Raw genomic sequence first — 56,778 nt, forward strand, 5'->3', positions numbered from 1 at the left:
TTACGCTGCAAGGAACGAGCTCACGCCGACCGGCTGAGCCAACGAAAAGAGCCTCCGGACTTGCCGGGACGGTTCAGTTCGACGAGGCGCTCCGCGGCTGCTTGATAACCGCGGTAAAGAGGTCCCGCTCGCTCGAGAAAAGACGGTACCCCAGCGCCCTCGAACTCGTTCTGCCCGCAGCAACCTCGTCCGTGTGCACCGCGTCGTGGGACTTGGATCCGAACAGCTAGGAACCAGTCTCGAGAATCAGCCGGCGCCGCTCGGGAGCCGGGATACGACGGCGGGTTGCTTCCGCGGAGACATCTGTCCACAACCGTGGGAGTTTCGGTGAGCGGACAGGAACAGGGCACACTCCTGCGAGTTTTGCTGTGGGTGATGGGCGTCGCCATGGTCGCGATCGGGTTCTATCACCTGGTTGGCGGCCTCGCCTCCGTGCCCGGAACCGGGGAGCTCACCGGGGTTGGGCGGGCGACCGAAGACAGTCGCGAACGCTTCTACAACGCCATCTTCATCGGGTACGCCCTGGCATGGATCTGGGTCGCGCGAGAGGCCACTATCCCCCTCACGGCGGTGAACTGGCTCGCTGGCATCTTCCTGGTCGGTGGCATCGGTCGCCTTCTGTCCATCCTGACCGCAGGGTGGCCGCACTGGTTCCCGAACCCGCTCAGCGCCCTCGAACTCGTTCTGCCGCCGATCTTTTTCTGGCTGACCGGACGCGAACGCCGGCGCCGCGGTGACGTCACCTCGGCGCAGCCTCCTGGCTCCACTGGTACATGAAAAATCGGCCCAGTCGGCCGAATCCGACGCAAGCACCACGGAACCATCCGAGCCAGCGATGAACGGGCGCGAACCACGGATGAATCTGCGGGAGCCGCGCGGTTCCAAGGCCTTCTCGCCAGCAAAACAAGGGCAGGGCACAAAGGGTTGAAGAATCAGGGTGGTCCCCCGATGACGCAGCGTGTCCCCTCCACCGACAGTGGTAAGACCGTCACCAACTTCCGTCGGGGGAACGCCATGTCCGAAGTGTCACGTCCAGTCGCGCTGCTCCAGCGAGGTGCGCTCATCACCGCCTGCATCGCAGCCGTGCCCTATGTCGTCCTGAAGGTGCTGTGGCTGAGCGGTTCCACTGTCGGGATCACCAGTGCGGCGGCAGCCTTCGAGATGTCCAGTACGCGTGTTGTCGCCGCAAACGTCACGACCGTTCTGCTGCTACTCGTGGCCATCGTGTTCGTGACCGCGTTGACCCGTCCTTGGGGGCAGCGGGTGCCGGGCGCAGTTGTGCTCGTGCTGGCTGCGGGAGCCACGGGGCTTCTCGCGCCCTTCCTCCTCGGCCTGCCCATCGGGATGGTGGTTCAGCTCCTCAGCGGTCCCGGCGCCTCGCGACCGGAGGTCCAACCGGGACTGGCTCCGTGGGTCTTCAGCGTCGTGTACGGCGGCTTCGGCGTCTTCGCCGTGGCCCTCGCGGTCCTGTCAGCGGTGTACGTGGTGCAACGCTGGCCTGAGCTGACCGCCGACGTGCCGACTCCAAGCCCGTGGACCACCGTCGTGGGCGTGATCGGCCTCGTGCCGTTCAGCGCCGCCATGCTCTTCTGGGGCCTGTCCGGTCCCGGCTCCACCGGACCGCAGGGCATGGACTCCCCCGCCCAACGAACCGTTCTGGTCGTCAACGGGGCGCTGAGCGCGGCCGCGTTGATTCTCCAGGCGACAGCGGCGGCCCGACGGCATCCTCACATCGCCTGGCTGGTCATCTGGACGGGTACCTGCGTCGCCGCACTCCAAGGGCCGAGCCACGTCCTTCTCGCGCGGGACGGCCAGATCGAGCCTCTTGTCGCCGTCATCGCGGTCTTGTCCGCTTCCGGCGCGACGGCGTACGGACTCGGGATCTTGCGGCACCGGTGGAAGCGAATGGCATCGCAACGAGCGCTCACGGCGCGGTGAGGCACCAGCCGGGCGGGCATGTCCTCGAAGGTGATCAGTCCGTTGTGAGAGCACGAAGGACGGCGGTCCAGAGGCGATCGTTGCGCGCCCACTGCGGGTCGAATATCTGGATCGCCCAAGCGGCGTCCAGGTCAGCATCAAGTGAAGCGAGGCCATTGCGGAAATGATCCAACTCCTCAACCGACCAGCGGCCGAGAAAGGTGCACGGAGAGCCGTGACTGACCGTCACCACGATACTGCTGTCGACATCGCTACCTGGCGCAAACGAGACCATCACCAGATCTTCGGTCAGCAGACCCCGCTCGATCCTCGCCGCGGTTGCTTCGTGACAGATGCCTTCAACATAAGCACGCTGAACGCGACGCGTCGGCTCGTTGATCGAACCCGGCTGGGAATCGGTGGTGACAAACCCGGCACGGTTCATCGCCACCAGCGTGGGAATGAGAGGCAAGCTCTCCGGGTTCGGAAGCCCGCCATGGAGCGGCGTCTCCTGAAGACGACCCTCGAGAAAATCGATCGTCGCTGCGGCCAAGTCATCCAAGGACCGGGCGACGTTCCACGGCTCGTCCAGTCCACCGATCGTCACGCCCCCATTCTGCACGAGCCCAAGCCGTGGTCGGCCTGAACGGCATCCCTGTGGTCGTGTGCCCAGCCTCTGAGCTGGCGTGTCGTCTGATGGAGCGACAGCCCGAGATCGGCCAACGCGTAGTGCAGTGTGACCGGGACGGCCGGGGTGACGGTGCGAGTGAGCAACCCGTCTCACCACCGACACTCCTGACACCGCGCCTCCCGGGTGTCGACGTCCTGAGCGATGGCCGCGTTCACCCCCGGCTCAGCACTGCACCGCGGCGGCATGAGGTACACGAGAAGCCATGAGACGCTAAGACCTCCGCAGCTGCCGGCGAACAACGACAAGGAGAACGGCGTGTCCTACATCAGCGGATCGTACGCATCAGACCAGGACGGCATCGCCATCGCCACATACTCGTGGCTGCTACCCGACGACACGATGGCACGCGGTGTCGTCCAGATCGCCCACGGGTTGGCCGAACATGCCGGCCGTTACGACCGGTTCGCGCGGGCGCTGAACGACGCCGGCTTTCACGTCGTTGCGTCCGATCACCGCGGTCACGGACAGTCCATTCATACGGTCGGCGGCGATTTCGGCGCTCCAGGGTTCCCGGGATTGCAAGCAGATATGGTCCAGCTCGGCGAGGAGCTCAAAAGCTCCTACCCGCGGGTGCCCCTGTTCCTCTTCGCGCACTCGATGGGCTCGTTCGCGACGCAGCACCTCCTGCTCGAGCGTTCCGATCTCTACGACGGCGTCGTCCTCTCCGGCACCTCAGTGCTCGACGCCATCGTGGCGTCGATGGGCGACCGACCGATCGGCGACCTGAGTGCGTTCAATGCGCAGTTCGAGCACCGGACCGGATACGAGTGGCTGTCCCGTGACACCGACGAGGTCGACAAGTACGTCGCCGATCCCCTGTGCGGTTTCGATCTGCCTGCGGAGACCGTGGCGACGCTGTTCGCCGGCGCCGACGAGCTCGCCGATCCCGCGAACCTGGCCACGATTCGCCACGACCTGCCGATCCTGCTGGCATCGGGGACCGCCGACCCGCTCGCCGGCGGCGGTCAACTCGTGGAGAATCTCGCGGATCGTTACCGCGCGGCCGGCCTCACGGATGTCGAGGTGCGCTTGTACCCGGAGGCACGCCACGAGATCGTGAACGAGACCAACCGCGACGAGGTCACCGAGGACATCGTTCGCTGGCTCATCGAGCACTCCTGACGTCAGTGACCGTGGAGTGCGCGCCCGACGAGGGCCTGATGGGCCTCGCCCAATGACTCGTGCTGCGTCGGGTGCGCATGCACGAGTCGGGCCACCTCGTCGGGAGACAGCTCGAGGTTGGTGATCAGCTGCGCCTCACCGATCATCTCCCCGGCCCGTGCCGCGACGACGTGCACGCCGACGACCGGGCCGCCGCGGCGGCGCACGAGCTTGACCACACCCCCGGACCCGAGGATCAGGCTGCGGCCGTTTCCGCTCAGGTCATAGCTCACGCATTCGACGTCGTCACCGTACGCGGCTCGGGCCGCGGCCTCCGTCAGCCCCACCGCAGCCACTTCGGGCTGGGTGAACGTCACCCGCGGGACGCCTTCGTCCCGCACAGGGGTCGGGGCGAGCCCGGCGATCTCCTCGGCGACGAAGATGCCGTGGGCGTAGCCCCGATGCGCCAACTGCGGCCCAGCCACGAGGTCGCCGATCGCGAAGACGTCGGGGAGCGACGTGCGAAGGCGCTTGTCAGTGACGACGAGACCGTCCTTGACCGTCACCCCCACGTCCGCGTAGCCGTCGACGACCGCCTCACGTCCCACGGCGACCAAGAGCGCAGTGGCGTCGAGCTCCGTCCCGGAGGCGAGTACGACTCGGACGCCGTCTGCTGTCCGCTCCACCTTGTCGACCAGCGACGAGAGCTTGAACGTGATGCCACGGCGGCGGAAGGCGCGTTCGAGGTGCTTCGATGCTGTCGCGTCCTCGGTTGGCAGGAGGTGGGCCTGCGCCTCGACGATCGTCACCTCAGCGCCGAGTGACCGCCACAGCGACGCGAATTCACACCCGATGACGCCGCCGCCGAGAACGATCACGGATTCGGGAATCCGGTCGAGCTCCAGCGCGTCGTCCGAGGTCAGCACGTGTTGGCCGTCGATGTCGATTCCGCGCACCTGCTTGGGACGACCGCCGGTGGCCAGAACGACGTGCCGCCCCGTGATGCGGCGGCCGTCGACCTCGATCTCCCCGGGTCCGACCAGACGGCCCACACCGGCGACGACCTCGATCCCACGGCTCGCCACGAGCGCCTCGAGCCCACGGGCCAGTCGTTCGACCACGGCGTCCTTGTAGTCATGGACGCGATCCAGATCGATGTCCCGCACTTCCATCATCACGCCGAGGTCAGGTGCCTCACGGGCATGATCGGCGAGCTCGGCCACGTGCAGCAGCGCCTTGGTCGGGATGCAACCGCGGTGCAGGCAGGTTCCGCCCAATCGGTCACGGTCGATCAGGACCACGGAGAGGCCGAGCTGGCTGGCGCGGAGAGCGCAGGCATAACCCGCACTTCCTCCGCCGAGCACCACGATGTCGACGTCATCAGTCATGCGATTTCCTCTCGGGTACGGCGCGCCATGGCCTGTTGGTAGAGGCGTCCGGCGCGGTAGGAGGAGCGGACGAGGGGGCCGGACATGACGCCGGCGAAGCCGATCTGTTCGGCCTCGGCGGCCAGATCGATGAATTCTTCGGGCTTGACCCAGCGTTCGACCGGGTGGTGACGCACCGAGGGGCGCAGGTACTGGGTGATGGTGATGAGATCACAACCGGCCTCGTGCAGGTCCCGCAACGCCTCGGAGACCTCCTCGCGGGTCTCACCCATGCCGAGGATGAGGTTGGACTTGGTCACCAGCCCGAACGCACGGGCTTGGGTGATGACGTCGAGGGACCGCTCGTAGCGGAACGCGGGACGGATGCGTTTGAAGATCCGCGGGACGGTCTCCACGTTGTGCGCCAGCACCTCCGGGCGTGACTCGAACACCTCGGTCAGCAGGTCGGGGTTGCCGTTGAAGTCCGGGATCAGGTTCTCCACGCCCGTGCCCGGGTTGAGCTCGTGGATCTTACGGACCGTCTCGGCATACAGCCAGGCGCCGCCGTCGGGAAGATCGTCACGGGCGACACCGGTGATGGTGGCGTACCGCAGCTGCATCTTCTGCACACTCTCGGCCACCCGCCGCGGCTCGTCACGGTCCAACGCGGCCGGCTTACCGGTATCGATCTGACAGAAATCACACCGACGCGTGCACTGCTCCCCACCGATCAGGAACGTGGCCTCACGATCCTCCCAACACTCGAAGATATTCGGACAACCGGCCTCCTGACACACCGTATGCAGACCCTGCGAGGCCACCGTCTCCTGCAGATCGAGGTAGGACGGACCTTGACGCACACGTGTCCGGATCCAGGGCGGCTTGGCCTCGCTCGGGACCTCGGCGTTGCGCGCTTCGATCCGCAGCAGCCGCCTGCCGTCGGCGCGCACCGGGGTCGTCATGCTGGGACGAACGTCGTGGCCAACGAGATCTCAACGCCGGTCAGAGCCTTGCTGACCGGGCAGATCCGCTTGGCGGTCTCAGTCAGTTCGGCGAACGCTCCCGCGTCCAGGCCTGCGGCGGAACCGGTGACCGCGAGATCGATCCCCATGAGCCTGAATCCGCCGGCAGGGTCCGGACCGAGGGCCACCTCGGCCGTGACATCCAGCTGAACGGAGGTGGCCCCGTGCTCGCTGATGAGAGCCGACAGCTGCATCGCCAGGCACGCGCTGTGCGCCATGGCGATCAGCTCCTCGGGGCTGGTCACGCCTTCGGCGCTGTCCGCCGCTCGCCGGGGGAAGCTGACAGGGAAACTCCCGACGCCCGAACTACTCGCCGAGGTGGTGCCGGCGCCATCGTGGAGGCCGCCCTGCCATGCCGTGGTGGCAACCCGTACAGGCATCGTGGGTCCCTTCGCGTCGGGGCCTCGCACGGGCCCGTTCGGCATCGATGCTGGACCGAAAGACGTCGGCCGGCACAGGGTTGCAGGCGGTTGCGAGCAAGGGCTGCGCCAGTGCCGATGCAACCGTGAGCAACCCTGTTCAGACACCCGGTCTGAGCGGTCTGCTACCGCTGTGACCGAAACCACAGCACCGGCAACCGTTGGCGTCATCGCCAACCCGGCCTCTGGGCGCGACATCCGCCGCCTGGTGGCGCGCGCGTCCGTCTTTCCCACGGCGGAGAAGGCGAACATGGTGCTGCGGATGCTGACCGCCTTCGCCTCCGTCGGCGTCGAGCGGGCCCTGCTCTCCACCGACTTGGGCGGGATCTCCTCGGGAATCGTCCGAGCGATGAACGGTCGGCGCGAGGGAGTGGATCCCGCCTGGCCCGCCGTCGAGTTCATCGACGACGACCCGATCACCGGTCGCGGCGAGGACACCACCAACGCCGTACGGCGCATGGTCGCGGCCGGAGCCGACGTGATCGTCTGCCTGGGCGGCGACGGCACCGCGAGACTCGCGGCGGACGCATGCGGGACCGTGCCACTCCTCGCACTGAGCACGGGGACCAACAACGCCTATCCCGTCATGCGCGAAGCGACCGTCGCCGGCCTCGCCGCCGGTCTCGTTGCCACTCAAGCCGTTCCCGCGGAGATCGCGCTCCGCCAGGACACGGCACTCGAGGTGCGCACCTCGACCCGCGCCGAGCTCGCCCTCGTCGACGTCTGCGTCGCGAGCTCCCGCCACATCGGGTCGCGCGCGCTGTGGGACCCGGCAGGGCTCAAGACGTTGTTCTGCACCTTCGCCGACCCGGACGCGATCGGTCTCTCCAGCATCGCCGGCCTGCTGTGCCCGTCGCCGCGCAGCGACGCGCACGGAGTGGTGCTCCACCTGGCCCCGAGCGACCGAGCCCCCCACGTCGTCCACGCGCCGATCGCCCCCGGTCTCGTGGTCCCGGTCGGTGTCGAGTCCTGGCAGGAGATGACACCCGGCACCACGATCGGCGTCACGGAAGGCGGCGTCATCGCCGTCGACGGCGAGCGTGAGGTCGAACTACGGGCAGGCGACGAAGCGACGGTGACGCTGAGGGCAACCGGCCCTCGAGCCGTCGACGTTCCGAGGGTCATGGCAGAGGCTGCACGGCTACAGCTGCTAGCTCGGCCCTCGCGGCGCATTCCCACCCCATCCGGTACGAGAGAAGGAGCACACCCATGACCGACAGGGCAACTGTCCGTACAGAGCAAGGTCTGGACGCAGACGGCCTGCGCGACGCCTATCGCATGATGCGGACCATCCGCGAATTCGAGGAGAGGCTGCACACGGAGTTCGCTACCGGTGACATCCCGGGATTCGTCCACCTGTACGCCGGCGAGGAGGCATCGGCCACGGGCGTGTGCACCAACCTCGACGGACGCGACTCCATCGCCTCGACCCACCGCGGTCACGGCCACTGCATCGCCAAGGGAGTCGAGGTCAAGGGCATGATGGCCGAGATCTACGGCAAGGCGACCGGCACGTGTCGGGGCAAGGGCGGCTCGATGCACATCGCCGACCTCTCCAAGGGCATGCTGGGCGCCAACGGCATCGTCGGTGGCGGCCCGCCGCTGATCTGCGGTACCGCGCTGGCTGCCAAGATCCAGGGCACCGGAGGGGTGAGCGTCGCGTTCTTCGGCGACGGCGCCAGCAACCAGGGCACGACGCTCGAGGCCATGAACCTCGCTGCCGTGTGGAACCTGCCGGCCATCTTCGTCGCTGAGAACAACGGGTACGCGGAGAGCACCTCGAGCAACTGGTCCGTGGCCGCGGACAACATCGCCGACCGTGCTGCGGGCTTCGGCATGCCCGGGGTCATCGTCGACGGCTTCGACTTCTTCGCGGTGCACGAGGCGGCCGGCGAGGCCATCGCACGGGCTCGTGCCGGCGGCGGACCGACCCTCATCGAGGTCAAGTTCACGCGCTACTACGGCCACTTCGAGGGCGACCAGCAGACCTACCGTGCCGACGAGGTCGCGCATGCTCGCGAGGAGCTCGACTGCCTCAAGCGCTTCCGCGCCCGGGTCATCGAGACCGGCGAACTGACCGCGGCGGAGCTCGACGCGATCGACGCCGAGGTGCTGCAGCTCATCGAGGAGTCCGTCACGGAGGCGAAGGCCGCGCCCGTGCCGACGGCGGACGATCTGCTCACCGACGTCTACATCACTTACTGACCAGGAGGAACAGTCATGGCTCGAATGATCAGCTATCGCGACGCCATCAACGAGGCGCTCACCCTCGAGATGGAGCGCGACGAGACCGTCATCGTCATGGGCGAGGACAACGCCGGCGGCGCGAGCGCGGGCAGCCCCGGAGAGGAGGACGCCTGGGGCGGCGTCCTCGGCGTGACCAAGGGCCTCTACGGGAAGTTCCCCGGCCGCGTACTCGACACCCCTATCTCGGAGTCGGCGTTCGTCGGCGCGGCCGTCGGCGCCGCGACCGCCGGTCTTCGCCCCGTCGCCGAACTCATGTTCATCGACTTCATGGGCGTCTGCTTCGACCAGATCTTCAACCAGGCGGCGAAGTTCCGCTACATGTTCGGCGGCAAGGCGGTCACCCCCGTCGTCATCCGGACCATGTACGGCGCCGGCCTGCGGGCCGCGGCGCAGCACTCCCAGGTGCTCTACCCGCTCTTCACGCACATCCCCGGCCTCAAGGTCGTCGTGCCGTCCAGCCCGTACGAGGCCAAGGGTCTGCTCATCCAGGCGATCCGTGACAACGACCCCGTCATCTTCTGCGAGCACAAGGCCATGTACGACGTGCAGGGTGACGTCCCGGAGGGCGCGTACGCGATCCCCTTCGGCGAGGCCAATGTGGTCCGCGACGGCGACGACGTCACGATCGTGGCGCTCGGCCGCATGGTTAGCGTCGCGGAGGAGGCGGCCAAGGAGCTGGCCGCGAACGGCATCGAGGCGGAGATCGTCGACCCGCGCACGACGAGCCCGCTCGACACGGAGACGATCCTCGAGAGCGTCGAGCGGACCGGTCGACTGGTCGTGGTCGACGAGTCGAGTCCGCGGTGCAGCGTCGGGCGCGACATCTCCGCGATCGTCGCCGAGCAGTCGTTCGGCGCGCTGCGGGGGCCGATTCAGGTCGTGACACCGCCACACACTCCGGTTCCGTTCTCTGACGTGCTCGAGGACCTGTACGTCCCGAGCGCTCAGGACGTCGTGAACGCGGTCAAGACCGTCGCAGATTGGAAGCGGTGATCATGTCAGACATCATCAAGGTGGTCATGCCCAAGTGGGGCCTCTCGATGACGACCGGGCGGGTGACCGAGTGGCTGGTCGACGAAGGCGACGAGGTCTCCCCCGGCGATGACCTGCTGGAGATCGACACCGACAAGATCGCCGGTGCTCTGGAGTCGCCCGGCGGCGGCATCCTGCGCCGCCAGATCGCGCAGATCGACGAATCGATCCCGGTCGGTGCCACCATCGGTCTGCTCGCTCCGGCCGAGGTCTCCGAGGAGGAGATCGAGAAGGCCGCCCGGATCGCTCGCGAGGAGCTCGATTCCGGCAGCGTCGAGGACGTCGCCGGACCCGAGGTCGGCAAGGTCGCCGTCAAGGGACGCGAGATCGCCTTTGCCCGGCTCGGAACCGAGGGAGAGGACATCGTCCTGGTCCACGGCTACGGTGGCGACAAGAACTCCTGGCTGTTCGTCCAGGAGCCCCTGTCCGCGGCGTACGTCGTCGACGCCATCGACCTTCCCGGTCACGGCGAGTCCTCGAAGGACGTCGGCGACGGGTCACTCGACGTCCTCGTCGAGGCCGTGACCGGCTACCTGGCCGAGCAGGGCATCGAACGGGCGCACCTCGTCGGACACTCGCTCGGCGGTGCTGTCGTCACCGCAGCCGCGGCGGCGGCGCCCGAGCGGGTCGCCTCGCTGACGCTCATCGCGCCCGCTGGCTACGGCCCGGCGATCAATGCGACCTACCTGCGCGGGTTCGCCGGGGCCCAGTCACGCCGGCAGTTGCAGCCCCATCTCGGCGACCTCTACGGCGACCCTTCGCTGGCCACCCGTCAGCTCGCTGACGACCTGATGAAGTTCAAGCGTCTGGACGGGGTGGACGAGGCACTGAACGCGATCCTCGGCACCCTTCTGGACGGGGACGCCCCGGGCATCGACGTCGCGCCGCTGCTTGCCGGGATCGACGTTCCCGTGCAGGTCGTGTGGGGCGATGCCGATGCGGTGATCGCTGCGTCCAACGCGCAGGGGCTGGACGACCGCTCGGTGGTCACCACCTTGCCGGGTGTGGGACACATGGCCCACATGGAACAGCCGTCCGCTGTGGTCACGGCCATCACGTCCGCCGTCGAGGCCGCGAACGGCTGACTCCCCTCGCAGGTGGCCGTGCACCGCGCCGGCCCGGGGCTTCCCCGGGCCGGCGCGTTGTTGCACGTTGTTGCATCCCTCACGCTGTGGCGCCCGTCACAGCGGCCCGCCTATTCTGATCCGAAGGAGGTGTCCAGTCCGGTGACCGATTTCAAGGCCGTGCTGCCCGGCACGAACCTGTCGCGCTACGCCCGGCAACTCACCCAGATTCATGACTCCGTCGTCAGCGGAGCGCGTCCGGCCGAGCGGCCGCGAGCTGTCGTCGCGCGCTCGTGGCAACGAGTCCTCAGGGCAGGACTCGACGCGTCACGCCAGAACTATCGCGAGCCGCTCGGCATCGAGGAGGTACTCCGCCGACGCGAGGCCTCTCCCCTGCGCTTGGTGATCAGCGACCTCATCGGCGTCGTCTCGCGCGTCGCCGACGCCTCGCGCATGCTCATGGTCGTGACGGACGCGGACGGCATCGTGCTGTGGCGCGCCGGATCGGCCGCGGTGAGGGCGCACGCCGATGCGCTCGGGTTCACCGAGGGCGCGGACTGGACCGAGAGGCAAGTGGGGACCAATGCCATCGGCACCGCCCTGGTGGAGGCAGCACCCGTGGAACTGTTCTCGGCGGAGCACTTCGAGCAGGCCCAGCATGCGTGGTACTGCACCGCGCATCCGATCCACGATCCACGAACCGGCGACATGCTCGGCGTCATCGACGTGAGTGGCCCCGCGCTCTCGCTGCACCCGACCATCAGCGCGCTCGTCGAGACAGCGGTCCGACTGGCCGAGTCGCAGCTGTGGCGATGTCATGAGGACCGTCTCGCGAAGCTCAGGAAGTCAGCAGAGCACCTCGTCGCGGCGGTCAAGGGCCCACTCCTCGTCGTCGACGACCACGGCTGGGTAGCGCTGCACGCCGGAGTGCCCGCGCGCGACCGGATCGCCGTGCCGCGGCCCGACACGACCCTGACGATTCCCGGCATGGGAATCTGCCTGCCCGAACGACTCCGCGAAGGCTGGCTGGTCCGACCGGCGACCGGCGCGCGTTGCATCACCGCTGTTCTCAAGCTTCAGGGAGCGGCGACCTTGGAGGTCACTTCCGCGGAGGACACCTGGCGAATGCCGCTGACTCAACGACATGCGGAACTGCTTCGCCTTCTGCATGCTGCCGGGGCGGACGGGCTCAGCGCGAGCCAGTTGAGTACCGCGCTCTTCGGCGACGACGAGCATCTCGTGACCGTCCGCGCGGAGATCTCCCGCATGCGCCGCCACCTGGGTGCGCTCGTCGCGACGAAGCCCTACCGCATCGCCGATGACGTCAATCTGACCGTGCAGGAGGGCTGAACTCCTCGCCGCACCGGCAACGGACGAGGCTCGCCGAGCACCTCGGTGAAGCTGAGATGCTCGGCGAGCCAGGGCGGATTCACGTCAGGGGCGCACCAGGATCTTGACGTTCTCCTCCTTGTTGTTGATGAGCTCGTCGAAGCCTCGCGTGACGATCTCATCGACGCCGATCCGGCCCGTGATGAACTGGAACGGGTCGACCTTGCCGTCGGCGATGAGCTTGATGGTGTCGGGGTGGTCGTTGGCGTAGGCCAGGCTGCCGAGGACGTTGACCTCGCGGAACACGAGGTCGTTCATGGCCACGGAGGCCTCGTGTCCCCAGATCGCCACGTTGACGCACGTGCCTCCCACGCGGGTGCCCTGGATCGCCGACTTCAGCACGGAGTCCACACCTGCGCACTCGAAGCTGATGTCGGCCCCCCGCCCGCTGGTGAGGTCCATCAGCTGCTCGAGGATATCGTCGGTCGTCGGATCGATCACGACGTCGGCGCCCGCGGCGAGCGCCTTCTTCTTGCGCACCTCCGCCGGCTCCACGACTACCACCTGCTCAACGCCCACGGCGCGCAGGACCGAGGTGGTGACGAGACCGATGGGCCCCGAGCCGAACACCACGGCGGACTGTCCCGACCGGGCTCCGGCCAAGCGAACCGCATGGTAGGCGACGGCAAGAGGCTCGACGAGGGCGCCGACATCGGTACCGAGCTCTCCGAGCGGATGAATCCACCGCCGTTCCGCGACGACGTACTTGCTGAAGCCGCCTCCCCACCCCGAGAGCCCGACGAAGCCGAGCGTCGCGCAGACGTTGTAGCGGCCCTGGACGCACGCATCACAACGGCCGCAGACGATGTACGGCTCGACGACGACCCGATCGCCCACGCGCAGGTCCGTGACTCCGTCACCGAGTTCGGCCACGACCCCGGCGAATTCGTGCCCGAGCGTGATGGGGACGGTCTCTCCGGTAAGCGGATGGGGCGCGTCGGAGGGTGGGGCGAAGATCGGCCCTTCGAGGTACTCGTGCAGGTCCGTTCCGCAGATCCCACACCATTCGACCTCCACCTTGACGGTGCCGGGTCGAGTCGCGGGCTCGGGGATCTCCTCGATCCGGATGTCGCCGCGCCCATAGAACTGTGCTGCTTTCATGTGATTTCTCCTAGTGGTGAGCCGAGGCTGTAAGGGGCTCCGTCTCGTCGATGTCGGACGGAGGCGGAGTGTCGGGGGCGCGGAGACCGAACGAGCCGAATCCCGCGACGTACAACAGGGCGACGAGCGCCATCCAGTTCATGAAGCCGAGCGCATTGCCCGCGATGTCGCCGACGACCACGGGCTCGTGCAACACGGCCGACGCCAGGACGAAGTAGTAGGCGACGAAGGTGGCGGCACCGAGTCCGAAGGTCACGAGCGTCCGGAGGGCGAGGTTCGCCGGCTCGGGGAGTCGCGTCGGCTTGTTGCCGAAGGCGTTGCTCCAGATGATCATCCACACCACCCAGCACACGCCCAGTTGAGCGGGAAACTGCTGGATCGCCCCGCCGAGCGCGCTGACGTTGTCCGGACCGAGCAACACCTTGCTCACGGCACGCATCAGCCAGAAGAGCAGGGTTCCCAGCACGATGTTCCCGGCCAGGGAGGCCAGCGCCACGCGTCCGCGACTGCCCGCCAGCCGCCATGGCCAGTTGTCCCAGAGCGATCCGGTGAGAATGATCGACACGACCAGCGCGTAGTACCACCCGAGCAGGGTGTCGAGGTCCATGAGGGCGCCGTCCGGTGCCACCGCCAGCGACAAGGTGGGCAGACCGAGACTCACGTACAGGGCCACGGTCGGGAGCATGAGGAAGGCGATCTCGCACCATCCGACCAGCGGCTGGCGCAACCCGAGATCTGGCCACGGCCAGTGGCCCCAATTGACCGCGCTCATGACATAGGTCGAGAAGCCGAAGAGGACGAAGAGGGCGCCGACGAAGTAGCCGCTTCCGTCGTCGCGAGACGCCGCGAAGTCCGGATCCAGGTGCCCGAGCCCTGCCGCCAGCAGCCACGTGACGAGCACCCCGAAGCCCAGTGCGCTCGCGGCGATCGTCATGCCCCGCAGTGGTTGCGGCAGTCGGACGAAGCCGGAGAACTCCAGGTTGAAACCGCTCCAGACCACGAACATGAGCGCCCAGAAAAGTACGGCGTTGAAGGGCAGCGGATAGACGTTCAACGGGCTGGTCTGCGGGTCGGCAAGGAGATACCAACCCGCCACGGACGCGAGGACGACGACCAGCAGATTGAGCAGGCCGAAGGTCCACCAGGGACGGGGGCGGGGGTCGGGGTTCATGTTCACGTGCTTTCGGCTCAGGAGCTCGCGCCGAAGGGCGAGCTAGTGGCGCCCAGACAAGCGCCAGTGACGCGCCTCACACCAGAGTTGCCGGGTGTTGCAGCAGCCAGGCAAGGACGCAGTCCGCGCCCGTCCGGCGCGGACTGTCATGCGATAAGCGCCGCGGATGCGCCCTCGATCGCCGCACGCGAGGCAGCGGAGACCGCCACCCCGCGCCTGCCCTCGACTCTGTGCTCAATCGACAAAGCGCACCCGATTCTTCGTCCACGCACGATGTAGGCAAGGGCAGCCACCCTACCTAGTGTTCTAGATCACAGCCCGAAAGTGGCGTACGCCACATCGAGACGGTGAGGGACATATGCAGCTGGGATATCTGCCTTGGGGCGGCTCCACGGAACTCCGCAACCGACGGAACGAGATCGGCCTCCGCGACGACCGCGTCGAACTCACCTATGCCGAGTTCGACGACTGGACCGCGGCCTTCGCCGAGCAGCTCAGCGAGCACGGGCTCGGCGCCGAGGACGTTCTGGCGATCATGCTGCCCAATCGGGTCGAGCTTCTCGTCGCCATGTTCGCGGCCTGGCGCCTCGGCGCGGTCGCCACCCCGGTGAACCCCACCTTCACCGACCATGAGGCCGACTACCAGATCCGGGATTCGGCGGCGAAGCTCGTCGTCACCGCGCGTCCGGTCGCCTCGATCGGGGATCGCCCGACGATCTACGTCGAGGACATGCGCACCTCGTGCCGTCGAGAGCCGACTGTTCCGCAGCCGCTGACCAGCGACTCCCTCGCACTGCTGATCTACACCAGCGGCTCCACCGGCCAACCCAAGGGCGTGATGCTCGACCACGGCAACGCCGAAGCCATGTCGGACATGATGGCCCGGCACCTCGGCCTGACCGAACAGGACCACTGTCTGCTCGTCCTCCCGCTGTTCCACGTGAACGCGATCATGGTGAGCGTCCTGGCCCCGATGCGTTCGGGCGGTCAACTCAGCATCGTCGGTCAGTTCTCGGCCAGCAGGTTCTTCGAGCAGGTGGAACGGCTACGCCCCACCTACTTCTCGGCCGTCCCGACGATCTACGCAGTGCTGGCGTCACTGCCCGAGGATGTCCGACCCGACACCTCGTCCCTGCGCTTCGTCATCTGCGGCGCCGCTCCCGTCGCCAAGGAGCTGCTCGAGCGATCACAGCAGCGCTACGGGTTCAGCATCATCGAGGGGTACGGGCTCACCGAGGGCACGTGTGCTTCGGCGTGCAACCCCGTCGACGGACCCCGCAAACTCGGCACCGTCGGGCCCGCACTGCCGGGTCAGACGATCGCGATCATGGGCAGCGACGGCACGCTGCTGCCACCGGGATCGACCGGGGAAGTCGTCATCGCCGGTCCCAACGTCATGCGGGGATATCTCAACCGTCCCGAGGCCACCGCCGAGACCCTGCGAGACGGGTGGCTGCACACCGGCGACGTGGGACGACTCGACGACGACGGTTACCTCACCATCGTCGACCGGATCAAGGACATGATCATCCGCGGCGGCGAGAACATCTACCCCAAGGAGATCGAGGCCGTCCTCAGCCGACTCGACGACGTCCTCGAAGCCGCCGTCGTCGCCCGTGCCGACGACACCTACGGCGAGGTGCCCGTCGCCTACGTCAGCCTCTATCCCGATGCCCGGCTCACCGAGGACGACCTCCTCGAGCATTGCCGGCGCCACCTCACCAAGGTCAAAGTGCCCGAGCGCATCCACATCGTCGATGAACTGCCGAAGAACCCGGTCGGCAAGATCGACAAACCTACGCTGCGGCACCTCGTCCGCACCTCGACGCAGGCGCCAACCGCCTAGCTCGATCCACGCGGCAGTTCCCCCCACGATCCACCAGGTCCAGCGCGAGCACGTGCTCGTGCAGGACGCCCTTGCCCAAGTGAAGGAGCAGACCATGGGATTCACGACAGCGGACATGCCGCCGATCGATCCGGCGGACTACGAATCGATGCCGTTCATGGAACGGATGCGGATGCTGGCGACGCACTGGGTCGACTACGGCTTCGGCAGCCCGAAGACCAACCACATGCTGTACGTCTACAAACTGCTGTTCTACGTCGTCGGCGGCACGCTGATCGTAGGACTCACGACCCCTGGCCTCGGCGGCCTCACGAACATGGGTGCCTGGTGGGGTGAGCCCATCGTGTACCAGAAGCTCATGGTCTGGACGATCCTGTTCGAGATCCTCGGACTCGCCTCGTCATCGGGTCCATTGGCCTTCAAGTTCAAGCCGCTCATCGGCGGAGTCCTGTACTGGAGCCGGCGTCACACCCTTCGCGTACCTCCCTGGCCCTCGAAGGTCCCGCTGACCCAGGGCGATCACCGCACCGTCGTCGACGTCACGCTCTACGTGGCGATTCTGGGCGTGCTCGGCTTCCTCCTCGTGACGCCCGGCGTGGAGTCCTCCGCCCTTCCCGGCAGCGACGCCGGTCTCCTCCCCGCCTGGGCTCTGCTGACCTACGTGGCGCTCATCATCGTCATGGGCCTACGCGACAAGGTCGTCTTCCTGGCGGCCCGCTCCGAGCAGTACCTCGCGGTGATCTTCTTCTTCGGAGTCCTCACTCATCACGTCGACATGATCCTGGCCGCGAAGATCGCGATGGTGACCATCTGGATGGGAGCCGGCGTCTCGAAGTTCGGCCACCACTTCACCAACGTGGTGCCGCCGATGATGAGCAACACGCCCTGGCTGACATCGCGGCGGTTCAAGCGATCGCTCTACCGTCACTACCCTGACGACCTGCGCCCTTCCAAGGTCGCCTGGGGCTTCGCCCACATCGGTGGAACGGTCGTCGAGCTGGCCCTTCCCCTCGTCCTGCTGTTCTCCACCCATCCGGCCGTCACATGGTTGGCCATCATCGGGATGATCGTGTTCCATGTCTTCATCACGTCGACCTTCCCGCTCGCCGTACCGTTGGAGTGGAACGTCTTCTTCATCTTCGCCACGGTGTGGCTGTTCGGCGGTTTCCCGGCGTGGGACGGCTACGGCGTGGGCGACATCAGCGCGGCCTGGCTCTACGTGCCGATCCTCGCGGCGTTCCTGACCTTCCCGATCCTCGGCAACCTCCGGCCGGACCTGGTGTCGTTCCTTCCCTCGATGCGGCAGTACGCCGGAAACTGGGCGTCAGCCACGTGGGCGTTTCGAGGAGACGAGGCCGAGGCCAAGCTCAACCAGCACCTGGTGAAGTACAACCTCAATCAGGTCGACCAGCTCAGCGGGGCGTTCGGCAAGGACATCGCCGAGATCTTCATGCAGAAGGCGATGGCTTGGCGCACGATGCACAGCCAAGGTCGTGGTTTGATGTCGTTGATGATGCGTCACCTGGACAAACTCGAGAACTACCGCATTCGCGAGGCTGAGTTCGTGTGCACGACGCTCGTGGGTTGGCAGTTCGGCGACGGGCACCTGCACAACGAGGCCACCATTGAGGCGGTTCAGCGGCGGTGCCGGTTCGAGCCCGGCGAGTGCATGGTGGTCTGGGTCGAGTCCCAGCCGATCCACAAGACGACGCAGGAGTACAAGGTGATCGACGCCGCCCTCGGAGTGGTCGAACGGGGCACGTGGCGGGTCACGGACGCCGTCAGCGAGCAACCCTGGCTCCCCAACGGGCCGATCCCGCACCAGGTCGCCTGGCGCAGGGCCGGTTACGAACCCCGAGGCATGGCCACGCCTCACGTCGACGCGACCGTGGAGCAGGACCGCAGGGACGCGCAGGTCGAGGGCGAGCTCGCGTGACCAAGGCAGTGGTGGTCGGCAGCGGGCCCAACGGGCTCGCTGCCGCCCTGACCCTCGCCGCCGAAGGTGTCGAGGTCGAGGTGCTCGAGGCCGCCGACACCATCGGCGGGGGCACGCGATCGAGTGAGCTGACCGTCCCCGGAGTGCTGCACGACGAGTGTTCCGGCTTCCACCCGTTGGCGGTCGACACCGCGTTCTCGCGCCGTTTCGACCTCGCTCGCCACGGACTTCGCTGGCGGTGGCCACAGATCCAGTACGCCCATCCGCTCGATGACGGCCGGGGCGCTGCGGCGTGGCGGTCGGTCGAGGACACCGCCGCCCAGCTGGGCTCCGACGGCCGAGGATGGCGGCAGATCTTCGGGCCACTCACCGAGCGCTTCGACGGCATCGCCGAGGACTTCCTGCGGCCGATGCTCCACGTCCCTGCGCACCCGATCAAGCTCGCCCGATTCGGGGCCTTCTCCCTCGCACCTGCCAGCCTGCTGGCCCGTCGGTGGTCGACGGACGAGGGGCGAGCGCTCTTCGCGGGAGTCGCCGCACATGCGCTCCGCCCGTTCGGCTCCCCCGTGTCCTCGGCCATCGGCGTCGCATTGGGAACGGCTGCCCACCGCTACGGGTGGCCCGTGGCGGAAGGCGGATCCCGCTCGATCGCGAGCGCCATGGTCTCCCTGATCGAAGAGTTCGGCGGCAAGGTGCAGACCGGGGTTTCGGTGTCGTCCCTGCAGGAGATCCTGCCCGCGGACATCGTCATGCTCGACGTCGCACCGGCGGCCGCCGCGCGCATCGTGGGCGACCGGATGCCATCACGCATCGCTCGCGCCCTCACCCGGTATCGGCACGGCCCGGGCACGTTCAAGGTCGAGTTCGCCGTTCACGAAGGCGTGCCCTGGACCCACGAGGAGTCCCGGCACGCAGGCACGGTCCACGTCGGCGGAACGTTCGAGGAGATCGCGACGGCCGAGGCGGTCGTGAACCGAGGCCGCATGCCGGATCGCCCGTTCGTGCTCGTCGGGCAGCAGTTCCTGGCCGATCCCACCCGCACGGCCGGCGACATCGTCCCGGTCTATGCCTACGCGCACGTTCCCTCCGGATACACCGGCGACGCTACGGGCGCGATCGAGGCGCAGATCGAGCGCTTCGCTCCGGGCTTCCGGGACCGCATCGTCGCCCGGCATCTCCGCTCGGCGATCGAGATGGAGCAGCACAATCCCAACTATGTCGGCGGCGATGTCGTGACCGGCGCCAACGACGCACGGCAGCTGATCTTCCGCCCCCGCGTCACGCTCGACCCCTACACCCTGGGCGTACCGGGGGTCTATCTCTGCTCGGCGGCGACACCGCCCGGCGCCGGAGCGCACGGGATGTGCGGCTACAACGCCGCTCAGTCCGCCCTGCGCCGCCGGCGCGGCGAGCAGTGAGCCCGCCGCCATGAACGAGCAGGTTCCTCGTCGCCGCACCGTCGCACCCGGTTCTCCCGAGGCCGCAACGATCACCCGCCTCACCGCCCTCGTCGCCGAGCGACTGCAGCGACGCCACGACGAGATCAACGCCAGCATGAACGACGCGATCGAGCACTCGATCGCCGATCTCGACGACCCGGAACTGCGCGACATGCTGCACGCGAGTGTCGACGGCAACATCGCCACGATCCTCCATATGCTCCACAACGACATCCCCGTCGACCACGCTCAGCCGGCCACCGCCGCCATCGAGTACGCCGTGCGTTTGGCCCAGCGCAAGGTCCCCGCCACGTCGCTGCGCCGGGCGTACCACTTCGGGTCCGACGATCTTCTCGCGCAGATCTTCGAGGAGGTGCGGACGATCGAGGTCGACCCCGACACCCGCCTGCGACTCCTGCACCACCTCGCCGGCTGGCTGCACAGTTACGTGGACTGGATCAGCCGCCTCGTGCTTGACGCCTATGAGGACGAACGGCGGCAGATGGAGGAACGCAGCGCGTCGATCGCGGCGTCGCTGGTGCGCGGTGTCCTCGATGACGTCCCTGGCGCCCACCACGGCTTCGCCGAACGCACCGGATACCGGCTCGAACAGCAGCACGTCGCAGCCGTCATGTGGATCGCACCGTCCAACCTGGGGGTCGATCACACCGAGCGCCTGAGATCGCTCGCCGCGAACCTGGCGAAGGCGACCGGCTGCGCGGGACTGCTGTTCACCGCGGTGGATCGCAGCACGGCTTGGGTCTGGTTCGGGCGCGGCGGCCACGGCGGCGGCCTCGATCGGTCAGCCGTCGACTCGGTACTCGCCGAAGACCTCGACACCGGCATCGCCCTGGGTCGCCTCGGACACGACGTCACCGGGTTCCGCGCAAGCCACCGTCAGGCCGAGGCGGCTCGCGACGTCGCGAGCGTTGCGCGAACCGGCCGCCAGCTGACGGCGTACGGCGACCGGGCGGTCGCGGTCGTGGCCATGCTGCTCACCGACATGGATGCGCTGGCCGCCTGGGTGGCGGACGTTCTCGGCCCCCTCGCCGCGGATACGGAACAAGCCGAGCGGCTTCGGGGAACTCTGCTGGAGTTTCTGGCCAACGGCGGCAGTTATCAAACGGCGGCCCATCACCTACTCCTGCACCGCAACACGGTGAAGTACCGGATCGAGCGCGCGGCCGCCTTGCGCGGACGGCCGCTCGACCAGGACCGTCTCGATCTTGAACTAGCGCTCGAGGTGGTCCGACTCCTCGGCGCCGCCGTGCTGTCCTGATCCCTCAGCGTGCCGAGCCCTTGACGGCTCGCTCGAGCGCGCCGAGATACCGGCCCGCCATGACGCGCTGGACGACAGGCAGTGGCTGGCTGACGAGCGTGGTGAGCCGAGAGGCCGGTCGCGAGAAGGCCCGGATGGTGCAGACCACCGTGCCATCGTCGCGCCAGTGAGCCAGGAACGCCTCCTCCCCCGCCAACGGGTGACCCGGCAGCGTGCCGTAGGCGAAACCGCGACGCCGTTCCTCCTCCACGACGTACACCACCCGTGCTGGAGCACTGATCGCCGCCGGCCCTACGCCAAGACGGACGACGAGCACCGTCCCCGGTCGTGCCGTCTCCGTCGACGCGAGGACGTCGGCCCCGGCACCGCGCTGCGCCTGCCAGCGCATCACCGCCGCCGTCGCCGCCGCGAAGTCGCACTCGCCGTGGCCGACGACACGCGATCGGTCTAGGTGAGCGAAACCAGCAGGGAGGGCACCGGCGGTGGCTCCCACCTGCTCATAGCTGAACGGTTCCTCGTGGAGCCGGTGCAGATCGTGTCTCGTCGCTCGCACGTTGAGCCTTTCCGCGGTGGGCAGGGCTACCTCGGCCCTAACGCCGCCTCGTGATACGCCGTGAACGTCTCCTGATCCAGCGGCGCGCTCTCGTCATCGAGCAACCCGTTCTCGACGCCCCAGCGTCGAACGTCGGCGGGGTCGTGGCCGAACGTGTCGAGTTCCGGCTCGACCGTCCTGCCGCTGGCGCACGCATCGAGCACTTCGGCCAGTCGCTCGTCGCGTTCGGTCACGCGGCCGACGTCGTGGCTTTGCAGCCGGACCTCGACCCGGTTGTAGACGTTGGTCCATTCCGGGTGGTGGTCCAGCTCGTCGATGCGCTCGGACGCCCGGCTCATGAAGTCGATCGCGGCGCGGAAATCGTCGAACTCGTAGGTCTTGGTCAGCGCCTCATCCGAGACGTCCCATCCGTCACGTGTGCCCATGTCGCGAGGCTACGCCGGATTCGCGGAGCCGACAGGCCGAGCGTCTACGCCCTGACAGTGTCAAGGAACTCCAGCAGGAGCGCGTTGACGTCGTCGGGCCGCTCCTGCTGCACCCAGTGGCCGCAGCCGGGCAGGATCTCGGCGCGGGTCAGCCGCGGGAGAGTCTGAGGAAAGCGCTCGATGGCCCGGCTGCCCCATCGCGTCGGGCCGTCGAGCTCGCCGCCGATGAACAGCGCCGGCACCTCGATCGGGCGACCGCGGAACACGCTGAGATCTTCCCAGTCGCGGTCGACGTTGCGGTAGCGGTGGAGGGGACCGGTGAATCCGCTGCGCTCGAACTCGCCCACGTAGAAGTCGAGGTCATCCTCGGTCAGCCACACCGGCGGCTGCTCCGGCTCGACGAAGCGGTCGCACATCCGGCCGCCCGACGCGATGAGCATCGAGGGACCCAGACCCGCCGCCTTCGCCGCGCGCACGCCCTCGCCGCTGGCCGTGAAGTACATCCCCCGAAGCCAACCGCGCACGTCCGCCTCGATCTCCGCCTCCGCGCGGCCCGGTTCCTGGAAGTACGAGATGTAGAACTCCTCGTCGCCGCCCATCGCCGCGAAGGACTCTGTGGGTCGGCTGAACCCTGAGTGCGTGAACGGTACGGAAAGACCCGCCACCGCCCGGAACACGTCGGGGCGCAGATGCGCAGAGGCCCACGCGATCGGTGCACCCCAGTCGTGGCCGACGACGACTGCCTGCGTCTCACCCAGAACCTCCAGTAACGCCAGGTTGTCGGCGACGTGGCGCAGCATCCGGTACTCCTCGACCGCGTGCGGCCGACCCGATTCGCCGTACCCCCGCACGTCGATCGCCACCGCCCGATAGCCCGCGTCGGCGAGCACGGGGAGTTGATAGCGCCAGGAGTACCAGGACTCGGGGAAGCCGTGGATCAACAGGACCAGCGGCCCTTCTCCCGCCTCGACCCAGTGCAGGTCGATGCCGTTGACCTGTTCGGTGCCGTGAACCAGTCCGGCAAGCTCGCTCATTCCCGCAGTCTGGCAGACCGGGCCGATGCGCGGGTCGGCGTCAGCTGCGCCACTTCTCGAAGCCGAGGACGATGAGGCGCATCTGGCGCCGCGCCCCCTCCTTGATCTTGGCTTCGAGGTCCGGGCGGCCGTCGGGCATCTCGACGACCTCCTCGGCGTTGGCGACCATGTTGCGGACGAACAGCCGGGCCACCATCTGGACGTCGTCGCTGCTCCAGTTCTCGATGTTGGGCAGGCGCGCCAGCACGACCGCCAGTTCGGAGACGAAGAGGTCGAGTTCGTGGTTGATCGCCTCACGCACCGCCTGCGAGCCGCCGACCCGCTCACGTGCGACGAAGGCGAAGTGCGCCTTGTTGACCTTCACCGTCTCGACGAGCACCTCGGCGGCGGCATCGATGATGTGGGCGAACACGTCGGGGTCGCGCTGTGCGTCCCGGATCATCCGCCGCAATGTCGCGAACGACCGCTCCACCAGCGCCAGACCCAACTCGTCCATCGAGGCGAAGTGCCGATAGAACGCAGCCGGGACGACGCCCGCCCGCTTGGCCACCTGCCGCAGGCTGATCTGCGCAAAACCACTCTCCTGGCTGAGCTCCAGTGCGGCGTCGAGCAGAGCGGCGCGGGTGCGCTCCTTCTGCTCTTGGCGCGTGAGCGCCGCGGACTCGGCCATGCCCCCACCCTAGTGGTATGCTTCGCCGGCCATTTCCAGTGAACAGGTGTGATCGCTTTCTCCCCGCCGGTTCTTGCGCACGTTGCCGATCCATGGTCTAGTTGAGTGAACGGGTGTTCACGGCGTGTGGCACCTCAGAAGTCCGACCGACGAGGAGTCGCCATGGGAGTCATCCGGCGCATGCTGGCCTCCGCCCCCATCGCTCACCTCACCTCGCCTCATACGGTCGACCACTACCTGGAGTACCTCCACCCCATGTGGACCGCCGAGGCTGTGCGCGCACGCGTGGTGGACGTGAAGCGGGAGACGGGTGCGGCGAGCACGGTCGTCCTGCGTCCCAACGGCGCCTGGAACGGCTTCAAGCCCGGCCAGCACGTCGAATTCGGTGTCGAGGTCGACGGCACGCGGCGCGTGCGCTGCTTCTCCCTGTCGGACTCCGCTGAACGGTCCGACGGGCTCATCACCGTCTCGGTCAAGGCGCACCCCGACGGTTTCGTCTCGCAGTTCCTGCACGGCGGCAAACTCCAGCAGCGCACCATCGTCTACCTCTCGCAGGCGCAGGGCGACTTCGTCCTGCCCGACGAGATCCCCGACCGTCTCGTCATGATCAGCGGCGGCTCGGGCATCACGCCCGTCATGAGCATGCTGCGCACCCTCGTCGCCCGCGGTCACGCCGGCGAGGTCGTGTTCTTGCATTACGCCCGCTCCCGCGAGGACGAGATGTTCACGCCCGAGCTCGACCGCCTCGCCGGCGCCGCCAACGTCCGCATGGTCCGCGTGTACACGCGCGAGCCGGAGCCGGGTGCCGAACTGGCCGGCCGGTTCACGATCGACCACCTCAAGCACCTCGGCGTCGATCCGGCGAGCACGCTCACGTACGTGTGCGGCCCCGCCGGCCTCATCGCCACCGTCCGCGACACCTACGAGGACCTCGGCGCGGCCGACCAGTTGCGCATGGAGTACTTCAAGGTGCCCGCCGTCGACCTCGACGCCGCGGACGCCACCGGCACGCTCTCCTTCGAGGCGAGCGGCACCAGCGCCGAGAACTCCGGTGCCACGATCTTGGAGCAGGCCGAAGCAGCCGGCCTCTCCCCCGCCTACGGCTGCCGCATGGGTGTCTGCAACACGTGCGCGGTCAAGAAGCTGCACGGCGCGGTCCGTCACGTCATCAGTGGCGAGGTCTGCGCCAACACCGACGAGACCATCAAGGTCTGTGTCCAGGTCCCGGTCGGCGACGTCGCCGTCGATCTGTGAGAGGAATCGCCATGAAACTGTTCCGACGACGCTCCAAGCCCGCTCCGATCGAGCCGCTCAGCGCGAGCGATCACAACCGCGCTCCCGTGCCGCTCGTCTCGCTCGAGGACCCGAACCGGCCCTCCACGATCGGCCTCGACTACATGACGTACGAGCAGCTCGAGGAATTCGGCCGCGAACTCGACGAAGTCCGCCAGCGCGTCCTCGACGACCTCGGCCAGGAGGATGCCGACTACATCCGACGTGTCATCAAGGTGCAGCGCTCCTTCGAGGTGCTCGGCCGGGTCGTCCTCTTCGGCTTCCCCTTCCTGCTCCCCGTGTCGACCGCCGCGTGGGTCACGGCCCTCGTCGCCGGCGTCGTGCTGCTCGGTCTGGCCAAGATCATCGAGAACATGGAGATCGGCCACAACGTCATGCACGGCCAGTACGACTGGATGAACGATCCGCTCGTCGACGGCAAGCGGTACGAGTGGGACAACGTGGCCCCCGCGCAGGAGTGGAAGCACGGCCACAACTACATCCACCACACGTACACCAACATCCACGGCATGGACCGGGACATCGGCTACAACATGTTCCGCATCGACGAGGACCAGCCGTGGTACCCGAGCCACCGCTTCAACCTGCCGCTGGCGTTCATCCTCATGCTCGTCTTCGAGTGGGGCGTCATGTACCACGGCATCGAGCTCGACGAGTACCTCGCCGGCCGCATGGACAAGAAGGAGTTCCAGGGACGCAAGAAGCGCGCCTACGCCAAGATCCGTCGCCAGCTCGCCAAGGACTACCTGCTCTACCCGGCCCTGTCGCTGCCGCTCGCGCCCTTCACGGCCTGGTGGGTTCCGCTGGCGGTGTTCGGCGCTAACTTCGTCGCGAACATCATCCGCAACATCTGGACGTTCCTGGTCATCTTCTGCGGTCACTTCCCGGCCGACGTGGAGACGTTCCAGGAGGAGGACGCCAAGAACGAGACCCGCGGCCAGTGGTACCTGCGCCAGATCCTCGGCTCGGCGAACATCTCGGGCACGCCGCTCTTCCACGTGATGACCGGCAACCTGAGTCACCAGATCGAGCACCACCTGTTCCCCGACATCCCGGCGCGCCGCTACCGCGAGGTGTCCGAGGACGTGAAGCGACTCGTGGAGAAGTACGGCCTGCGTTACAACACGGGCCGGCTGTCCAAGCAGCTCGCCAGCGTCGCGCGCAAGCTGCACCAGCTCTCGCACAAGCCGGACGACCCGTACAAGGTCGGCAACTCGCCGGAGTCCAAGGCCCTGCGCCGCGCCAAGCGCGAGGCCGAAGCCGCGGCCCGCGAAGCGGCCGAGAAACGGCACGCAGCAGTCTGACGCCCGATCGCGACGGCGGCCGGTCCCGCAAGGGCCCGGCCGCCGTCGTCGTTGTCGACCGCGCGCGTATCGAGACCAGCGGCCGGGTCAGTCCCAGAAGACGCGTTCGACGACTTTGCGGGCCTGGCGGGTGATCTTGAGGTAGCGGTCCATGAGCTCCTCGAAGCGGTCGGCACCGTCCCCGATGAGATGGGCGAGACCGGCGCGGTCGTCCGGGGCCTCCACCATCGACTCCGCCGACTTCGCGCGCAGCAGCACCACACCGTTGCGGATGCGGCTGACCATGCGCCAGGATTCGATGAGGATGTCCGCGTCACCGCGGTCCAGCAGGCCGGCCTCGGCCGCGGCGTCGATCGCGGCGATCGTCCGGGTGGTCCGCAGCGCGGGATGCTCATGGGCATATTCGAGCTGGAGCAGCTGCGCCGTCCACTCGATGTCGGCGAGGCCACCGCGGCCGAGCTTCAGGTGGGTGTTCGGGTTCGCGCCGCGCGGCAACCGCTCGGCATCGACCCGCGCCTTGATCCGCCGGATCTCACGCACTTGCGACTCGCTGAGCCCGCCCTCGGGATACCGCAGCGGATCGATGAGCTCGGTGAACCGACGGCACAGGTCCGGGTCGCCCACCGCAGCGTCGGCGCGCAGCAGCGCCTGCGCCTCCCAGGTGTCCGACCACTTCTCGTAGTAGGCCGCGTACGAGGACAGCGAGCGGACCAGCGGACCGTTCTTGCCCTCCGGGCGCAGATCCGCGTCGACTTGCAGCGGCGGGTCGTCTCCCGCCGCACCGAGCTGCTGCCGCAACTTCTGCGCGATCCAGAGCGCGCACTTGGAGGCGTCGGCGTCCGCGACGCCTTCGAGCGGCTCGTGCACGAACATCACGTCCGCGTCGGACCCGTATCCGGTCTCGTGCCCGCCGAGGCGGCCCATCAGCACGATCGCCATCCGCACCGCCAGCGGGCCCTTCTCCTGCTCGTAGGCGGTCATGGCCACGGCGAGGGTCGCCTGGAGGGTCGCGGTGTTGATCGCGGTCAGCGCCTCCCCCACCGCGGCGATGTCGAGCAGACCCAGCACGTCGGCCATCGCCACCCGGGCGAGCTCGCGGCGTCGCACCCGACGGATCGCGCGTACGGCGGCGTCGGGCACCGAGTGCCGACGCGCGGCCAACTCCATCTCCGTGGACAGGCGGTCGAGGTCGTGAGGAACCAGTTCGGCGTCGTCACCGAGGAGCGCCACGACGTCGGGCGCGCGCACGATGAGGCCGGTGACGTACTTGCTCGACGACAGCAACCGCGCGAGCTGCTCAGCCCCGACGCCCTCGTCGCGAAGCTTGCGCAGGTACCAGTGCGACTCGCCGAGTTCCTCCGAGATCGTCCGGAACGCCAGCAGACCGCCGTCGGGGTCCGGCGATTCGGCGAACCAGGCGAGCATCGCCGGCAGCAGCGACTGCTGGATCGCCGCACGACGGGAGACGCCGCTCGTGAGCGCCTCGATGTGCTTCATGGCGCCCACCGGGTCGACGAAACCGAGCGCCGCGAGGCGCTGCTCGGCCGCGGACTGGGTGAGTCGCAGTCCCTCCGTCGGCAGGCTGGCGACGGCGTCGAGCAACGGACGGTAGAACAGCTTCTCGTGCAGCCGGCTCACCACGCGCCGGTGCGCCTGCCATTCCTTGACCAGGCTGTCGACCGGGCTGTGGCGGTATCCCATGCTGCGACCGATGCGTCGCAGGTCCTCCGGATCCTCGGGGACGATGTGCGTGCGCTTGAGCCGGAACAGCTGGATGCGGTGCTCGAGCGTGCGCAGGAACTCGTACGCGTCCTCCAGCGCGGCACCGTCGCGTCGTCCGACGTACCCGCCCTCGGTGAGCGCGTGCAGGGCCAGCAGCGTCGTGGGACTGCGCAGCTCGGTGTCGCCGCGTCCATGCACGAGCTGCAGCATCTGCACCGCGAACTCGACGTCGCGCAGGCCGCCGCTGCCGAGCTTGAGCTGACGGTCGCGATCGGCGTGCGGGATGTTGTCGACGACCCGCTTGCGCATGGCGCGCACGTCGGCGACGAAATTGGGGCGATTGCTCGCCGACCAGACCATCGGGCTGAGCGCGTCCAGATAACGCTGGGCCAGGTCCTCGTCGCCGGCGGCGTAGCGGGCCTTGAGCAGCGCCTGGAACTCCCACGTGCTCGCCCACTTCTCGTAGTAGGCCACGTGACTGTTGAGGGAGCGGACGAGCGGTCCGTTCTTCCCCTCCGGACGCAGGTTGGCGTCGACCTCCCAGATGGTGCCCTCGCGCGTGTGCTCACGGCACAGCCGCATGACGGCTGAGGCCATCCGGGTGGCGACGTTCATCGCCTCAGTGTCGTCGGCGCCCTCGGCCGGCTCGTAGACGAAGATGACGTCCACGTCGCTCACGTAGTTGAGCTCGTGCCCGCCGGTCTTGCCCATCGCCATGATCGCGAGGCGGGCGGCGTCGGACTTCGGCTCCTCCGCGGCCACGATGCGCAGCGCCGCGTCGAGCGTCGCGATCGCGAGGTCCGCGAGCTCGCCGGACGACTCGACGAACGACGTCACCGCCGTGAGGTCGCGCGCGGCGATACGCAGCAGCGCCCGGTGGTACTGCACTCGCAGGCTCGCCGAGTCGGTGGCCTGCAGCATCCACGCCCGGTACTCGTCCAGGGTGGCGGGACGGCGCAGCAACTCGTCGGCGGCCACGTCGGTCACGTACTCGGGGTGACGGGCCAGGAAGTCGCCGAGCGCCTCGCTCGTGCCGAGGACGATGAGCAGCCGCAGCCGCAGCTCGTCATCGGACTCCAGCAGTCCGACCAGCCGCTCGCACCCGCCGTCGGCTTCGGCGATGCGCGCCAGCGACGCCAGGCAGGTGTCCGGGTCGGCGACCGACGCGATCTGGGTGACGAGGTCGTCCGAGCAGTCGCCGAGCACCGCGAGGTCGGCGGTGGCCCGCTGCGTGTCGCGGAATCCGAGGCGGGACAGCACCACGGGCATCGTCTCAGACGACCGGCATGAGCCGGTCGATCTCGAACTGCGTGACCTGCGACCGGTAGTCCTGCCACTCGGCGCGCTTGTTGCGCAGGAAGAAGTCGAAGACGTGCTCGCCGAGCGTCTCGGCCACGAGCTCGCTCGACTCCATGATGCGGATCGCCTCGTCGAGGTTGCGCGGCAGCGGCGCGATGCCGAGGGCGCGACGCTCGTTCTCGGTGAGCGACCAGACGTCGTCCTCGGCCTCCGGCGGCAGCTCGTAGCCTTCCTCGATGCCCTTCAGCCCGGCCGCGAGGATCAGCGCGAAGGCCAGGTAGGGGTTGCAGGCCGAGTCGAGGGCGCGGTGCTCGATCCGCGCCGACCCGCTCTTGTGCGGCTTGTACATCGGCACCCGGACGAGGGCGGAGCGATTGTTGTGGCCCCAGCAGACGTAGCTGGGCGCCTCGCCGCCCCACGCGAGCCGCTTGTAGGAGTTGACCCACTGGTTCGTGACGGCGGTGATCTCCGGCGTGTGCTCGAGGACGCCCGCGATGAACTGGCGACCCGTCTTGCTGAGCTGGTACTCGGCGCCGGCCTCGTAGAAGGCGTTCTCGTCGCCCTCGAAGAGCGACACGTGGGTGTGCATGCCCGAGCCGGGGTGCTCGGTGAACGGCTTGGGCATGAAGGACGCCCACTTGCCTTGGCTCAGCGCGACCTCGCGGACCACGGTCCGGAAGGTCATGATGTTGTCGGCCGTGCTGAGTGCGTCGGCGTAGCGCAGGTCGATCTCCTGCTGGCCCGGGCCGCCCTCATGGTGGCTGAACTCGACCGAGATCCCCATCGACTCGAGCATCGTGATGACCTCACGACGGAAGTCCTGGCCACCGCCCTGCGCGGTGTGGTCGAAGTAGCCGCTGTCGTCGACGGGAACGGGCTGTTCGCCGCGACCGGGCTTGCCCTTGAGCAGGAAGAACTCGATCTCGGGGTGGGTGTAGAACGTGAACCCGGCGTCGGCCGCCTTGCCCAGCGCCCGCTTGAGCACGTGCCGCGGGTCGGCGTAGGACGGGCTGCCGTCGGGCATCAGGATGTCGCAGAACATGCGCGCGGTCGCGGGCGTCTCGCCGCGCCACGGCAGGATCTGGAACGTGGACGGGTCGGGCTTGGCGAGCATGTCGGCCTCGTGCACGCGGGCGAATCCCTCGATCGCCGAGCCGTCGAAGCCGATGCCCTCCCCGAAGGCGCCCTCGAGCTCGGCCGGGGCGATCGCCACCGACTTGAGCGAGCCGAGCACGTCCGTGAACCACAAGCGCACGAACCTGACGTCGCGCTCCTCGAGCGCCCGGAGTACGAACTCCTCCTGCTTACCCATGCGGTCAGTGTAGGGGCGCGGGCGTGCGCGAGGGACCAGCCGTGGGCGGTGACCTGTCACGCATCGGTGTGTCACGGTGCGTCGTCGCTCACCGCTCCTGTCGGGTCCGCTCGCCGCTCGCGGCGGCCGCGGACGCCCTAGGCTGGCGTCGTGCCTCAACTGCGTCTCGCCCTTGCCCAGGTCAATGCGGTCGTCGGCGACATCGACCACAACGTCGAGCTCGTCGTGAGCGCCTGTCACGATGCCGCCCGCGCGGGAGCCCACCTCGTCGTGTTCCCCGAGATGGTGCTCACCGGCTACCCCGTGGAGGACCTCGCCGGTCGGCTGACCTTCATCCGCCGCTCGCAGGAGGCGATCGCCGCCCTCCCTGAGCGGCTCGCCGACGAAGGTCTGGGCGACCTCGTCGCCGTGGTCGGACACCTCGACAGCGCCAAGCCGCGCGAGGTCGAGGCCATGCCCGAGCGGCTGGGCGTCCCCAAGAACGCCCCCACGAACTCCGCCTCCGTCATCAGCGGCGGTCGCGTCGTCGCGCGCTACGACAAGCACCATCTGCCCAACTACGGCGTCTTCGACGAGTTCCGCAACTTCGTCCCCGGCGAGGAGGTGCAGATCGTCCAGGTCCACGGCGTCGACGTCGCCATCGCGATCTGCGAGGACATCTGGCAGGACGGACCGTCGGCGGCGGCCAAGGCGGCCGAGGCCGGCCTCCTGCTCGTGCTCAACGGCTCGCCGTACGAGGCGGCGAAGGACGACGCCCGGCTGGAACTGTGCGCGCGTCGGGCCCGCGAAGGCGCCTGCGCCCTCGCCTACGTCAACCTCGTCGGCGGTCAGGACGAGCTCGTCTTCGACGGCGACTCCCTCGTGGTCGACGCCGACGGCGAGCTCGTCGCCCGCGCCGCGCAGTTCGTCCCCGAGCTGCTGGTGACCGACCTCGACCTCGCGGCGGCCACCGCGCCCATGCCGGACCCGGACACGCGCGTCCACGGGCTGCTGGTGGACCGAGTCGTCGTCTCCTCCGATCCGCTGCCTTCGTACGAGCCGCTCACACCGACGGTCGCCGAGCGGTGGGACGACCTCGGCGAGCGTTACCAGGCGATCGTTCTCGGCCTGCGTGACTACGTCGAGAAGAACGGCTTCCGGTCGGTGCTGCTCGGGCTCTCCGGCGGCATCGACTCGACGCTCGCGGCCGCCGTGGCGGTGGACGCCCTCGGCGCCGATCGCGTCTTCGGCGTCTCGAATCCCAGCGAGTGGTCGACGGAGCATTCGCGGTCCGACGCCGCCGAGCTCGCACGGCGCACCGGCCTGCATCTCGACACCGTGCCGATCGCGCCGATCTTCGACGCATATCAGGACGCCCTTCAGCTCGAGGGGCTCGCCGAGGAGAACCTCCAGGCCCGCATCCGCGCGGTGATCTGGATGGGACTGTCCAACCAGCACGGGCATCTCGTCCTCGCCTGCGGCAACAAGTCCGAACTCGCCACCGGCTACTCGACGATCTACGGCGACGCCGTCGGTGGTTATGCGCCGCTCAAGGACGTGCCCAAGACGATCGTGTGGGAGCTCGCCCGGTGGCGGAACGCCTGGGCGGAGTCGCGGGGAGAGCAGCCGCCGATCCCGGAGAACACCATCAGCAAGCCGCCGTCGGCGGAGCTGCGGCCCGGTCAGCTGGACACCGACTCGCTGCCGCCGTACGACGTTCTCGACGGCATCCTCGACGCCTACGTCGAGCGGGACCTCGGCGCGAAGGCGGTCATCGAGGAGGGCTTCGACCCAGCGATCGTGCAGCAGGTCGTCACGCTCGTCGATCGCGCGGAGTACAAGCGCCGGCAGTATCCGCCCGGACCCAAGATCAGCGCCCGCAACTTCGGCCGGGACCGACGCGTTCCCATCACCAACCGCTGGCGCGAGGAGCTGTAGGCTGCTGCTGTCCGTGGACCCCGCCGAGGGGCTGCGAGAAGGAGAAGTCGATGAACGATGCTGTTCAGCATGCCGAGGAACCGGCGCCGTACGGCGGCGGCCCCACGGCGGATCCGTCCGTCAAGAAGGTCCGGATCCACCATCTGCAGAGGTGGAAGTCCGAGGGTCACCGGTGGGCCATGCTCACCGCCTACGACCAAGGAGCGGCCACGGTCTTCGACGAGGCGGGCATCCCGGTCCTGCTGGTCGGAGACTCCGCTTCCAACAACGTCTTCGCCAACGGCACGTCGCTGCCGGTGACGGTCGACGAGCTCATCCCGCTCGCGCGCGCCGTGGCCCGTTCGGCCCGCCGTGCGCTCGTCGTGGCCGACCTGCCGTTCGGCTCCTATCAAGGCTCGCCGGAGCAGGCGTACGCCACGGCCGTGCGCTTCCTCAAGGAGGCCGAGGTGCAGGCGGTCAAGCTCGAAGGCGGGGTCGAGATGGTGCCGCAGGTGCGCAAACTGACGGAGGGCGCCGTCCCCGTCATGGCCCACGTCGGATTCACGCCGCAGTCCGAGCACGCGCTCGGCGGCTACCGCGTGCAGGGTCGCGGCGATGCCGCCCAGCGACTGATCGACGACGCCCTGGCGATGCAGGAGGCAGGCGCCTTCGCCGTCGTGATGGAGATGGTGCCCGCTCCTGTGGCGGCCGAGGTCACCAAGGCGCTCGACATCCCGACGATCGGGATCGGCGCGGGCGTCTCGTGCGACGCCCAGGTGCTCGTCTGGCAGGACATGATGGGCCTCAACACGGGCCGGTCGCCGCGCTTCGTCAAGAAGTACGCCGACCTGCACGGCGTCATGCTCGCGGCAGCCCAGGAATACGCCGCCGACGTCGCTGCCGGAACCTTCCCCGGCCCGGAGCACTCCTTCGAGAGCTGAGCGTCGACGCGCTGAGTGTGGCGTTCCGGCGCCGAAATCCGCTGATTAAGCCGGAACGTCGCACTCAGCGGGTTCTCACTCGTCCGGATCGTTCCAGGCCGGGTCGTTGTCCCAGGCCTCGTTGCGGGCCTCGGCGATCTCGAGGGCGCGCGCCGCTTCCTCCGGGGTGTCGTAGGGGCCCATGCGGTCGGCGCCGCGGCAGCCGTCCTCACCCTCGACGGTCTGGTGCTTGAAGCAGTAGTAGTACTTGGGTCCGTCGCTGTCACTGCTCATGCCCTCATCGTGCCGCAGCCGGCTCCGCTCCGCTCGACGCCCCGCTCACCCGGCCGCCGATAGAATCGCGCCATGCTCGCACCTCGGCTCACGCCCGGCGTCGTCTCGGCCGAACGGCCGGTTCCGGCGCACATCGACCGACCCGAGTACGTGGGCCAGTCCGCTCCCCTGCCCTACCGCGGGCCGCTCGTGCGGGACACCGCGACGATCGAGGCGATGCGGGTGGCAGGCCGGCTCGCGGCCCAGGCACTGGACGCCGTGGAGGCCGCGATCGCTCCCGGAGTGACCACCGACGAACTCGATCGCGTCGCCCACGAGTTCCTCGTCTCCCACGACGCCTACCCGTCGACGCTCGGCTACCGCGGGTACCCGAAGAGCGTGTGCACGAGCGTCAACGAGGTCATCTGCCACGGCATCCCGGACGACCGTCCCCTCCTCGACGGCGACATCGTCAACGTCGACATCACGGCGTACGTCGACGGCGTGCACGGGGACACCAACAAGACCTATCTCGTCGGTGACGTCGACGAGGAGTCCCGCCTGCTGGTGGAGCGCACGGAGGAGTCGCTGCGCCGAGCCATCGCAGCGGTCAAGCCCGGCCGGCAGATCAACGTGATCGGCCGCGTCATCGAGGCGTACGCGCGACGCTTCGGGTATGGCGTCGTGCGTGACTTCACCGGCCACGGCGTGGGCCCGGCATTCCACGACGGGCTCGTCATCCCGCACTACGACGACCCCGAGGCCGACACCGTCATCGTGCCGGGCATGACGTTCACGATCGAGCCGATGCTGACGCTGGGCACGATCGAGTGGGACCTGTGGGACGACGGCTGGACCGCCAGCACCCGCGACGGGAAGCGGACCGCCCAGTTCGAGCACACGCTTCTCGTCACCGACGACGGAGCCGAGATCCTCACCCGCAGCTGACACGCGCGAGCCCCCGCTCGTCCGGTGACGGGCGGGGGCTCGGCGCTGTGATCAGGCGGGGATGTAGTCGAACGTGTCGGGGTCGGGCCCGATGCGACGTCCCTCGTCGAGTGCGGAGATCGACCCCATGTCCGCGTCGGACAGCTCGAAGTCGAAGACGTCGAAGTTCTGACGCACACGCTCGATCGACGACGCCTTCGGGAAGACGATGTCGCCGCGCTGCAGGTGCCAGCGCAGGGCGACCTGCGAGGGCGCCCGGCCGATCGCCTCGGCGATCTGCGTGACCGCCGGGTTGGACAGGATCTGCCCCTGCGCGAGCGGCGACCACGCCTCGGTCGCGATGCCGTGCTCGGCGTTGACCGCACGCAGGTCGTCCTGCGCGAAGAACGGGTGGACCTCGATCTGGTTCACCGCGGGGACGACCTCGGTCTCGTCGAGCAGCCGACGCAGGTGGTGGGCGTTGAAGTTGGAGACGCCGATCGCGCGGGTCTTGCCCGACCGGTAGACCTCCTCCATGGCCTTCCACGTGTCGACGTAGTCGATGTCGATCGTGGGCAGCGGCCAGTGGATGAGGAAGAGGTCGAGCCGCTCGAGACCGAGCCGCTGGAGCGACTCGTCGAGCGATGCCCCGACCCGCTCGGGGGCGTGGTTGTTGTTGTTGAGCTTGCTGGTGACGAAGACGTCCTCGGGAGCAAGCCCGGCGGCAGCGATCGCCGCGCCGACGCCTTCCTCGTTGCCGTACATCTGCGCGGTGTCGATGTGCCGGTAGCCGACCTCCAGCGCCTCGGCGACGCGAGCCTGCGCGTCCTCCGGCGGGATCTGCCACGTTCCGAACCCGAACTGCGGAATCTCGACACCGTTGTTGAGCGTGATGTGGGGAACTGAAGCCATACTCGTGACGCTAGCGCGCCCGCATCGCACGGGCACCTCGGCGACACGGTGAGAGTTCTCTCGCCGCGCCGGGGAATAACGGCGTCAGTCGCCGAGCATGCCGGCGCACACCGTCGCGGCCGTGGCGGCATCGCCGCGGATGATCGCCTCGGCGAGCTCGTCGATGCGCGCACGAAGCTCGGGAGTCGGCGTCGGGTCGGGCGCGTGCGCGGCCAGCGTGTCGTCGAGTTCGGCCAACAGGGGCGATTCGGCGAGCCGGCGGATGCACCGCCACGTGTGCTCGAAGGTGCGCGTGCGCCCGTCGTCGGCCAGCATCGCCACCCGGAGCGAGTCCTGCGGATGGACCGCCGCGGCCCGAGCGATACCGGCCAGCATCGCCTCGCGCGCCGCGATGACCTCCGCGCGAGGGCGGGTGTCGACGCTCGCCAGCAGAGGCGGCGCGGCCGACTCGCTACTCTCCCGGACGAGGGCTCCGACGCCGTGCCGCACCTCGATCCGGCCCTTCGTCTCCAGGGCGGCCAATGCCCTCGACAGGGTCGCGCGGCTGACCCCGAGCTCGGCCGCCAGCTGCCGCTCGGGCGGCAGCCGGTCCCCGCCGACCAGCCCCTGGGCCTCGATGAAGTCGGAGATGTGCGCGGCCAGACTTTCGTAAAGACGTTCTCGGCGAACGGGCGGCAGTTTGGAGCGCTCGGGCATGGCGACATGGTAGCCACGCCACCCCGCAGTGGACAGGTGGCTGAGCCACAGCTAGGCTCCCCGGGTTGAGACTTCGATCACACCAGGAGAACCATGTCCCACGAGCTGATCGCGTTGGCCGTCCTCGCGATTGTCTTCCTCGTCGCCACGATCCGAGGCGTCAACATGGGCGCCTTGGCCCTCGTCGCCTCGTTCATCGTCGGGCTCGCGGTCTACGACGCGACCACTGACGACGTCCTGGCCGGCTTCCCCAGCGACCTGTTCGTCATCCTCGTCGGCGTCACCTACCTGTTCGCGCTCGCCAAGAACAACGGCACCGTCGACTGGATCGTCCACGCGGCCGTTCGCGCGGTCGGTGGACGGGTGGCGCTGGTGCCCTGGGCCATGTTCGCCGTGTGCGCCGCGGTCACCGCCATCGGCGCTGTGAGCCCCGCTGCGGTGGCGATCGTCGCGCCGGTCGCGATGGGCTTCGCGCTGCGCTACCAGATCCATCCGGTGCTCATGGGCATGATGGTCGTGCAGGGCGCCACGGCAGGCAGCTTCTCCCCGATCGGCATCTTCGGCTCCATCACCAACGGCGTCGTCGACAGCAACGACCTGCCCGGCAACCAGGGCGTCCTGTTCGTGACAACGTTCGCTGCGGCGACCTTGATCGCGGTCATCACCTACCTGTCCTTCGGCGGGCGCCAGCTGATCGGCCGCGGCCGCGACGAGGCGGCCGTGGGTGCGATGGGAGCGGAGGCCGAGCGCACCTCGCGCGAGGCCACTCACGCCGCGACCCGCCAGACTCCCCACTCGGCTGTCGAGGCCCGGCGCGGCGCCTCGGATTCGGACGATGCCGATGACGCCACCCGTCTCAACCCGCAGCGGTGGCTCACGCTCCTCGGGCTCCTCGCGCTCATGGTCGGTGCGCTCGGCTTCGACCTCGACGTGGGCTTCACGGCGCTCACCATCGCCGTCGCGCTGACGCTCGCCTTCCCGGCGTCGGCCAAGGGCGCCGTGGAGAAGATCAGCTGGGGCACCGTCCTGCTGATCGGTGGCATCGTCACGTACGTGTCGCTGCTGGAGAACCAGGGCGTCGTGCAGTGGCTCGGTGACGGCGTCGCCGGAGTCGGCGCTCCCCTGGTCGCGGCGCTGCTCATCTGCCTCATCGGCTCGGTGGTCTCGGCGTTCGCCTCGACGACCGGCATCATCGGCGCGCTCATCCCGCTCGCGGTGCCGTTCCTGCTCACCGAGCAGGTCAACGCGATCGCGCTGATCGCCGCCCTGGCCATCTCGAGCTCGGTGGTCGACTGCAGCCCGTTCTCGACCAACGGAGCGCTCGTCGTGGCCAACGCCGAACCCGACCAGCGCGAGATGGTGTTCAAGCGACTCATGCAATGGGGCATGAGCATCGTCGTGGTGGCCCCGCTCGTCGCGTGGGCGCTGCTGGTGGTCCCGACGGCCTGAGGGCCGCACACGGCGGGCCCGGCTCGACCGGGCTCGCCGCCGTCGGGCGGGGGCGAATGAGCCGGCCTGTAAGCCGGATTCTGTCCTCGCGCCAGGCGCGAGGGGCGGCCATCCATCTGGGACGCGCATTGCTGCGCGCCTCGGTGCGACCTACCCGCTGACATCGGACGAGCAGCCCGTCAGCGCAGGCCCGAAGGCCCTCTTGGTCTTGCTCCCGGTGGGGTTTACCTAGCCGCGACGGTCACCCGCCACGCTGGTGAGCTCTTACCTCACCGTTTCACCCTTACCCGCACCCTCGTCCCAGGACGAGGGCCGCTGGCGGTCTGCTTTCTGTGGCACTGTCCCGCACGTCGCCGTGGGTGGCGGTTAGCCACCACCGTGCTCTGTGGAGTCCGGACTTTCCTCGACACCTCACGGTGCCGCGACCGCCCGGCCGACTCATTCGCATCCTCGATCCTACGCGTGCGACGCAGCTCACGGTGCACCGCGGCCTCGCGGTCTGCTAGCGTTGCGAGCCGAAAGGGAGTAGTCCCCAATCGCTGTGTCGACATACTGAACGACCTCGGTCGATCCGGTGCAGCGGGCCAGATGTCTGGCGGACGAGACTTTCGACCGGACCGTAGTACAGACGACGAGCCGGTCGAGGACTCGTCATCGCGGCTCTTCGTCCAGCTCGGACGAGGAGCTTTTTTCATGTGGGACGCCCTGGTGCTCAGCACCGTCGTGATCTTCGTCGCCGAACTGGGCGACAAGAGCCAGCTGATGGCGATGACGTTCGCCTCCCGTTACCGTGCGCGGGACGTGCTGGTCGGCATCACCCTCGCGACGGCGATCGTGCACCTCGCCTCCGTGGCGATCGGCTTCTGGATCGGCGAGGCCTTCGCCGACTACCAGGGCTGGATCGCGATCGCGGCCGGTATCGCATTCCTCGGGTTCGCGGCCTGGACCTTGCGCGGTGACGAACTGACCGAGGACGAGGCCGCCAAGGCGCGCACCAGCACGGGCGCCGCGATCCTGGCGGTCGGGTTCGCCTTCTTCCTCGCCGAACTGGGCGACAAGACGATGCTCGCCACGATCACGCTCGCCGTGCGTGAGGACTGGTTCGGCACCTGGATCGGCAGCACCATCGGCATGGTCGCCGCGGACGCCCTCGCGATCGTCGTCGGTGCCGTGCTCGGCCGCCACCTGCCCGAGAAGGTCATCCGCTACGTCGCCGCGGCGGCCTTCGCGGTGTTCGCCGTCCTCCTCCTCGGCGAGGGCGTCCGCGCGGTCTGATCGACGCCGCCGGTAGGGTCGTCGGGTGCTGATCCTGCTCCCACCGTCCGAAGGCAAAACCCGGCCCGAGCGGGGCCGCGCACTCGACCTGGAGACGCTCGGTCTCCCTGAGCTCACCACGACTCGCGAGCAGCTCCTGCGCGCGCTCATCCGGCTGAGCGAAGGCAGGCCGGCGCGGGCGATGGAGGTGCTGGGGCTCGGTCCCACGCAGGCCGACGCCCTCCCCCGCAACGCGAACCTGCGGGACGAACCGACCGCCCGGGCCGACGCCGTCTACACGGGCGTGCTGTTCGAGAACCTCGATCCGGCGAGCTTCGACGAGAGCGTCCGCGAACGCGCCGACCGCACTCTGGCGATCGCGTCCGCGTTGTTCGGCCTGGTCCGCCCGAGCGATCACATCCCCGCGTACCGGCTCTCCGGCTCAGTCACGCTGCCGCGGTTGGGCACCGTCGCGAGCCGGTGGAAGCCCCGCCTTCCGGCGGCGATCGAGCGTCTCGCCGACGGGCGGCTCGTCGTGGACCTGCGGTCCGGCACGTACGTCAATCTCGGCACTCCTCCGCGCGATGTGCCCACCGCGACGATGCGGGTCCTGCACGAGAAGGGCGGCAAGCGCACCGTCGTCAGCCACTTCAACAAGGCGACCAAGGGCCGCGTCGTCCGCCAGCTGCTGAGCGAGGGAGTGGACGCGACGACGATCGACGAGCTCGCGACCGCCTTGCGCGATCTCGGCTGGACCGTGGAACGCGAGAAGAACCGCCTCGACCTCGTCGTCACGCAGCTCTGACGCCCCGCAGCGGTGGGTATGCGTCCGTTCCCGGACCCCAGATGGACGCTGAGTCACCGCCCGCGCCGGAGAATGGACGCTAAGTCACCGCCCGGTCACGGGACGGCGTTGAAGGAGCGGAGGCTCGCGTTGCCGTCGGGCCACCACGCCACCGTGGAGATCGACGCCGGAGCGAGTTCCATCCGGTAGATCGCAGTGATCGGCGCACCGAGGGCGAGTCCGACGAGCATCTTGATCGGGGTGACGTGGGTGACGGCGACGACGGTCTTACCCGCGTACTGCTCCAGCAGCCGGTCGCGCGCCGCGGTGACGCGCTCGAGCACGGCATCGAACGCCTCTCCGCCGGGCGGCGCCACCGCCGTGGAGCCGAGCCAGGCGCTGATCTCGTTCGGCCAGCGTTCCTGGATCTCGGCGAAGGTGTAGCCGTCCCACTCGCCGAACGACGTCTCGGCGAGCCCGTCGTCCACGGCGACGTCGAGCCCCAGACGCCGGCCGACGTGATCGGCCGTCTCGCGAGTACGGCGCAGCGGAGAGGCCACGACGGCGTCAGCTCCCCCGTGGCCGGCGATCCACTCCGCCGCACGCTCGGCCTGCTCGTGCCCCACGGCGGTGAGCTCGGGATCGGAGGCCCCCATCCCGCTGAACGCCTTGCGCTCGGTGAACGGAGTGACGCCGTGGCGGACGAGGATCAGGGTGGTGGGCTCGCCCGTGACAGCGCTCCAGCCCTGAGCGGGAGCGCGCACGACGTCGGCGGACGCGTCGGGCAGCTTGCCGTCCAGCGCCGCATTCACCAGCGCGTCGGCGGCCTTGTTCTCGCTCCGCGGTACCCACGTCCAGGTGATCGGCAGCAGCTCCCGGGCGATGAGCTGCGCCTCGAGCGCGAGCGGCTTCATGTCCGGGTGCTTGATCTTCCAGCGCCCGGCCATCTGCTCGATGACGAGCTTGGAGTCCATGCGGACCTCGATCTGCGCGTCCGGTGCGTGCTCACGCGCCAGCTCGAGACCGGCGATCAGCCCGCGGTACTCGGCGACGTTGTTCGTGGCCGTGCCGATGACCTCACCGCGCTGAGCGATGACGGCACCGCTGATCGCATCGCGCAGCACAGCGCCGAAGGCCGCCGGGCCGGGATTGCCGCGCGACCCACCGTCGGCCTCGACGATGACGCGCGAACTCACAGACCTGGCTCGCGCGTGCGCACGAGGATGCGGCTGCACTCGGGGCAGCGCTGGACGTCGTCGTCGGGCGCCTGGGCGAGTTCACGCAGGTCGGCGCCGTTCAGCTCCAGTCGGCATCCCTCGCAGCGCCGCGCGCGCAACGCGGCGGCGCCGAGGCCGCCGTGGGTGCTCCGGACCTTCTCGTACAGCGCGACGAGATCCTCGGGCAGCGAACGCGCGATGGCACCGCGCGCGGCCTGGACGTCAGCGAGCTCGGCATCGATCGACGCGTAGGCCTCGTCGCGTGCAGCGACGAGCTGGTCGCGTGTCTGGTGGCGCGCCTGCAGATCGTTGGCGACCATGTCGAGGGCGGCCAGCGCCTCCTCGAGCGACTCCATGACCTCGAGCTCGGCGTCCTCGAGCGTCGCGATCCGACGGTCGAGCGCGACGATCTCGTGCTGCAGGCTCTCGAGGTCCTTGGGGTTCGTGACGGCGCCGGAGTTGAGCCGCTCCTCGTTGCGCTGGCGCCGCGTCTTCACGAGCTCGACCTCCTGGTCGGCCTTCTTCTGCTCGCGTTCGAGGTCGGACACCCGCGTCGACGCCTCGATCCGCTTGCCGTCGAGCGCCGCGATCTCGGCGTCGAGCTCGGCGATCTGGGCGAGCTCGGGCAGCGACTTCCGGCGGTGCGTCAACTGCGCGATCGTGGAGTCCTTGGCCTGCAGGTCGAGCAGGGTCTGCTGGGCGGACGGTTCGGCTTTCAGGGTGGCTCCTCAGCTCAACGTGGTGGTCCACGGATCGGTGACGATGGTGGAGACGTGTGTCTTCACCGTACCGCCAAGGCGCGCTGCGACCTCGCGCGCCGCCACCGGAAGCCAGGTCCATTCGGCTGCCCAGTGGGGAACGTCGATGACGGCGCACGCGCCCGGCTGTTCGAGGTGCTCACTGACCGGGTGGTGGCGAAGGTCGGACGTCACGTAGACGTCGGCGCCCATCGCGTCGGCTCGGCCCAGCAGGAAGTCGCCGGAGCCGCCGCAGAGCGCGACGGTGCGCACCTCGCGGCCGAGGTCGCCGGCGATCCGGGTCGCGCCGTGGTGCTCGGGCAGTGCGCTCGTGACGTGCCGGGCGAACTCGCCGAGCGACATGGGCGTCTCGAGGACGCCGATCCGCCCGCTCCCGCGTCCGCTGGGGCGCGCGGCCGTCTCGATGAGGTCGTAGGCCACCTCCTCGTACGGGTGGGCGGCGAGGAGGGCGGCGCGGACCGTCTCGCGACGCTGGGCCGGAGCGACCATCTCGATCTTGACCTCGTCGACGTACTCGACTTCGCCGATTCCGCCGATGGCCGGACTGGCACCCTCGAGGGGCCGGAACGAGCCCGTGCCGCGCGACTGGAACTGGGCGCGGTCGTAGTCGCCGAGCCGACCCGCGCCGGCCTCGTGCATCGCGGCCGCCACGGCATCCGCATCCTGGACGGGAACGAAGACGGCCCACTTGTCGAGGCCCGGGTCGAGATCGTCCTCGAGCGGCCGCAGGTCGCGGAGTCCGAGCGCGTGCGCCATCGCCTCGGAGACGCCGAGCGGCGGGGCGTCGGCGTTGGTGTGGCACGTGTGCAGGCCGATGCCGTTCGACACCAGCGTGTGGACGACGCGACCCTTCGGCGTGGTGGCGGCGACCGAGGTCGTGCCCTTGAGGTACAGCGGATGGTGGGTCACGACGAGATCGGCACCGATCCGCACCGCCTCGTCCGCGACGGCCTGCACGGGGTCGACGGCGAAGAGGATCGTGCGCACCTCGGCGGCCGGATCACCCGCCACCGTGCCGACGGCATCCCAGCCGTCGGCCCACCGCGGATCGTAGAGCTCGTCGAGGACGGCGACGACGTCGCGAAGCGTGGTCACGGCGCCACTGTAGTCGCACCGCCCGTCGCGCCGGTCATCGCTCGGCGGGCTCGCTGAGCGCGAGGAGCAGCGTCGGAATCTGCTCGCGCATGGCGGTGAGGTCGGCCTCGTCGGCGTCGGAGCCGAGGAACGCGTCGCGCAAGGTGGCGTCGAAGATGGCGATCAGCAGCCGGGTGGCGTCGCGAAGGTCGATGGTGAGGCGACGCCCCAGCGCCTGGCATGCGGCGTCGATGACGTCGCCGAATTCGCGATGCGTCTGCTCCCAGAGTTCGGCGTAGACGTCCGCGATCCGGTGCTGGCGCACAGCGTGGGTGACGAATTCCTGGTGCACGAGGAACCACGTACGGTCCGTGGGCTGGCTCGTGACGAAGCGGTCGAGGACGTGGGCGATGCTGCCGATGTCGCCGCCCTCGAGCTTGTCCTCGACGGCCGAGCGCAGGGCGATCAGCATGCGGTCCTTCTCCCGCATGAAGAGGTCGAGGATGAGGTCGTCCTTGCTCGCGTAGTTGGAGTAGAACGCACCCCGCGTGTACCCCGCGCGCTCGCAGATCTGCTCCACCGTCGCGCCTTGGATACCCGTGTCCGCGAGCACCTCCCGCGCCGCGTCGAGCAGCCGCTCGCGGGTGCTGGCCCGTCGCCGTGTCGCCGACTCCTGCATGGACGCCCTCCCTCTCGACCGCACCGAGGGTACCGCAGACCACACCGTCGATACATTGACGTATCGAATACAGATTTGTATCGTCACGGCCATGTCGTCCTCCCTTCATGCCCTCGGCCGGTGGTGCCATCGCCACGGCCGGCTCGTCCTGGTCGGGTGGCTCGCGGCCCTGCTCGCCGCGATGCTGTTCGCGGTGGGCGTCGGGAAGGGAACCCACGACGACTTCTCGCTCCCCGGGACCGAGGGCCAGGAGGCACTCGACGCACTCGAGCGGACGTTTCCGCAGATCGCCGGGGTCTCGGCCCAGATCGTCCTCGTCGCTCCGGACGGGAGCACGGTCGACGACCCCGCAGTCCGCTCGGCCATCGACGCGACGCTGGCCAACGTCCGCGCGATGCCGCTCGTCGACGAGGCGCTCTCCCCCTTCGACGACCTCGTGGACGGCACGGTCAACGACGAGCGCGATGCCGCGATCGTGCAGGTGCAGTTCGCCGGCGGCCCCGGGGACATCACGGAGGCCGTCAAAGACGAACTGCAGGCGACCGCGGACCCGCTGCGCGACATCGGTGCCCGGGTGGAGTTCGGTGGCGGAGCCTTCATGAACACCGGACCCACCATCACGTGGATGGAGGCCGCCGGCGTGGTCGTCGCCTTCGTCGTCCTGTGGATCACGCTCGGATCGGTCCGTGCGGCCGGGATCCCGATCATGACGGCGCTCGTCGGCGCGGGTATCACGATGAGCCTGATCTGGGCGCTGACGGCCGTGGTCTCCCTGGCCTCGCCCACACCCCTGCTGGCCCTGATGATCGGCCTCGCGGTGGGCATCGACTACGCGCTCTTCATCGTCTCCCGGCAGCGCGAGGAGCAAGCTGCCGGCGTCGCGCCGGACGAGGCGAGCGGCCGGGCGGTCGCGACGGCCGGCTCGGCCGTCGTGTTCGCGGGCATCACGACACTCATCGCCCTCGCCGGCCTGGCGATCGCGCGCATTCCGTTCCTGACCTGGATGGGGGTGACCGCCTCCGCGTCCGTGGCGATCGCCGTGGCCGTGGCCGTCACCCTGCTGCCCGCGCTCATGGGGCTGGCCGGGCCGCGCCTCGCACCTCGCGGGAACGGGCGCCAGGCACGGCACCCGATCGCCCGGCGATGGGTGCGGTCCGCCACCGTGGCGCCCTGGGCCACGATCGTGCTCGTGGTCGCCGGCCTCGCGGCCCTCGCACTCCCCGGACGCGAGTTGCAGCTCGCCTTGCCGGGCAACGGGACCGCCGAACACGAGACGACTCAGCGCGCGGCCTACGAACTCATCGACGAGTATTTCGGGCCCGGATTCAACAATCCGATCCTCCTCCAGGCTGACATCGTCCAGTCGATGGACCCGGTCGGGCTCATGGACGCGCTCGGCGCCGAGGTCGCGGCGTTCGACGGTGTCGACACGGTCGCGCTCGCCACTCCGAATCCCACCGCCGACACCGGCGTCGTGCAGTTCTTCCCGACGACGGCCGCTGAGAACCCGGCGACCGCGCGTCTCGTCGAGCGGCTCCGTGACGCGGGGCCTCGATTCGCCGACGAGTACGGCGTGCACACTGCGGTCACAGGGCAGACGGCGATGGAGATCGACGTCTCGGATCAGCTGTCAGCGACGATGTTGCCGTTCGGCGCCTTCGTGGTGGTCCTGACCGTGATCTTCCTCAGCACCGTGTTCCGCTCTGTCGTCGTGCCCGTCAAAGCCGCGGCCGGGTACCTGCTCAGCGTGGGAGTCTCGTTCGGCGCTGTGGTCATGGTGTTCCAGTGGGGATGGGCCGCGGAGGTGCTGGGGGTCGACCACGTCGGGCCGGTGATCAGCTTCCTGCCGATCCTGCTGATGGGGGTGCTCTTCGGCCTCGCGATGGACTACGAGTTGTTCCTCGTGTCGCGGATGAAAGAGGAGTTCGGACGCGACGGTGACCCCGGACGGGCGGTCACTGCCGGCTTCCTCGCCAGTGGACGCGTCGTCACAGCCGCCGCCGTCGTCATGCTCGCGGTGTTCGTCGCCTTCGTTCCCGAGAGCGACGCGATGGTCAAACCGATCGCCTTCGCCCTCGCGATCGGCGTCTTCGTCGACGCCTTCATCGTCCGGATGGTCCTCGTGCCGGCCGTCATGGCGGTGCTCGGCCGCCGGGCCTGGTGGATGCCTGCCGCGTTCGAGCGGTTGTTGCCGCGTCTCGACGTGGAGGGTGACGCCTTGCACGAGCGTGTCGCACGGGAGACGTGGCCCGACGAGCCGGTGGTGATCGCCGCCGACGGCCTGCGCCTGCGCAGTGGCCTGCGGGTGGAGCGCCTGCGCGTGCCCGCACCGCTCCTGGTCGTCGAGGGCGCGGCGGCGGACCGTGCCGAGGTCCTCGCCCTGCTCACCGGCCGCTCCCCCAGCACCCCCGCTCCGGTGCGCGTCGGCCAGTACGTTCTCCCGTTCGATGCCGCCCGCCTGCGTCGTGACGCCGTCCTCGCCGACTGGCCGGGCCGGACGGATCGCGGCAGCGTCGCCGAGGAGCTTCGTCGGCTCGGAGCCGAGGACCCGGGGGCGGCGGTCAGCGCGACGACCGCGGCGCTCGGAGCGGCCGGCTGCAGTGTCCGCGAGATCGACCTCGACACTCCACTCGATCGGCTCCGGGCTGCTGAGCGGGCCGTGCTCGCCGTCGCCGCGGCACCGGTCCGCGTGGTCGCCGTCGACCTGGCGGAACTCTCCGACGCCGACGTCGATCACGTTCTCGCGGCCCTCGGCTGGGTGGCGGACGATCGCATCGTCGTCGCGGGTGTGGCCCCGGGCCAGCCGCCCCAGGATGCTCACGTGCTCGACCTCACCGCTCGATGGGAGCTGACCTCGGCATGACTGCTGCCACCACACCGACCCGGTCGCGCCGGCGACTCCTGCTCGCACTCGCCCTCGTGCTCCCCCTCGCCGTGATGGCCGTTCATGCCGCCGCCGACGGCGCCCGCACGCCCCGGGCGGCGGACGTCCGTGCGGCGGTCGTGAACGAGGACGAGATCGTCACCCTCACCACTCCCGCCGGTGAGGAGCAGCCGGTCGCCGTCGGGCGCCTTCTTGCTGCCGAGCTCACCGGCGATGACCGCCCCGACAACTTCGACTGGGTCATCACCCACCGCGACGATGCCCTGACCGGTCTGCGTCGGGGCGATTACGGCGCCGTGCTGATCATTCCGAGCGACGTCTCGGCGGCGGCGATCTCACCGGCCGGCGACGACCCCGGCTCCGCCCGGACCGCACAGCTCCGGCTCGTCACGGACGATGCGACGAACCGGCTCGCGGGCCGGCTCGCGGGAAACGTCACCGTCGCCGCGATCGCCGCGATGAACGCTCAGGTGGCGCAGACGTTCATCGACAACATCGTCCTGTCCACCGGCTCCGTTCGCGATGCGCTGAGCGAAGCAGCCGAGGGTGCCGAGCAGTTGCGTGACGGCACGGCGCAGCTCGCGGCAGGCTCGACCGGACTCGCCGACGGCGCGACCCGTCTCGACGACGGCGCGTCCGAGCTGTCGTCAGGAGCAGCGCGCCTGTCCTCCGGTGCGGCGGAGGCGGCCGGAGGGGCCGGCGAGCTCGCCGGAGGCATCGCGCAGCTCGACGACGGCCTGCAGGAGTTGCGACGACAGACCGCCGCGCTCCCGGACCAGGCGGCGCAACTCGATCAGGGGGCTCGGGACCTGCGCGACGGCGCCCAGCAACTCGACGCCGGCGCCCACGAGCTGATCGCCACGGTGGAACCGTTCCTCCAGATGGCGCAGCACCTCACCGACACCATCACCGGATGGGCCGCGCAGTGCAGCGAGCTGCTCCCGCCCGAGGCGTGCGTGTGGGTGAACGAGGCCGTGACGGAAGCGCAGCGCATCAACGGAGAGATCCAGGCGCTGGGCGCGCAGGGGACACTGCTGACCGACGGGACCTCACGGCTGAGTTCCGGGCTCGCGCAACTCAGCGAGGCGACGGCCCAGCTCGCCGCCCAAGCCCCGCAACTGACCGGCGGCATCGCTCAACTCGCCGACGGGTCCGCGCAGGCGCGCACGGGTTCGGCGGCGCTCGCCGACGGTGCCTCCCAGCTCGCCTCCGGAGCCGGGGACTTGCGCGACGGCACGCGCGTGCTGAACCGGGGCACGTCGCAACTCGCCGAGGGGACACGTGAGCTCGTCGACGGCAGCGGAGCGTTGCGGGACGGCAGCGGTGAGCTTGCCGACGGACTGAGCGAGGGGGTGGAGCAGATCCCTCGCTACTCGGCCCAGGAGCGAGAACGACTCAGCGAGGTCGCGGCCGCTCCGTTGCGCGCGTCTGCCGAGCGGCGCCACCCCGTGCCCGTCGACGCACTGGCCCTTCCCGCGGCGGTCGCGCTCGGGCTGCTCGCGGCCGCGGCTGCGGCATGGGCGGTACGACCCGCCTTGTCGCGCTCGCGACTGGTGGCCTCGCAGAGACTGGCGCGGCAGCTCATCGCGCCCCTGCTGCCGGTCCTCGGCATCGTGGCCGGGCAAGTGGCGCTCTTGCTCATGGCGGTGCTCGTGGCCGCTGATCACGAGTCGATCGAGCGCCCGGCCGCCTTCGCGGTCGTCGCGGTCACCGCCGCGGTGGCGCTCACCGTGCTCGGCCAAGGTGTGGTCGCAGTCGCCGGACGGCCACCGGCCGCCGCGCTCGCGGCAGTGGCGGCACTCGTGACGCTGGGGGCCGAGTCGTCGGGTTCCGGCTCGCCGCTCGTGAGCGCGCTACGGGACCTGTCGCCGCTCTCCCGCGCGCTCGACGGCCTCGAGGCCGCGCAAGCAGGCACCTCGGTCGCGGCGACGGTCGTGGCTCTCAGCCTCTGGGCGATCCTCGGTGCCGGTCTCACGCTGCTGGCCGCCCAACGCGCGCGGGCGGACTTGCGCTGGCTCCTGCCCGCGGCGTGAAGACACCGATCAGGGGACGCGCGCGAGCCAGGCCGGGTCCTCGTACTTCTCGCGGGCGAGCTCCTCGGCCTCCTTGCGGGTGGCGTCGTCGAGCTCCACCCGCCGCAGACCGTAGCTGTTCTCGAAGGACTGCAGCATCGCCTCGACGACCTCGGCACGCGACAAGCCGGTCTGCGACCGGATCGGGTCGACGCGCTTGGCTGCGCTGACGTGCCCCTTGTCGGAGAGCTTCTCGCGGCCGATGCGCAGGATGTCGAGCATCTTCGCGGCGTCCATGTCGTAGGACATCGTGACGTGGTGGAGCACCGCTCCGTTGGCCGTCCGCTTCTGCGCCGCTCCCCCGATCTTGCCCGCCGGCGACACGATGTCGTTGATCGGCACGTACGACGCCTCAACACCGAGTTCGCGCAGTGCGCGCACCACCCATGCGTCGAGGAAGGCGTACGACTGGATGAAGCTCATCCCCTCGACGAGCGTGGCCGGGACGTAGAGCGAGTAGGTGATGGTGTTGCCGGGTTCGACGAACATCGCGCCGCCACCGGAGATCCGCCGCACCACCGTCGTGTCGTGGCGTGCCGCGGCGTCGAGATCGACCTCGTTCGACAGCGACTGGAAGGATCCGATGATCACGGCGTTGGAGGCCCACTCCCATACGCGCAGCGTGGGCGGCCGTTCGCCGTCGCCGACCTGCCGCGTGATCACCTCGTCGAGGGCCATCTGCATCGCCGGATGCTGCTCGCCGGTGTCGACGAGTTCGAACGTGTGGTCCGCCCAGCTCGTCGAGCGACCCAGCGCACGCAGCACCGCGATGGCGATGGACCGGGGGTCGAAGCCGACCATGACCGCGTCCCCGCGGGCCCGCTCGATCGCCTGCTCGAAGGTCGTGGCGGGGGCGTCGGCCGGTAGTCCGTCGAGCGCGTCGGACATGCGGCCCAGCGCGTCCTCGGGCTCGAGGAAGAAGTCGCCGGAGAGGCGGATGTCGGTCAGGACGCCGTCGCGCACGTCCACGTCGGCGACGACGAGCTTGCCGTTCGGAACCTTGAACTCACCATGCACATCACACTCAACGCCGGGCGGTGCCGTTTGCTTCCGGGCGCCGCACGGCCGTCTCGGCCGCGCCGCCGGGGTCAGAGCCGACGCTCGATCTCGGCGTCCTTCCGCGCTTCGTCGACGATGCGCGTCAGGGTCTCCTGCTGACGCTGCGACTGCGCCGCCTCCTCGAGCTGGGGACGGACCTCCTCGAACGAGGGCACCTCGGCGGCGCCTCCTTGCGCTTGACCCAGTTGCTCCTGCTGAGCGACCGCCTGGTCGTAGAGCTCACGAAGTTCGGACTCCGCGATCGGCTCGTCGCCCATCTCGTCGTCGACGAGGGCTTCGATGACGATCCCGTCGGCCACCTGTGCGCGCACCTCGTCCTCCGAGAGACCCTGCTGCTCCTGGAGGGCGGCGACGTACTCGTCCGCTGACGCCATCCCGTTATTGGTGGCGAACGTCTGGAGCGACTCCTCGATCTGCTTCTCGGACGCGCTGAAGCCGCGCGCCTCGGCCTCCTGAACCAGCAAGGTGTTGTCGACCATGAGATCGAGCGTCTGCTTCTTCAGGTCATCTTGATCCACCGCCTGGCCCGCAGCGGCAGACTGTTCGAACTGCGGCTCGTACACCGCGACGAAGTCGTCGCGCCCGATCTCCTCGCCGTTCACCACCGCCACGACGTCGGGGATTCCGGAGAGATCCGCTTCGGTGGTCTCCGCGGCCGGCTGGTCGTCGGCTTGGTCGTCGGCGCCGGACGTCCCGGCCACCACGGCCATCAACAGGACCCCCAGCACGAGAGCCGCGGCGACGACGGCCGCCAGCATCCTTGTTCGAATTGACACGTGTACTCCCTCGTCGTCGGTCGAGCGGGTCCGACGCTAGCAACGGGAGCCTGAGTCCGGCCGTCCGTCGATCAGCGGGCAGGGGGCCCGACCGGCTCAGCGTGACGCCCGCGCCGCGACCCGATGTACGCGCGCTCGCGCAGTTCGGCCAGGAACCCCACGGGGGCCAGATCCGGGAGGTTCACGAGGTACGGGTCGAAGGAGATGTCGCCGGTGCGGCGCCGCCCGAAGATCTCCACCCGGCCGATGACGTTCCAGGCTCCCTCTCGCCGTTCCTCGAGGGCGAAACCGAGTGGACCGCTCGCCAGTGCCGCGTCCAGCGCAGCGACGGAAGCCGGTGTCGCGGCACCCACGTCGGGGCGCAACGCGAGGACCACCCGTTCGCCGGAGGCGCGGTACGGCAGCAGTGTGCTGTACGCCGTGCGGTTCCATCGCGTCGTCGGACTCAGCACGTTCCGCCGCCATCCGCTGCGGCCCACTGTCGTGAGGAGCAGATCGATCGAGTCGTGGTCCGGACGAATGCGGATCGCGATGCCGAGGAGATCGGGAAGGCCTCCGGGCGTGCCGATCCCCTTCGACACGCGGACCACCGCGTCGGCCGACCCGGGGCCGCCGAGCGCACGCACGGTCGGCGATGCCGGATCGTCCCAGCGTGCGCTCGCCTCGAAGATGTCACCCGACGGGTGGAAGCCGCGGGCCGAGCGGGCGCGGGCGAGCAGCTCGAAGGCGGACTCGACGGCATCCATCGCACGACTCATGCCTGGTCGGTGCCCGGCGGGTTGGTACGCGAAACCCGCCCCGACCTCATCTGGCGGCGTGATCCTCGATGTACGCGGCGATGCCGTCGAGCACGATGCGAAGACCGAACGTCACGGAGTCCTCGGCGTCCGCGGAGGGTGCCTGCGGGGCGCCGGTCAGCGCGGTGAACAAGTGCGGGAAGTCCTCGGGGTCGGCCAAGGTGCGCAGCTGCGTCTCGAAGTCGCTGTAGATGTTCGCCTCCGCGACGGCCGTGGCATCGAGCTCGCTGTCGGGTACCTCGGGTGCCACGCCGCTGGCCTCGCGCACGTGCTGGATCGCCGCGCGGTCGGACTCGACCTGGACTCGGGATTCACCGAGCACGTACTCGGCCAGCAGGCCCAGGATGGCGAGCTTGTCCTCGCCCGGCAGCGCGACGTCACGCAGACAGCCCATCCCGGCATCGAACCACCGCAGCCGATTCGGGCCCGGATACATCGCCGAGAGGGGCAGGTCCAACACCCACGAACGAGCGACGATCTGCTCGATCTGGGCGCGCGTCCAGCGCGCGAGGCCCTGGCGCCAGTCCTCGCCGGGAACGAGAGGCGGCGGCTCACCGACGAAACGATCGCTCATGAGCGCCAGCAACTCGTCCTTGCTCCCCACATGGCGGTAGAGCGCCATGGAGGAGTACCCGAGTTCCTGAGCCACCCGGGCCATCGAGACCGCGGCGAGGCCCTCGGCGTCGGCGATCGCCACCGCAGCTCCGAGGATGCGGTCGACCGACAGCCCGGCTTTCGGCCCGCGGCGGCCCTCCGGCTGCCGACCCCAAAGACGTCGGAGAGTCGGCGAGAGCTGGTCATCCGCCTCGTGATCGGTCATGTGCCCATTCTCGCGTGGGCGAGGAGCTGGACACGGGATACCACCCTGGTCCACACTGTTAATGACATAAACAGTTTCTTTCATAAACAGAAGGATGTCCATGCCTCCTTCCGAGCCGATCGTCGTCGCGAGCGGGCTTCGCAAGTCCTACGGGACGTCGCGCCGCCCCGTCACCGTGCTCGACGGCATCGATCTGATCCTTCATCGCGGCGAGGTTCTCGCCTTGCTCGGCCCGAACGGCGCCGGCAAGACGACGACCGTGCGCATCCTCAGCACGCTGCTGCGGCCCGACGCCGGCACCGCGACCATCGCGGGACACGACGTCCTCACGGCGCCTCGCCGGGTCCGCGAGGTCATCAGCCTCACCGGTCAATACGCCGCCGTGGATGAGAAGCTCACCGGCCGGGAGAACCTCGCGCTGATGGCACGCCTGGCTCATCTCCCCCGCCCGGCGGCACGCGCCCGCGTCGACGATCTGCTCGAGGCCTTCGACCTCACCGACGCCGCCGACCGGCGCCTGACCACCTACTCGGGCGGGATGCGGCGCCGACTCGACCTGGCGGCCGGGCTGCTGCGCCGTCCGCAGGTGCTCTTCCTCGACGAGCCGACCACCGGTCTCGATCCGCGTAGCCGGCAGGGGATGTGGGAGGTGATCAACGAGGTGGTGGCCCAGGGAACGAGCCTGTTCCTCACCACGCAGTACCTCGAGGAGGCCGACCAGCTCGCCCACCGCGTCGCCGTGATCGACGACGGACGGGTGGTGGCCGAGGGCACGCCGACCGAGCTCAAACGTCGCGTCGGCGAGGCGGGGGTGGAACTCACCTTCGGCTCCGCGGCCCTCGCCGCCGCGGCCGCCGCCGCACTCGCCGAGAACGCGGCCGTCCAGGAGGACCGCCTCGTGCGGATGCCGACCGACGGCAGCGTCGCCCACGTCAAGTCATTGCTGGCACGGATCGAGGCGGCGGGCGCCGAGCCGGAGCACTGGGAGGTGCGCGCCCCGTCGCTCGACGACGTGTTCCTCACGCTCACCGGGCGCGTCGCACGGGCCGCCGAGAAGGAGGTGGCGGCATGACCACCGCGACAGCGAACCCGACCGCGTCGACTCGCGCTCAACGGATCCAGCACGCAGGATCGGACGTCCTCGCCATGACGGGGCGCGCCGTGCGCCTGGTGATCCGCGATCCCGACTCCATGCTGATCTCGCTCGTCCTGCCGATCACGATCATGGTGATGTTCGTGTACGTGCTCGGCGGCGCCATCGACGTGGGCATGGACTACGCCACGTACGCCACACCCGGCGTGATCCTGCTCTGCGCCGGGTACGGCGCCTCCAACACGGCGATCGCGGTCGCCGAGGACATGATCGGCGGTGCGATGGACCGCTTCCGGTCCATGCCGATCCTCGGGCCCGCCGTGCTCGCCGGACACGTCATCGCGAGCGTCGCCAAGAACCTGGTGACCACCGCGCTGGTCCTGGTCGTGGCCACGCTGCTCGGGTTCGAGCCCGACGCAAGCCTGCTGGAATGGCTTGGGGCCATCGGGGTCATCGCGCTCTACATCCTGGCGATCACGTGCATCGCGACCTATGTCGGAGTCATCGTGCGCACTCCGGCAGCCGCGGGCGGGTTCGGCTTCTTCATGCTGTTCCTGCCGTACATCTCCAGCGCGTTCGCTCCCCCGGAGACGATGCCCGCCTGGTTGCGCGGTGTCGCCGAGCACCAGCCGGTCACGCCGATCATCGAGACGATCCGGGGACTGCTCGTCGGGCTCGGCTCGGACGCGGCCCCCGCGACCGACCTGGGCAGCACCGCCCTGCTCGCGATCGCCTGGTGCGCGGCCCTCATGGTGGTCTTCCTCACCGCGGCGTCGCGGGCCTTCAGTCGCCGGCGGGGGTGATGAGCCGGGAGCTCAGCGGCCGAGCATGCGGTGCTGGACGGCCTCGAGCCACGCCACGACCTGCCCGGCCGGCGCCTGGAGTGGGCCGACCTGCAGCACCCGCGAACCGCGCCCCCACACCACGGTGACCTGGACCGCGTTCATGACGACTTTCGCTCCGGTGACGTTCTGCCAGGGCACAGTCGCGAGCCCGGTGACCTCGATGCCGTGAACCGTGACGACGAGGTGACGGCGCAGGTGGCCGATTTGTTGCACCAGCACCACGGCGGAGAGCCCTGCACAGATGAGGAACGGCGGGGCGACGAAGAGGAGAGCGATCAGGCCGAAGGCCAGGGCGAATCCGATGGTCGCGCCGAGGCAGAGCACCAGGCTGAACGCGGCCAGCCCGATCGCGATGTATCGCAGTCGGCTCGCTGCCGGGATCACGACGCGGCCCGAACGCTGCAACTCGGTGTCCCATGCCCGCAGCGGAGCCCACCATCCACCGTTGCCGTCGGGCCCATGCGGCGGCACCGCCGACCATGACTGCTGACTCATGCGGTCTCCCCTAAGCCTTCGCTCCGCTCGTGCAGGCGGAACCCCCACCCACGGGGGTTCTCGCACTGCACAGTGGGCGAAGAGGGGTTCGAACCCCCGACCTTCCGGGTGTAAACCGGATGCTCTGACCAGCTGAGCTATTCGCCCTCGACGAGGTGGATCGGCTCGCAACGATAGCGCACGACAGGTGTGCCGCCAGGGTCTCGGGTCCCTGGCGGCACGCTGCCATCAAAGCAGAACGAGGCTCGCCCGGAGGGCGATTCGCGAAATTCGTGCCGCGGGGGACTCAGGCGAGGTCGGCGAGCGCGGCGCGGTAGGCCCCGAGGTCACGGGCTTCGCCCATCTGGTTCTCGACCTTCCACCGCACGATGCCCTCCGCATCGATGAGGAAGGTCCCGCGCAGCGCGCACCCGAGTTGCTCGTTGAAGACGCCGTAGGCCTTGGCGACCTCGCCGTGCGGCCAGAAGTCGCTCAGCAGGGAGAACTGGTAGCCGTCCTGGTCAGCGAACGCCCGCAGCGCGAACATCGGGTCGCAGGAGATCGCGAGCAGCTCGACGTCGTTGCCGGAGAAGTCCTCGAGGTTGTCGCGCAACTCGCACAGCTCGCCGGTGCAGATCCCGCTGAACGCGAAGGGGTAGAACACGAGCGCAACGGGTCGCCCCCGCAACGCCGACAGCGAGACGTCCTCGCCGTGCTGGTTCTTGAGCGTGAAGTCCGGTGCGGCGGTGCCGATCTCGATCGTCATGCGCCCGAGCGTAGCCGCACCACGGCGCAGGACCTCCGACAGTCCGGGGCCAGCCGGCCGTCAGCGCCGGTGCGTGGAGAGCTTGGTGGCCGACCAGTCCTCCCCTGCGGGGAAGGTCGTGGTGACCGACAGGCCGGCGATCGGGGCCGCCTCGCCGATATCGGCACCTGAGACGTAACCGTCGCGCCCTACCTTCGGGGTCAGCAACCACACGAAGCCGCCCTCGGCGACGTCCTGCAGCGCATCCATCAGCCCCTCGGCAAGATCACCGTCGCCTTCGCGCCACCAGAGAATCACGCCATCCACGACTTCGCCGACGTCACCGTCGACCATCTCGTGACCGGTATGACCCTCGATCGCCGCGCGCAGCTCGTCGTCGACGTCCTCATCCCAGCCCAGTTCCTGGATGACGGTGTCGGGGACGAATCCCATCTTGCCGGCGTCCACCCGCTCCTCCTTGTCGTTGATGTGCCCCGAACCTACTGAAAAGTAGGTTCACTCTGGGCACCTGCCGCTCTCACACTAGCGAACTTGAAGTGGAATGATGGAGAAGTCCACCCGACACCCAAGGGAGCTTTCAATGCCGCAATCCGGCCAGGAACGTCCGCCCATCATCCACGAAGGCATGCCGACCCAGCTGCCGGACGTCGATCCGGAGGAGACCCGCGAGTGGGTCGACTCGCTCGACTCGATGGTCGATGGCCGCGGACGCGAGCGTGCCCGCTACGTGATGCTGCGCCTGTTGGAGCGCGCGCGCGAGAAGAACGTCGGCGTGCCGGCGCTGCGGAGCACCGACTACATCAACACGATCCCGCCCGAGCGCGAGCCCGACTTCCCCGGCGACGAGGACATCGAGCGCCGCATCCGTTCGTACATCCGCTGGAACGCGGCCGTCATGGTCTCGCGCGCCAACCGCCCCGGACTGGGCGTCGGCGGCCACATCGCCACCTACCAGTCCGCCGCGAGCCTGTACGAAGTCGGCTTCAACCACTTCTTCCGCGGCAAGGACCACCCCGGCGGCGGCGACCAGATCTTCTACCAGGGCCACGCCGCCCCCGGCATCTACGCGCGCTCGTTCCTCGAGGGGCGCTTCAGCGAGGAGCAGCTCGACCGCTTCCGCCAGGAGCACTCGCACGGTTTCGGCAACGGCCTGTCGTCGTACCCGCACCCGCGGCTCATGCCGAACTACTGGGAGTTCCCCACGGTCTCCATGGGTCTCGCGGCGATCAACTCGATCTACCAGGCGCGCTTCAACCGCTATCTGCAGAACCGCGGCATCAAGGACACCAGCCAGCAGCACGTGTGGACCTTCCTCGGTGACGGCGAGATGGGCGAGCCCGAGTCGCTCGGCGCCATCGGCCTGGCCGCACGCGAACAGCTGGACAACCTGACCTTCGTCATCAACTGCAACCTGCAGCAGCTCGACGGCCCGGTCCGCGGCAACGGCAAGATCATCCAGGAGCTGGAGTCGTTCTTCCTCGGCGCCGGCTGGAACGTCATCAAGGTGGTCTGGGGCCGTGAGTGGGACGACCTGCTGGCCAAGGACACCGACGGCGTCCTCGTCAACCAGATGAACCGCACGCCCGACGGCGAGTTCCAGACCCTCTCGGTGGAGTCCGGCGCGTACAACCGCGAGCACTTCTTCGGTGCCGATCCGCGTCTGCTCAAGATGGTCGAGCACCTCTCGGACGAGGACATCGAGAAGCTCCCGCGCGGCGGA

52 protein-coding genes, 1 tRNA gene and 1 other RNA gene (1 of these 54 only partly in view) are annotated in these 56,778 nt (G+C 69.0%); 25 read left to right on the top strand and 29 right to left on the bottom strand.

What is annotated here, in order from left to right:
- Positions 1–327: 327 nt before the first annotated feature.
- Positions 328–777 carry a DUF4345 domain-containing protein gene (locus EHW97_RS11960; RefSeq protein ID WP_208002019.1) on the top strand — a complete coding sequence of 150 codons (450 nt, stop codon included), beginning with the start codon at positions 328–330 and terminating at the stop codon, positions 775–777.
- 171 nt (positions 778–948) lie between these two features.
- The gene (locus tag EHW97_RS11965) at positions 949–1,938 is read left to right on the top strand and encodes a hypothetical protein (protein ID WP_124237410.1); all 990 of its coding nucleotides are present in this window, start codon (positions 949–951) and stop codon (positions 1,936–1,938) included.
- Positions 1,939–1,972: 34 nt separating this feature from the next.
- Here the strand turns inward: EHW97_RS11965 and EHW97_RS11970 are convergent, their stop codons facing one another.
- The gene (locus tag EHW97_RS11970) at positions 1,973–2,524 is read right to left on the bottom strand and encodes a DUF6919 domain-containing protein (protein WP_124237411.1); all 552 of its coding nucleotides are present in this window, start codon (positions 2,522–2,524) and stop codon (positions 1,973–1,975) included.
- A complete protein-coding gene (locus EHW97_RS15900; protein ID WP_341770292.1) occupies positions 2,521–2,691 on the bottom strand; it encodes a hypothetical protein in 171 nt (56 codons plus the stop codon). Before EHW97_RS15900 ends, EHW97_RS11970 begins: the two co-directional genes overlap by 4 nt.
- Before the next feature lie 172 nt (positions 2,692–2,863).
- Between EHW97_RS15900 and EHW97_RS11980 the strand changes: the two genes are divergently transcribed.
- A complete protein-coding gene (locus EHW97_RS11980) occupies positions 2,864–3,730 on the top strand; it encodes an alpha/beta fold hydrolase (protein ID WP_243696426.1) in 867 nt (288 codons plus the stop codon).
- Between the two features lie 2 nt (positions 3,731–3,732).
- Here the strand turns inward: EHW97_RS11980 and lpdA are convergent, their stop codons facing one another.
- The 3 genes from lpdA to EHW97_RS11995 are packed head-to-tail and all read right to left on the bottom strand — an operon-like array spanning position 3,733 to position 6,478.
- A complete protein-coding gene (gene lpdA / locus EHW97_RS11985) occupies positions 3,733–5,097 on the bottom strand; it encodes a dihydrolipoyl dehydrogenase (RefSeq protein WP_124237413.1) in 1,365 nt (454 codons plus the stop codon).
- Positions 5,094–6,038, bottom strand: coding sequence for a lipoyl synthase (gene lipA, locus EHW97_RS11990; protein ID WP_124237414.1), 945 nt, complete (start codon positions 6,036–6,038; stop codon positions 5,094–5,096). Before lipA ends, lpdA begins: the two co-directional genes overlap by 4 nt.
- Complete coding sequence (locus EHW97_RS11995; protein ID WP_124237415.1) at positions 6,035–6,478, bottom strand: OsmC family peroxiredoxin; 444 nt, start codon at positions 6,476–6,478, stop codon at positions 6,035–6,037. The genes lipA and EHW97_RS11995 overlap by 4 nt, the downstream gene beginning before the upstream one ends.
- Before the next feature lie 172 nt (positions 6,479–6,650).
- On the opposite strand from EHW97_RS11995, the gene EHW97_RS12000 reads away from it, so the two are divergent.
- The 5 genes from EHW97_RS12000 (at position 6,651) to EHW97_RS12020 (ending at position 12,210) form a co-directional block, all read left to right on the top strand.
- Entirely contained in the window at positions 6,651–7,730 is a 1,080-nt protein-coding gene (locus EHW97_RS12000) for an ATP-NAD kinase family protein (protein WP_124237416.1), read from the top strand.
- Complete coding sequence (locus EHW97_RS12005) at positions 7,727–8,722, top strand: thiamine pyrophosphate-dependent dehydrogenase E1 component subunit alpha (RefSeq protein WP_124237417.1); 996 nt, start codon at positions 7,727–7,729, stop codon at positions 8,720–8,722. Before EHW97_RS12000 ends, EHW97_RS12005 begins: the two co-directional genes overlap by 4 nt.
- Positions 8,723–8,737: 15 nt before the next feature.
- A complete protein-coding gene (locus tag EHW97_RS12010) occupies positions 8,738–9,757 on the top strand; it encodes an alpha-ketoacid dehydrogenase subunit beta (protein WP_124237418.1) in 1,020 nt (339 codons plus the stop codon).
- Between the two features lie 2 nt (positions 9,758–9,759).
- Positions 9,760–10,881, top strand: a complete 1,122-nt coding sequence (locus EHW97_RS12015) for an acetoin dehydrogenase dihydrolipoyllysine-residue acetyltransferase subunit (RefSeq protein WP_124237419.1) — start codon at positions 9,760–9,762, stop codon at positions 10,879–10,881.
- A gap of 141 nt (positions 10,882–11,022) precedes the next feature.
- The gene (locus EHW97_RS12020) at positions 11,023–12,210 is read left to right on the top strand and encodes a GAF domain-containing protein (protein WP_124237420.1); all 1,188 of its coding nucleotides are present in this window, start codon (positions 11,023–11,025) and stop codon (positions 12,208–12,210) included.
- A gap of 84 nt (positions 12,211–12,294) precedes the next feature.
- On the opposite strand, the gene EHW97_RS12025 is transcribed toward EHW97_RS12020, so the two are convergent.
- Together EHW97_RS12025 and EHW97_RS12030 are read right to left on the bottom strand one after the other, a co-directional pair.
- Positions 12,295–13,350 (bottom strand): 2,3-butanediol dehydrogenase, encoded by a 1,056-nt coding sequence (locus tag EHW97_RS12025; RefSeq protein WP_124237421.1) that lies wholly within the window; start codon positions 13,348–13,350, stop codon positions 12,295–12,297.
- Positions 13,351–13,360: 10 nt separating this feature from the next.
- Complete coding sequence (locus EHW97_RS12030) at positions 13,361–14,521, bottom strand: hypothetical protein (RefSeq protein WP_208002020.1); 1,161 nt, start codon at positions 14,519–14,521, stop codon at positions 13,361–13,363.
- A 358-nt stretch (positions 14,522–14,879) separates the two neighbouring features.
- Here EHW97_RS12030 and EHW97_RS12035 point away from each other — a divergent pair, with 358 nt between their 5' ends.
- The 4 genes from EHW97_RS12035 to EHW97_RS12050 all read left to right on the top strand — a co-directional run bounded on the left by EHW97_RS12035 (position 14,880) and on the right by EHW97_RS12050 (position 21,021).
- Entirely contained in the window at positions 14,880–16,367 is a 1,488-nt protein-coding gene (locus EHW97_RS12035) for a class I adenylate-forming enzyme family protein (RefSeq protein ID WP_124237422.1), read from the top strand.
- A 94-nt stretch (positions 16,368–16,461) separates the two neighbouring features.
- Positions 16,462–18,303 (top strand): DUF3556 domain-containing protein, encoded by a 1,842-nt coding sequence (locus EHW97_RS12040; protein WP_124237423.1) that lies wholly within the window; start codon positions 16,462–16,464, stop codon positions 18,301–18,303.
- A complete protein-coding gene (locus EHW97_RS12045) occupies positions 18,300–19,721 on the top strand; it encodes a phytoene desaturase family protein (RefSeq protein ID WP_124237424.1) in 1,422 nt (473 codons plus the stop codon). The genes EHW97_RS12040 and EHW97_RS12045 overlap by 4 nt, the downstream gene beginning before the upstream one ends.
- A gap of 10 nt (positions 19,722–19,731) precedes the next feature.
- Positions 19,732–21,021, top strand: coding sequence for a PucR family transcriptional regulator (locus EHW97_RS12050; RefSeq protein ID WP_124237425.1), 1,290 nt, complete (start codon positions 19,732–19,734; stop codon positions 21,019–21,021).
- A gap of 4 nt (positions 21,022–21,025) precedes the next feature.
- Here the strand turns inward: EHW97_RS12050 and EHW97_RS12055 are convergent, their stop codons facing one another.
- The 4 genes from EHW97_RS12055 to EHW97_RS12070 are packed head-to-tail and all read right to left on the bottom strand — an operon-like array spanning position 21,026 to position 23,703.
- A complete protein-coding gene (locus EHW97_RS12055; protein WP_208002021.1) occupies positions 21,026–21,574 on the bottom strand; it encodes a DUF1990 family protein in 549 nt (182 codons plus the stop codon).
- A gap of 26 nt (positions 21,575–21,600) precedes the next feature.
- Complete coding sequence (locus EHW97_RS12060) at positions 21,601–21,999, bottom strand: 4a-hydroxytetrahydrobiopterin dehydratase (protein WP_124237426.1); 399 nt, start codon at positions 21,997–21,999, stop codon at positions 21,601–21,603.
- Positions 22,000–22,043: 44 nt separating this feature from the next.
- Positions 22,044–23,033 (bottom strand): alpha/beta fold hydrolase, encoded by a 990-nt coding sequence (locus EHW97_RS12065; protein ID WP_124237427.1) that lies wholly within the window; start codon positions 23,031–23,033, stop codon positions 22,044–22,046.
- 40 nt (positions 23,034–23,073) lie between these two features.
- Positions 23,074–23,703 carry a TetR family transcriptional regulator gene (locus EHW97_RS12070; RefSeq protein ID WP_124237428.1) on the bottom strand — a complete coding sequence of 210 codons (630 nt, stop codon included), beginning with the start codon at positions 23,701–23,703 and terminating at the stop codon, positions 23,074–23,076.
- 162 nt (positions 23,704–23,865) lie between these two features.
- Here EHW97_RS12070 and EHW97_RS12075 point away from each other — a divergent pair, with 162 nt between their 5' ends.
- Together EHW97_RS12075 and EHW97_RS12080 are read left to right on the top strand one after the other, a co-directional pair.
- Positions 23,866–24,957, top strand: a complete 1,092-nt coding sequence (locus EHW97_RS12075; RefSeq protein ID WP_208002022.1) for a ferredoxin reductase — start codon at positions 23,866–23,868, stop codon at positions 24,955–24,957.
- Positions 24,958–24,968: 11 nt separating this feature from the next.
- Complete coding sequence (locus EHW97_RS12080; protein WP_124237429.1) at positions 24,969–26,300, top strand: fatty acid desaturase family protein; 1,332 nt, start codon at positions 24,969–24,971, stop codon at positions 26,298–26,300.
- An 87-nt stretch (positions 26,301–26,387) separates the two neighbouring features.
- Here EHW97_RS12080 and EHW97_RS12085 read toward each other — a convergent pair whose 3' ends face one another.
- Together EHW97_RS12085 and EHW97_RS12090 are read right to left on the bottom strand one after the other, a co-directional pair.
- A complete protein-coding gene (locus EHW97_RS12085; protein WP_124237430.1) occupies positions 26,388–29,291 on the bottom strand; it encodes a bifunctional [glutamine synthetase] adenylyltransferase/[glutamine synthetase]-adenylyl-L-tyrosine phosphorylase in 2,904 nt (967 codons plus the stop codon).
- Between the two features lie 4 nt (positions 29,292–29,295).
- Positions 29,296–30,633, bottom strand: coding sequence for a glutamine synthetase family protein (locus EHW97_RS12090; protein WP_124237431.1), 1,338 nt, complete (start codon positions 30,631–30,633; stop codon positions 29,296–29,298).
- A 150-nt stretch (positions 30,634–30,783) separates the two neighbouring features.
- Between EHW97_RS12090 and EHW97_RS12095 the strand changes: the two genes are divergently transcribed.
- A complete protein-coding gene (locus EHW97_RS12095; RefSeq protein WP_124237432.1) occupies positions 30,784–32,550 on the top strand; it encodes an NAD+ synthase in 1,767 nt (588 codons plus the stop codon).
- Positions 32,551–32,600: 50 nt separating this feature from the next.
- Positions 32,601–33,470, top strand: a complete 870-nt coding sequence (panB, locus tag EHW97_RS12100) for a 3-methyl-2-oxobutanoate hydroxymethyltransferase (protein ID WP_124237433.1) — start codon at positions 32,601–32,603, stop codon at positions 33,468–33,470.
- Between the two features lie 75 nt (positions 33,471–33,545).
- Here panB and EHW97_RS12105 read toward each other — a convergent pair whose 3' ends face one another.
- A complete protein-coding gene (locus EHW97_RS12105; protein WP_124237434.1) occupies positions 33,546–33,743 on the bottom strand; it encodes a hypothetical protein in 198 nt (65 codons plus the stop codon).
- 72 nt (positions 33,744–33,815) lie between these two features.
- Between EHW97_RS12105 and map the strand changes: the two genes are divergently transcribed.
- Positions 33,816–34,670, top strand: a complete 855-nt coding sequence (gene map / locus EHW97_RS12110) for a type I methionyl aminopeptidase (RefSeq protein ID WP_124237435.1) — start codon at positions 33,816–33,818, stop codon at positions 34,668–34,670.
- Between the two features lie 51 nt (positions 34,671–34,721).
- Here map and EHW97_RS12115 read toward each other — a convergent pair whose 3' ends face one another.
- Together EHW97_RS12115 and EHW97_RS12120 are read right to left on the bottom strand one after the other, a co-directional pair.
- Positions 34,722–35,561, bottom strand: coding sequence for an aldo/keto reductase (locus EHW97_RS12115; RefSeq protein ID WP_124237436.1), 840 nt, complete (start codon positions 35,559–35,561; stop codon positions 34,722–34,724).
- 84 nt (positions 35,562–35,645) lie between these two features.
- Complete coding sequence (locus EHW97_RS12120; protein ID WP_124237437.1) at positions 35,646–36,257, bottom strand: FadR/GntR family transcriptional regulator; 612 nt, start codon at positions 36,255–36,257, stop codon at positions 35,646–35,648.
- Positions 36,258–36,350: 93 nt separating this feature from the next.
- On the opposite strand from EHW97_RS12120, the gene EHW97_RS12125 reads away from it, so the two are divergent.
- Complete coding sequence (locus tag EHW97_RS12125; RefSeq protein WP_124237438.1) at positions 36,351–37,706, top strand: SLC13 family permease; 1,356 nt, start codon at positions 36,351–36,353, stop codon at positions 37,704–37,706.
- Positions 37,707–37,759: 53 nt separating this feature from the next.
- On the opposite strand, the gene rnpB is transcribed toward EHW97_RS12125, so the two are convergent.
- Positions 37,760–38,147: RNase P RNA component class A (gene rnpB, locus EHW97_RS12130), an RNA gene on the bottom strand.
- A gap of 252 nt (positions 38,148–38,399) precedes the next feature.
- Between rnpB and EHW97_RS12135 the strand changes: the two genes are divergently transcribed.
- Together EHW97_RS12135 and EHW97_RS12140 are read left to right on the top strand one after the other, a co-directional pair.
- Positions 38,400–38,981, top strand: a complete 582-nt coding sequence (locus tag EHW97_RS12135; protein ID WP_124237439.1) for a TMEM165/GDT1 family protein — start codon at positions 38,400–38,402, stop codon at positions 38,979–38,981.
- A 25-nt stretch (positions 38,982–39,006) separates the two neighbouring features.
- Entirely contained in the window at positions 39,007–39,765 is a 759-nt protein-coding gene (locus EHW97_RS12140) for a YaaA family protein (RefSeq protein ID WP_124237440.1), read from the top strand.
- A gap of 95 nt (positions 39,766–39,860) precedes the next feature.
- Here EHW97_RS12140 and EHW97_RS12145 read toward each other — a convergent pair whose 3' ends face one another.
- From EHW97_RS12145 to EHW97_RS12160, 4 genes are read right to left on the bottom strand one after another with little or no spacing between them, the layout of a single operon-like run.
- Positions 39,861–40,940 carry a histidine phosphatase family protein gene (locus tag EHW97_RS12145; RefSeq protein ID WP_124237441.1) on the bottom strand — a complete coding sequence of 360 codons (1,080 nt, stop codon included), beginning with the start codon at positions 40,938–40,940 and terminating at the stop codon, positions 39,861–39,863.
- Positions 40,937–41,680, bottom strand: coding sequence for a zinc ribbon domain-containing protein (locus EHW97_RS12150; RefSeq protein ID WP_124237442.1), 744 nt, complete (start codon positions 41,678–41,680; stop codon positions 40,937–40,939). The genes EHW97_RS12145 and EHW97_RS12150 overlap by 4 nt, the downstream gene beginning before the upstream one ends.
- A 9-nt stretch (positions 41,681–41,689) precedes the next feature.
- Positions 41,690–42,814, bottom strand: a complete 1,125-nt coding sequence (locus tag EHW97_RS12155) for a Nif3-like dinuclear metal center hexameric protein (RefSeq protein ID WP_124237443.1) — start codon at positions 42,812–42,814, stop codon at positions 41,690–41,692.
- Between the two features lie 34 nt (positions 42,815–42,848).
- The gene (locus EHW97_RS12160) at positions 42,849–43,472 is read right to left on the bottom strand and encodes a TetR/AcrR family transcriptional regulator (protein ID WP_166367497.1); all 624 of its coding nucleotides are present in this window, start codon (positions 43,470–43,472) and stop codon (positions 42,849–42,851) included.
- A gap of 91 nt (positions 43,473–43,563) precedes the next feature.
- On the opposite strand from EHW97_RS12160, the gene EHW97_RS12165 reads away from it, so the two are divergent.
- Together EHW97_RS12165 and EHW97_RS12170 are read left to right on the top strand one after the other, a co-directional pair.
- Entirely contained in the window at positions 43,564–46,335 is a 2,772-nt protein-coding gene (locus tag EHW97_RS12165) for an MMPL family transporter (protein ID WP_166367498.1), read from the top strand.
- Positions 46,332–48,389 (top strand): YhgE/Pip domain-containing protein, encoded by a 2,058-nt coding sequence (locus EHW97_RS12170; RefSeq protein WP_166367499.1) that lies wholly within the window; start codon positions 46,332–46,334, stop codon positions 48,387–48,389. The genes EHW97_RS12165 and EHW97_RS12170 overlap by 4 nt, the downstream gene beginning before the upstream one ends.
- A gap of 9 nt (positions 48,390–48,398) precedes the next feature.
- On the opposite strand, the gene lplB is transcribed toward EHW97_RS12170, so the two are convergent.
- The 4 genes from lplB to EHW97_RS12190 all read right to left on the bottom strand — a co-directional run bounded on the left by lplB (position 48,399) and on the right by EHW97_RS12190 (position 51,880).
- On the bottom strand, positions 48,399–49,445 hold the full coding sequence (gene lplB, locus EHW97_RS12175; protein WP_124237447.1) for a lipoate-protein ligase small subunit: 1,047 nt from the start codon (positions 49,443–49,445) through the stop codon (positions 48,399–48,401).
- A gap of 71 nt (positions 49,446–49,516) precedes the next feature.
- Positions 49,517–50,263, bottom strand: coding sequence for a SurA N-terminal domain-containing protein (locus tag EHW97_RS12180; protein WP_124237448.1), 747 nt, complete (start codon positions 50,261–50,263; stop codon positions 49,517–49,519).
- A 71-nt stretch (positions 50,264–50,334) separates the two neighbouring features.
- Positions 50,335–51,021, bottom strand: a complete 687-nt coding sequence (locus EHW97_RS12185; protein ID WP_124237449.1) for a hypothetical protein — start codon at positions 51,019–51,021, stop codon at positions 50,335–50,337.
- 46 nt (positions 51,022–51,067) lie between these two features.
- Positions 51,068–51,880, bottom strand: a complete 813-nt coding sequence (locus EHW97_RS12190; protein WP_124237450.1) for a TetR/AcrR family transcriptional regulator — start codon at positions 51,878–51,880, stop codon at positions 51,068–51,070.
- A 100-nt stretch (positions 51,881–51,980) separates the two neighbouring features.
- On the opposite strand from EHW97_RS12190, the gene EHW97_RS12195 reads away from it, so the two are divergent.
- Together EHW97_RS12195 and EHW97_RS12200 are read left to right on the top strand one after the other, a co-directional pair.
- Positions 51,981–52,952: an ATP-binding cassette domain-containing protein gene (locus tag EHW97_RS12195; protein ID WP_124237451.1), complete on the top strand. Its 972-nt coding sequence runs from the start codon at positions 51,981–51,983 to the stop codon at positions 52,950–52,952.
- Positions 52,949–53,776 (top strand): ABC transporter permease, encoded by an 828-nt coding sequence (locus tag EHW97_RS12200; protein ID WP_124237452.1) that lies wholly within the window; start codon positions 52,949–52,951, stop codon positions 53,774–53,776. The genes EHW97_RS12195 and EHW97_RS12200 overlap by 4 nt, the downstream gene beginning before the upstream one ends.
- A 12-nt stretch (positions 53,777–53,788) precedes the next feature.
- Here the strand turns inward: EHW97_RS12200 and EHW97_RS12205 are convergent, their stop codons facing one another.
- The 4 genes from EHW97_RS12205 to EHW97_RS12220 all read right to left on the bottom strand — a co-directional run bounded on the left by EHW97_RS12205 (position 53,789) and on the right by EHW97_RS12220 (position 55,505).
- The gene (locus EHW97_RS12205; protein ID WP_124237453.1) at positions 53,789–54,313 is read right to left on the bottom strand and encodes a hypothetical protein; all 525 of its coding nucleotides are present in this window, start codon (positions 54,311–54,313) and stop codon (positions 53,789–53,791) included.
- A gap of 73 nt (positions 54,314–54,386) precedes the next feature.
- Positions 54,387–54,460, bottom strand: a tRNA-Val gene (locus tag EHW97_RS12210).
- A 139-nt stretch (positions 54,461–54,599) separates the two neighbouring features.
- Entirely contained in the window at positions 54,600–55,058 is a 459-nt protein-coding gene (locus tag EHW97_RS12215; RefSeq protein ID WP_124237454.1) for a peroxiredoxin, read from the bottom strand.
- A 60-nt stretch (positions 55,059–55,118) separates the two neighbouring features.
- Positions 55,119–55,505 (bottom strand): DUF3052 domain-containing protein, encoded by a 387-nt coding sequence (locus EHW97_RS12220; protein ID WP_243696428.1) that lies wholly within the window; start codon positions 55,503–55,505, stop codon positions 55,119–55,121.
- Between the two features lie 133 nt (positions 55,506–55,638).
- Here EHW97_RS12220 and aceE point away from each other — a divergent pair, with 133 nt between their 5' ends.
- Positions 55,639–56,778, top strand: the 5' portion of a protein-coding gene (gene aceE, locus EHW97_RS12225; RefSeq protein WP_124237455.1) for a pyruvate dehydrogenase (acetyl-transferring), homodimeric type. 1,608 nt of this gene lie beyond the right edge of the window; only the first 1,140 of its 2,748 coding nucleotides appear in the window; its start codon is at positions 55,639–55,641; its stop codon lies beyond the right edge, outside the window.

It is taken from the genome of Aeromicrobium camelliae (assembly GCF_003850045.1).
Lineage (GTDB): Bacteria > Actinomycetota > Actinomycetes > Propionibacteriales > Nocardioidaceae > Aeromicrobium > Aeromicrobium camelliae.

What these genes read in the sequence shown, in the direction of transcription:
- EHW97_RS12185 (WP_124237449.1), bottom strand. Translation starts at nt 51,021, where the DNA reads ATGAGTCGTGCGATGGATGCCGTCGAGTCCGCCTTCGAGCTGCTCGCC.
- map (WP_124237435.1), top strand. Translation starts at nt 33,816, where the DNA reads ATGCTCGCACCTCGGCTCACGCCCGGCGTCGTCTCGGCCGAACGGCCG.
- EHW97_RS12005 (WP_124237417.1), top strand. Translation starts at nt 7,727, where the DNA reads ATGACCGACAGGGCAACTGTCCGTACAGAGCAAGGTCTGGACGCAGAC.
- EHW97_RS12015 (WP_124237419.1), top strand. Translation starts at nt 9,760, where the DNA reads ATGTCAGACATCATCAAGGTGGTCATGCCCAAGTGGGGCCTCTCGATG.
- EHW97_RS12195 (WP_124237451.1), top strand. Translation starts at nt 51,981, where the DNA reads ATGCCTCCTTCCGAGCCGATCGTCGTCGCGAGCGGGCTTCGCAAGTCC.
- EHW97_RS12060 (WP_124237426.1), bottom strand. Translation starts at nt 21,999, where the DNA reads ATGGGCACACGTGACGGATGGGACGTCTCGGATGAGGCGCTGACCAAG.
- EHW97_RS12165 (WP_166367498.1), top strand. Translation starts at nt 43,564, where the DNA reads ATGTCGTCCTCCCTTCATGCCCTCGGCCGGTGGTGCCATCGCCACGGC.
- EHW97_RS12035 (WP_124237422.1), top strand. Translation starts at nt 14,880, where the DNA reads ATGCAGCTGGGATATCTGCCTTGGGGCGGCTCCACGGAACTCCGCAAC.
- EHW97_RS12160 (WP_166367497.1), bottom strand. Translation starts at nt 43,472, where the DNA reads ATGCAGGAGTCGGCGACACGGCGACGGGCCAGCACCCGCGAGCGGCTG.
- EHW97_RS12040 (WP_124237423.1), top strand. Translation starts at nt 16,462, where the DNA reads ATGGGATTCACGACAGCGGACATGCCGCCGATCGATCCGGCGGACTAC.
- EHW97_RS12050 (WP_124237425.1), top strand. Translation starts at nt 19,732, where the DNA reads ATGAACGAGCAGGTTCCTCGTCGCCGCACCGTCGCACCCGGTTCTCCC.
- EHW97_RS12120 (WP_124237437.1), bottom strand. Translation starts at nt 36,257, where the DNA reads ATGCCCGAGCGCTCCAAACTGCCGCCCGTTCGCCGAGAACGTCTTTAC.
- EHW97_RS12115 (WP_124237436.1), bottom strand. Translation starts at nt 35,561, where the DNA reads ATGGCTTCAGTTCCCCACATCACGCTCAACAACGGTGTCGAGATTCCG.
- EHW97_RS12135 (WP_124237439.1), top strand. Translation starts at nt 38,400, where the DNA reads ATGTGGGACGCCCTGGTGCTCAGCACCGTCGTGATCTTCGTCGCCGAA.
- EHW97_RS12215 (WP_124237454.1), bottom strand. Translation starts at nt 55,058, where the DNA reads ATGACGATCGAGATCGGCACCGCCGCACCGGACTTCACGCTCAAGAAC.
- EHW97_RS12080 (WP_124237429.1), top strand. Translation starts at nt 24,969, where the DNA reads ATGAAACTGTTCCGACGACGCTCCAAGCCCGCTCCGATCGAGCCGCTC.
- EHW97_RS12200 (WP_124237452.1), top strand. Translation starts at nt 52,949, where the DNA reads ATGACCACCGCGACAGCGAACCCGACCGCGTCGACTCGCGCTCAACGG.
- EHW97_RS12205 (WP_124237453.1), bottom strand. Translation starts at nt 54,313, where the DNA reads ATGAGTCAGCAGTCATGGTCGGCGGTGCCGCCGCATGGGCCCGACGGC.
- EHW97_RS12025 (WP_124237421.1), bottom strand. Translation starts at nt 13,350, where the DNA reads ATGAAAGCAGCACAGTTCTATGGGCGCGGCGACATCCGGATCGAGGAG.
- EHW97_RS12010 (WP_124237418.1), top strand. Translation starts at nt 8,738, where the DNA reads ATGGCTCGAATGATCAGCTATCGCGACGCCATCAACGAGGCGCTCACC.
- EHW97_RS12090 (WP_124237431.1), bottom strand. Translation starts at nt 30,633, where the DNA reads ATGGGTAAGCAGGAGGAGTTCGTACTCCGGGCGCTCGAGGAGCGCGAC.
- EHW97_RS12170 (WP_166367499.1), top strand. Translation starts at nt 46,332, where the DNA reads ATGACTGCTGCCACCACACCGACCCGGTCGCGCCGGCGACTCCTGCTC.
- lpdA (WP_124237413.1), bottom strand. Translation starts at nt 5,097, where the DNA reads ATGACTGATGACGTCGACATCGTGGTGCTCGGCGGAGGAAGTGCGGGT.
- EHW97_RS11965 (WP_124237410.1), top strand. Translation starts at nt 949, where the DNA reads ATGACGCAGCGTGTCCCCTCCACCGACAGTGGTAAGACCGTCACCAAC.
- panB (WP_124237433.1), top strand. Translation starts at nt 32,601, where the DNA reads ATGAACGATGCTGTTCAGCATGCCGAGGAACCGGCGCCGTACGGCGGC.
- EHW97_RS12085 (WP_124237430.1), bottom strand. Translation starts at nt 29,291, where the DNA reads ATGCCCGTGGTGCTGTCCCGCCTCGGATTCCGCGACACGCAGCGGGCC.
- EHW97_RS12070 (WP_124237428.1), bottom strand. Translation starts at nt 23,703, where the DNA reads ATGGCCGAGTCCGCGGCGCTCACGCGCCAAGAGCAGAAGGAGCGCACC.
- EHW97_RS11995 (WP_124237415.1), bottom strand. Translation starts at nt 6,478, where the DNA reads ATGCCTGTACGGGTTGCCACCACGGCATGGCAGGGCGGCCTCCACGAT.
- EHW97_RS12125 (WP_124237438.1), top strand. Translation starts at nt 36,351, where the DNA reads ATGTCCCACGAGCTGATCGCGTTGGCCGTCCTCGCGATTGTCTTCCTC.
- lipA (WP_124237414.1), bottom strand. Translation starts at nt 6,038, where the DNA reads ATGACGACCCCGGTGCGCGCCGACGGCAGGCGGCTGCTGCGGATCGAA.
- EHW97_RS12075 (WP_208002022.1), top strand. Translation starts at nt 23,866, where the DNA reads ATGGGAGTCATCCGGCGCATGCTGGCCTCCGCCCCCATCGCTCACCTC.
- EHW97_RS12065 (WP_124237427.1), bottom strand. Translation starts at nt 23,033, where the DNA reads ATGAGCGAGCTTGCCGGACTGGTTCACGGCACCGAACAGGTCAACGGC.
- EHW97_RS12190 (WP_124237450.1), bottom strand. Translation starts at nt 51,880, where the DNA reads ATGACCGATCACGAGGCGGATGACCAGCTCTCGCCGACTCTCCGACGT.
- EHW97_RS12030 (WP_208002020.1), bottom strand. Translation starts at nt 14,521, where the DNA reads ATGAACCCCGACCCCCGCCCCCGTCCCTGGTGGACCTTCGGCCTGCTC.
- EHW97_RS12105 (WP_124237434.1), bottom strand. Translation starts at nt 33,743, where the DNA reads ATGAGCAGTGACAGCGACGGACCCAAGTACTACTACTGCTTCAAGCAC.